The sequence below is a fragment of the Alicyclobacillus sp. SP_1 genome, from assembly GCF_024706985.1.
GTDB lineage: Bacteria > Bacillota > Bacilli > Alicyclobacillales > Alicyclobacillaceae > Alicyclobacillus_I.
Window position 1 is genome coordinate 1 of sequence record NZ_JAMCCX010000083.1, and the last position, 57671, is coordinate 57671.

Annotated in this window: 57 protein-coding genes; 11 read left to right on the forward strand and 46 right to left on the reverse strand. The window is 53.1% G+C overall.

Going from position 1 to position 57671, the window contains the following annotated elements:
* The 18 genes from M4I36_RS14845 to M4I36_RS14930 all read right to left on the reverse strand — a co-directional run.
* The coding region (locus M4I36_RS14845) for a glycosyltransferase (RefSeq protein WP_258112539.1) at positions 1-1135 on the reverse strand (1135 nt) is incomplete at its 3' end.
* A gap of 147 nt (positions 1136-1282) precedes the next feature.
* The gene (locus M4I36_RS14850) at positions 1283-3553 is read right to left on the reverse strand and encodes a tetratricopeptide repeat-containing glycosyltransferase family 2 protein (protein ID WP_258112540.1); all 2271 of its coding nucleotides are present in this window, start codon (positions 3551-3553) and stop codon (positions 1283-1285) included.
* A gap of 71 nt (positions 3554-3624) precedes the next feature.
* Positions 3625-3936 carry a hypothetical protein gene (locus M4I36_RS14855; protein ID WP_258112541.1) on the reverse strand — a complete coding sequence of 104 codons (312 nt, stop codon included), beginning with the start codon at positions 3934-3936 and terminating at the stop codon, positions 3625-3627.
* 14 nt (positions 3937-3950) lie between these two features.
* Entirely contained in the window at positions 3951-5492 is a 1542-nt protein-coding gene (gene fliD / locus M4I36_RS14860) for a flagellar filament capping protein FliD (RefSeq protein WP_258112542.1), read from the reverse strand.
* Between the two features lie 83 nt (positions 5493-5575).
* On the reverse strand, positions 5576-6412 hold the full coding sequence (locus M4I36_RS14865; RefSeq protein WP_258112543.1) for a flagellin N-terminal helical domain-containing protein: 837 nt from the start codon (positions 6410-6412) through the stop codon (positions 5576-5578).
* Positions 6413-6471: 59 nt separating this feature from the next.
* A complete protein-coding gene (locus tag M4I36_RS14870) occupies positions 6472-7398 on the reverse strand; it encodes a flagellin N-terminal helical domain-containing protein (RefSeq protein WP_258112544.1) in 927 nt (308 codons plus the stop codon).
* Between the two features lie 44 nt (positions 7399-7442).
* Positions 7443-9017: a flagellar hook-associated protein FlgK gene (gene flgK, locus M4I36_RS14875; RefSeq protein WP_258112545.1), complete on the reverse strand. Its 1575-nt coding sequence runs from the start codon at positions 9015-9017 to the stop codon at positions 7443-7445.
* A gap of 60 nt (positions 9018-9077) precedes the next feature.
* Positions 9078-9392 (reverse strand): hypothetical protein, encoded by a 315-nt coding sequence (locus M4I36_RS14880; RefSeq protein ID WP_258112546.1) that lies wholly within the window; start codon positions 9390-9392, stop codon positions 9078-9080.
* Complete coding sequence (locus M4I36_RS14885; RefSeq protein WP_258112649.1) at positions 9389-9607, reverse strand: flagellar biosynthesis anti-sigma factor FlgM; 219 nt, start codon at positions 9605-9607, stop codon at positions 9389-9391. The genes M4I36_RS14880 and M4I36_RS14885 overlap by 4 nt, the downstream gene beginning before the upstream one ends.
* A gap of 55 nt (positions 9608-9662) precedes the next feature.
* The gene (locus tag M4I36_RS14890; protein WP_258112547.1) at positions 9663-10202 is read right to left on the reverse strand and encodes a sigma-70 family RNA polymerase sigma factor; all 540 of its coding nucleotides are present in this window, start codon (positions 10200-10202) and stop codon (positions 9663-9665) included.
* A 351-nt stretch (positions 10203-10553) separates the two neighbouring features.
* On the reverse strand, positions 10554-11459 hold the full coding sequence (locus M4I36_RS14895; RefSeq protein ID WP_258112548.1) for a class I SAM-dependent methyltransferase: 906 nt from the start codon (positions 11457-11459) through the stop codon (positions 10554-10556).
* 223 nt (positions 11460-11682) lie between these two features.
* Positions 11683-11937: a hypothetical protein gene (locus M4I36_RS14900; protein WP_258112549.1), complete on the reverse strand. Its 255-nt coding sequence runs from the start codon at positions 11935-11937 to the stop codon at positions 11683-11685.
* A gap of 174 nt (positions 11938-12111) precedes the next feature.
* Positions 12112-12657 carry a ribosome hibernation-promoting factor, HPF/YfiA family gene (hpf, locus tag M4I36_RS14905; RefSeq protein ID WP_258112550.1) on the reverse strand — a complete coding sequence of 182 codons (546 nt, stop codon included), beginning with the start codon at positions 12655-12657 and terminating at the stop codon, positions 12112-12114.
* 157 nt (positions 12658-12814) lie between these two features.
* Positions 12815-13300 (reverse strand): TIGR03826 family flagellar region protein, encoded by a 486-nt coding sequence (locus tag M4I36_RS14910; RefSeq protein WP_258112551.1) that lies wholly within the window; start codon positions 13298-13300, stop codon positions 12815-12817.
* 43 nt (positions 13301-13343) lie between these two features.
* Positions 13344-14156, reverse strand: a complete 813-nt coding sequence (locus M4I36_RS14915) for a ComF family protein (RefSeq protein ID WP_258112552.1) — start codon at positions 14154-14156, stop codon at positions 13344-13346.
* Positions 14147-15016 carry a DegV family protein gene (locus tag M4I36_RS14920; protein ID WP_258112553.1) on the reverse strand — a complete coding sequence of 290 codons (870 nt, stop codon included), beginning with the start codon at positions 15014-15016 and terminating at the stop codon, positions 14147-14149. Before M4I36_RS14920 ends, M4I36_RS14915 begins: the two co-directional genes overlap by 10 nt.
* 106 nt (positions 15017-15122) lie before the next feature.
* Positions 15123-16442 carry a sensor histidine kinase gene (locus M4I36_RS14925; RefSeq protein ID WP_258112554.1) on the reverse strand — a complete coding sequence of 440 codons (1320 nt, stop codon included), beginning with the start codon at positions 16440-16442 and terminating at the stop codon, positions 15123-15125.
* Entirely contained in the window at positions 16439-17161 is a 723-nt protein-coding gene (locus M4I36_RS14930; RefSeq protein ID WP_258112555.1) for a response regulator transcription factor, read from the reverse strand. The genes M4I36_RS14925 and M4I36_RS14930 overlap by 4 nt, the downstream gene beginning before the upstream one ends.
* Positions 17162-17313: 152 nt before the next feature.
* Here M4I36_RS14930 and M4I36_RS14935 point away from each other — a divergent pair, with 152 nt between their 5' ends.
* Positions 17314-18645, forward strand: a complete 1332-nt coding sequence (locus M4I36_RS14935; RefSeq protein ID WP_258112556.1) for a helix-turn-helix domain-containing protein — start codon at positions 17314-17316, stop codon at positions 18643-18645.
* A gap of 64 nt (positions 18646-18709) precedes the next feature.
* Here M4I36_RS14935 and M4I36_RS14940 read toward each other — a convergent pair whose 3' ends face one another.
* The 4 genes from M4I36_RS14940 to metK form a co-directional block, all read right to left on the reverse strand.
* Positions 18710-20446 (reverse strand): diguanylate cyclase, encoded by a 1737-nt coding sequence (locus tag M4I36_RS14940; protein WP_258112557.1) that lies wholly within the window; start codon positions 20444-20446, stop codon positions 18710-18712.
* Between the two features lie 91 nt (positions 20447-20537).
* Positions 20538-21083 carry a DUF5317 domain-containing protein gene (locus tag M4I36_RS14945; RefSeq protein WP_258112558.1) on the reverse strand — a complete coding sequence of 182 codons (546 nt, stop codon included), beginning with the start codon at positions 21081-21083 and terminating at the stop codon, positions 20538-20540.
* A 751-nt stretch (positions 21084-21834) separates the two neighbouring features.
* Positions 21835-22284: a hypothetical protein gene (locus tag M4I36_RS14950; protein WP_258112559.1), complete on the reverse strand. Its 450-nt coding sequence runs from the start codon at positions 22282-22284 to the stop codon at positions 21835-21837.
* Between the two features lie 184 nt (positions 22285-22468).
* The gene (gene metK / locus M4I36_RS14955; protein ID WP_258112650.1) at positions 22469-23671 is read right to left on the reverse strand and encodes a methionine adenosyltransferase; all 1203 of its coding nucleotides are present in this window, start codon (positions 23669-23671) and stop codon (positions 22469-22471) included.
* A gap of 198 nt (positions 23672-23869) precedes the next feature.
* On the opposite strand from metK, the gene M4I36_RS14960 reads away from it, so the two are divergent.
* On the forward strand, positions 23870-24658 hold the full coding sequence (locus M4I36_RS14960) for a hypothetical protein (RefSeq protein ID WP_258112560.1): 789 nt from the start codon (positions 23870-23872) through the stop codon (positions 24656-24658).
* 18 nt (positions 24659-24676) lie between these two features.
* Here M4I36_RS14960 and M4I36_RS14965 read toward each other — a convergent pair whose 3' ends face one another.
* On the reverse strand, positions 24677-25636 hold the full coding sequence (locus tag M4I36_RS14965) for a WecB/TagA/CpsF family glycosyltransferase (RefSeq protein ID WP_258112561.1): 960 nt from the start codon (positions 25634-25636) through the stop codon (positions 24677-24679).
* 333 nt (positions 25637-25969) lie between these two features.
* On the opposite strand from M4I36_RS14965, the gene M4I36_RS14970 reads away from it, so the two are divergent.
* Complete coding sequence (locus M4I36_RS14970; protein WP_258112562.1) at positions 25970-26170, forward strand: cold-shock protein; 201 nt, start codon at positions 25970-25972, stop codon at positions 26168-26170.
* A gap of 60 nt (positions 26171-26230) precedes the next feature.
* Here M4I36_RS14970 and M4I36_RS14975 read toward each other — a convergent pair whose 3' ends face one another.
* The 4 genes from M4I36_RS14975 to M4I36_RS14990 form a co-directional block, all read right to left on the reverse strand.
* On the reverse strand, positions 26231-27469 hold the full coding sequence (locus tag M4I36_RS14975; protein ID WP_258112563.1) for an MFS transporter: 1239 nt from the start codon (positions 27467-27469) through the stop codon (positions 26231-26233).
* Positions 27466-29190 carry a phospho-sugar mutase gene (locus M4I36_RS14980; RefSeq protein WP_258112564.1) on the reverse strand — a complete coding sequence of 575 codons (1725 nt, stop codon included), beginning with the start codon at positions 29188-29190 and terminating at the stop codon, positions 27466-27468. Before M4I36_RS14980 ends, M4I36_RS14975 begins: the two co-directional genes overlap by 4 nt.
* A gap of 118 nt (positions 29191-29308) precedes the next feature.
* Complete coding sequence (locus tag M4I36_RS14985) at positions 29309-30124, reverse strand: dienelactone hydrolase family protein (protein ID WP_258112565.1); 816 nt, start codon at positions 30122-30124, stop codon at positions 29309-29311.
* Positions 30125-30404: 280 nt separating this feature from the next.
* Positions 30405-31766 carry a cytochrome P450 gene (locus tag M4I36_RS14990; RefSeq protein ID WP_258112651.1) on the reverse strand — a complete coding sequence of 454 codons (1362 nt, stop codon included), beginning with the start codon at positions 31764-31766 and terminating at the stop codon, positions 30405-30407.
* Positions 31767-31812: 46 nt separating this feature from the next.
* Here M4I36_RS14990 and M4I36_RS14995 point away from each other — a divergent pair, with 46 nt between their 5' ends.
* Positions 31813-32307 (forward strand): MogA/MoaB family molybdenum cofactor biosynthesis protein, encoded by a 495-nt coding sequence (locus tag M4I36_RS14995; protein ID WP_258112566.1) that lies wholly within the window; start codon positions 31813-31815, stop codon positions 32305-32307.
* Between the two features lie 74 nt (positions 32308-32381).
* Here M4I36_RS14995 and proC read toward each other — a convergent pair whose 3' ends face one another.
* Both proC and M4I36_RS15005 read right to left on the reverse strand, forming a co-directional pair.
* Positions 32382-33260, reverse strand: coding sequence for a pyrroline-5-carboxylate reductase (gene proC, locus M4I36_RS15000; RefSeq protein ID WP_258112567.1), 879 nt, complete (start codon positions 33258-33260; stop codon positions 32382-32384).
* Positions 33261-33294: 34 nt separating this feature from the next.
* Positions 33295-34056 (reverse strand): alpha/beta hydrolase family protein, encoded by a 762-nt coding sequence (locus M4I36_RS15005; RefSeq protein ID WP_258112568.1) that lies wholly within the window; start codon positions 34054-34056, stop codon positions 33295-33297.
* Positions 34057-34334: 278 nt separating this feature from the next.
* Here M4I36_RS15005 and glnA point away from each other — a divergent pair, with 278 nt between their 5' ends.
* Positions 34335-35759 carry a type I glutamate--ammonia ligase gene (glnA, locus tag M4I36_RS15010; RefSeq protein ID WP_258112569.1) on the forward strand — a complete coding sequence of 475 codons (1425 nt, stop codon included), beginning with the start codon at positions 34335-34337 and terminating at the stop codon, positions 35757-35759.
* 66 nt (positions 35760-35825) lie between these two features.
* On the opposite strand, the gene M4I36_RS15015 is transcribed toward glnA, so the two are convergent.
* Complete coding sequence (locus M4I36_RS15015; RefSeq protein ID WP_258112570.1) at positions 35826-36461, reverse strand: hypothetical protein; 636 nt, start codon at positions 36459-36461, stop codon at positions 35826-35828.
* A 105-nt stretch (positions 36462-36566) separates the two neighbouring features.
* Here M4I36_RS15015 and M4I36_RS15020 point away from each other — a divergent pair, with 105 nt between their 5' ends.
* A complete protein-coding gene (locus M4I36_RS15020; RefSeq protein ID WP_258112571.1) occupies positions 36567-37103 on the forward strand; it encodes a mismatch-specific DNA-glycosylase in 537 nt (178 codons plus the stop codon).
* Here M4I36_RS15020 and M4I36_RS15025 read toward each other — a convergent pair.
* Positions 37100-37711 carry a biotin transporter BioY gene (locus tag M4I36_RS15025; protein ID WP_258112572.1) on the reverse strand — a complete coding sequence of 204 codons (612 nt, stop codon included), beginning with the start codon at positions 37709-37711 and terminating at the stop codon, positions 37100-37102. The two genes, M4I36_RS15020 and M4I36_RS15025, sit on opposite strands and share 4 nt — an antisense overlap.
* Positions 37712-37885: 174 nt before the next feature.
* Here M4I36_RS15025 and M4I36_RS15030 point away from each other — a divergent pair, with 174 nt between their 5' ends.
* Together M4I36_RS15030 and M4I36_RS15035 are read left to right on the forward strand one after the other, a co-directional pair.
* Entirely contained in the window at positions 37886-38767 is an 882-nt protein-coding gene (locus M4I36_RS15030; RefSeq protein WP_258112573.1) for an energy-coupling factor ABC transporter ATP-binding protein, read from the forward strand.
* Positions 38752-40470: an ATP-binding cassette domain-containing protein gene (locus M4I36_RS15035; RefSeq protein ID WP_258112574.1), complete on the forward strand. Its 1719-nt coding sequence runs from the start codon at positions 38752-38754 to the stop codon at positions 40468-40470. Before M4I36_RS15030 ends, M4I36_RS15035 begins: the two co-directional genes overlap by 16 nt.
* A gap of 115 nt (positions 40471-40585) precedes the next feature.
* On the opposite strand, the gene M4I36_RS15040 is transcribed toward M4I36_RS15035, so the two are convergent.
* The 8 genes from M4I36_RS15040 to purN form a co-directional block, all read right to left on the reverse strand.
* Positions 40586-41116, reverse strand: a complete 531-nt coding sequence (locus M4I36_RS15040; RefSeq protein WP_258112575.1) for a CcdC protein domain-containing protein — start codon at positions 41114-41116, stop codon at positions 40586-40588.
* A gap of 161 nt (positions 41117-41277) precedes the next feature.
* Positions 41278-41562, reverse strand: coding sequence for a 4a-hydroxytetrahydrobiopterin dehydratase (locus M4I36_RS15045; protein WP_258112576.1), 285 nt, complete (start codon positions 41560-41562; stop codon positions 41278-41280).
* Positions 41563-41590: 28 nt separating this feature from the next.
* On the reverse strand, positions 41591-42577 hold the full coding sequence (locus tag M4I36_RS15050) for an NAD(P)H-quinone oxidoreductase (protein WP_258112577.1): 987 nt from the start codon (positions 42575-42577) through the stop codon (positions 41591-41593).
* 82 nt (positions 42578-42659) lie between these two features.
* On the reverse strand, positions 42660-42845 hold the full coding sequence (locus M4I36_RS15055; protein ID WP_258112578.1) for a hypothetical protein: 186 nt from the start codon (positions 42843-42845) through the stop codon (positions 42660-42662).
* A gap of 147 nt (positions 42846-42992) precedes the next feature.
* Entirely contained in the window at positions 42993-44315 is a 1323-nt protein-coding gene (locus tag M4I36_RS15060; RefSeq protein WP_258112579.1) for a WD40/YVTN/BNR-like repeat-containing protein, read from the reverse strand.
* A gap of 346 nt (positions 44316-44661) precedes the next feature.
* Complete coding sequence (gene trxA, locus M4I36_RS15065; RefSeq protein WP_258112580.1) at positions 44662-44979, reverse strand: thioredoxin; 318 nt, start codon at positions 44977-44979, stop codon at positions 44662-44664.
* A gap of 228 nt (positions 44980-45207) precedes the next feature.
* Positions 45208-45726 carry a thiol peroxidase gene (gene tpx, locus M4I36_RS15070; RefSeq protein ID WP_258112581.1) on the reverse strand — a complete coding sequence of 173 codons (519 nt, stop codon included), beginning with the start codon at positions 45724-45726 and terminating at the stop codon, positions 45208-45210.
* A gap of 87 nt (positions 45727-45813) precedes the next feature.
* Positions 45814-46455 carry a phosphoribosylglycinamide formyltransferase gene (gene purN / locus M4I36_RS15075; protein ID WP_258112582.1) on the reverse strand — a complete coding sequence of 214 codons (642 nt, stop codon included), beginning with the start codon at positions 46453-46455 and terminating at the stop codon, positions 45814-45816.
* A gap of 194 nt (positions 46456-46649) precedes the next feature.
* On the opposite strand from purN, the gene M4I36_RS15080 reads away from it, so the two are divergent.
* The gene (locus tag M4I36_RS15080; protein ID WP_258112583.1) at positions 46650-48608 is read left to right on the forward strand and encodes a glucosaminidase domain-containing protein; all 1959 of its coding nucleotides are present in this window, start codon (positions 46650-46652) and stop codon (positions 48606-48608) included.
* A gap of 37 nt (positions 48609-48645) precedes the next feature.
* Positions 48646-49848 carry an aminotransferase class I/II-fold pyridoxal phosphate-dependent enzyme gene (locus tag M4I36_RS15085; RefSeq protein WP_258112584.1) on the forward strand — a complete coding sequence of 401 codons (1203 nt, stop codon included), beginning with the start codon at positions 48646-48648 and terminating at the stop codon, positions 49846-49848.
* Here the strand turns inward: M4I36_RS15085 and M4I36_RS15090 are convergent.
* Positions 49792-50211, reverse strand: a complete 420-nt coding sequence (locus M4I36_RS15090) for a hypothetical protein (protein WP_258112585.1) — start codon at positions 50209-50211, stop codon at positions 49792-49794. The two genes, M4I36_RS15085 and M4I36_RS15090, sit on opposite strands and share 57 nt — an antisense overlap.
* A gap of 259 nt (positions 50212-50470) precedes the next feature.
* Here M4I36_RS15090 and M4I36_RS15095 point away from each other — a divergent pair, with 259 nt between their 5' ends.
* Positions 50471-51187: a cytochrome c biogenesis CcdA family protein gene (locus M4I36_RS15095; protein WP_258112586.1), complete on the forward strand. Its 717-nt coding sequence runs from the start codon at positions 50471-50473 to the stop codon at positions 51185-51187.
* A 96-nt stretch (positions 51188-51283) separates the two neighbouring features.
* On the opposite strand, the gene M4I36_RS15100 is transcribed toward M4I36_RS15095, so the two are convergent.
* From M4I36_RS15100 to M4I36_RS15125, 6 genes are all read right to left on the reverse strand, one after another.
* Entirely contained in the window at positions 51284-52303 is a 1020-nt protein-coding gene (locus M4I36_RS15100; protein ID WP_258112587.1) for a ThiF family adenylyltransferase, read from the reverse strand.
* A 193-nt stretch (positions 52304-52496) separates the two neighbouring features.
* Positions 52497-53174 carry a hypothetical protein gene (locus M4I36_RS15105; protein ID WP_258112588.1) on the reverse strand — a complete coding sequence of 226 codons (678 nt, stop codon included), beginning with the start codon at positions 53172-53174 and terminating at the stop codon, positions 52497-52499.
* A 149-nt stretch (positions 53175-53323) separates the two neighbouring features.
* The gene (locus M4I36_RS15110) at positions 53324-54775 is read right to left on the reverse strand and encodes a sensor histidine kinase (protein WP_258112589.1); all 1452 of its coding nucleotides are present in this window, start codon (positions 54773-54775) and stop codon (positions 53324-53326) included.
* Positions 54776-54801: 26 nt separating this feature from the next.
* Positions 54802-55518, reverse strand: a complete 717-nt coding sequence (locus tag M4I36_RS15115; protein ID WP_258112590.1) for a response regulator transcription factor — start codon at positions 55516-55518, stop codon at positions 54802-54804.
* 38 nt (positions 55519-55556) lie between these two features.
* Positions 55557-56594: a hypothetical protein gene (locus M4I36_RS15120; RefSeq protein ID WP_258112591.1), complete on the reverse strand. Its 1038-nt coding sequence runs from the start codon at positions 56592-56594 to the stop codon at positions 55557-55559.
* Between the two features lie 13 nt (positions 56595-56607).
* Positions 56608-57585, reverse strand: a complete 978-nt coding sequence (locus M4I36_RS15125) for a phosphodiester glycosidase family protein (RefSeq protein ID WP_258112592.1) — start codon at positions 57583-57585, stop codon at positions 56608-56610.
* Positions 57586-57671: the final 86 nt, after the last annotated feature.

Here is a 57671-nt window from a genome sequence, read left to right on the forward strand (position 1 = left end):
GCCAAGGCTTTTCGCTCTCACCAGAAACGGCGTCTTCAAGGTTCTGCTTGATGCGATTACCTAACTGCGTTGTAGTGCTAAGGTTTTTTGATACATCCCATGGATTCTTCAGGTGTTCTAAAACATCTGCCGCAATAATGTAATCAAAGTACTCCAAAGGATACGCAAGCGGTTCCTCAGCGTCCATAGCACTGACAGTGCAAAATGTCGATGCAACGTCAGCACTATTATGATTCAATTCAATGCCATGCAGTTCAGAATTTGGATAGTAATTTTTAATTTGCAGCAAGGTCGCACCACATGCACAGCCGACCTCTAAGATTTTAAGTTCATCTGTCTTCTCGTGTCTATCCATAAGTTGGATAATTTCATGGCGTATCAGCATTGAATAGGATGGATTAAATCCCCATTTAGCAATAAATTTTCGACTATTTGATGTCATTAATTCGTTATACAAAACAGGATCTTCTCGAAAAGTCGCGGAGCCAAAGTGATGAACAAACACATCCTTACATACCACCAGGTCGTACCCCGCTTTTATTATCCGGATCGAAAGGTCATCATCTTCGAAGTTCCCGGGCGAAAACCTTTCGTCTAGTCCACCCACATGATCAATTACGCTCCGCTTGATTAATATACAAAACCCTACAAGTTTCAATCTCCTCTCCCATACCTTATAATTTTCCACACGTATCTTTGCTGCGTAAAGCTGCATTTCGTTTATATCGTCACCGTAGTTCGTTTCTATAGCCTGATAATTCGAAGCGTTATTTGTGACCGGCCCAACTGCGCCAATCGTGTTTGAGCTATATAGACAGGAGATCAGTGAGTCCAACCAATGCTCAGTCACTACGACATCGTTATTGAGCAACAGGATATTCTGCCCCTGCGATTGGGCAATTCCTTGATTACATCCCGCAGGAAAACCTACGTTACTCGCGTTAAAAATAGGCGAGATATCCGTCTGGCGTAGCAACCACTCCTTGGTACCATCTGTAGAACAATTGTCAACAACAATGATCTCATACGTATTCGGGGTCGTCCATCGACGAATGCTCTCAATGCATAGTCGTGTGAAGGCCAATTTATTATGTGTTAGGATGACAATGCTTGTTATACACGCATGTTCCGACATTCTTCAGATCTCCTTATTTTAAACTAATCAAGGGCATGTAGCCATCCATATCACAAATCCGCGAAACTCGGTACAGCTTGGCTCAAATATAGTATATATTACGAATTACTAGCGGCCGTGGACGACGTCCACAGTCTCGCACAAACGCTAGCTCCCCACGCGCCTCCATGTCTCCGACCAAGTCTTCCAGAAATCTAACATCGATGAATGGTCGTCCGCTATAGAGTCCGGCTTAAGAAACCATCGAACAGCCACCTTGTAATAGTAGGCGTAAGATAGGTCGGCTTCTCGGGAACCATCGACGTTTGGATTTAGCGACGACCTAATAAAGGTTATCAAATTCTCCAAATCTTCAATAGATTTTCTCATGTTTTCGTATTTGCATTGCTCATAATATGACAATATTTGAGTAGTGAGTGTCACTCCTCGGTCATGAAGGGATGCCAATTGCAAGTGAAAAGGCATACTTCTAACCGAAGTTTGAAGATAAATGTCACTCGCTCGCATAGTAACACCTCCAATTTCCGCACTTTTGAGCGCAATTGAAGCAAATTCCTGGTTTTGATCAACCTTCCAAAGCTCTAAAATATTCCTCAGTGTTATCGAGTCTGGATATTCCTCTAAACCGAGTAGCAACAACTGCACCGCTTTCATTCTATCGTTGCAGCGCAGTGCCATATCACACTCTAGAAGTATTCGTCTTACTGTGACTGAGCCTGCCATAGCCCTACTCAACTGCCTGTTAGCATCCTCATAGCACTTCTTTGTGAATGCATCTAAAGCCAGAAACTCGTTTTCCCAAGGAATCTCACCTTGCCACGAGACACCCTTAAGTTGAATAAGAGTGTCTTTGTACTGGAGATACTCAAAGACCTCTTCACGATCCGGGGCATTCGGGAGCCAACTCGACAAGATCTGTGTCGCATTCATGCAAACGAGATCTCTCACAAACGAACAAATAGGAGCTCCCTTCCAGCCAGCTTCAAAATAATCTTTGAGCTCTTGTTCCCTTGGACTACGCGGTTCTATGTTACCAATATCAAGGCTGTTCTCTATTGCGACAATGCGCCGCCACAACCTATACTCCACTTCGTCGTCAACTTGAAGTTCTTCGTAACACGATTTGGGATTTTCGCGACATTTGACCGCAATTTTGGCCCTCTTCGTAACCCAATTGGCGCCGATTCTTGCTTCGACTCGCGTAACGACTTCCATAGCATCCGGCAAATCACTTACACAATAAGCCTCCGCATAGTTGCAAAGTGTCTGGAAGTCAGTGATTCTACTTTCTATTTCACTTCGAAGAAAATCCGTATCCCGCGGTAACAAGTCAAACAAATGTAATATGAGCAAATCTTGGTTTGGGTTTTCTAAGAATGATTTAAAATAAGAGTCTCGCGCACTTTCTTTGTCTCCTACCAACGACCAAGCTCGGCCGAGAAACAGAGACGGTAAATATGTCCCCATCCCCTTCACTAAATCAAAAAGCGCTTCGGGAGGGTCACCCAAGGAGTGGGCTCGTGTAAGCGGGGCGATGGCGGAACCGGGTGACTTCGTCTGAACGAGCAGCATGCCCAACCTAGAATGAAACTCGGCCAATTCAGGATATATATTACAATATCGTTTCGCTACCAGAATGGCCTCGTCTTTTCTCCCCAGTCCATCTAAGCACGACACATGAAATACAAAAATTCTAGCAACAATGTGGTCCCATTTTGACGAGTGCATCTCGGCTATTATCTTTATACTTTCCTCAATAAGGTCCAACGATTGTTTATATTCACCTAGACGGACATATTCCGCAATGAGGTTGGAACGCTGATATAAATCCTGCGGATTTCTCTGCAATTCAGTCCTTATCAATCGCACATTACGTGCTGACTTGTCCTTAGCATGTACTACCTTATTGATATATCCGAGATGGTGAATGTCTAGATCCAATTTCTCAATCGATTTCTGAGCATTTAAAATGGCACCCGCCACTTGTTCATGAACAGAACCCGTGTACATATAACCGCGGCGAAAGATGCGAACCACCATTACAGGACGCGTTCCTACTAATTTGTTCCCGTTATCAACATAGTTTTGTATGTTTACCATAAAACCATCTGCAGCAGAATCTTCTAGGGAAGTCCTTAGTTTCTGTTTTTTAGAGGAATCCAGCCACTCGTCCGCGTCGATAACCAGGACGAAATCCCCACTTGCATACCTCAAAGATTCATTTCTTGCGGCAGAAAAATCATGACTCCATTCGTAATCAAAGACTTTGTCTGTGTAGGCTTTAGCGATTTCCCTTGTAGAATCCTTCGAACCAGTATCCACTACTATAATTTCATCCGCTATCCCCACAAGAGATTCTAGGCAGCGGGCCAAGGTCAACTCCTCATCCCGAACGATAAGACATGCTGAGAGTAGCACGCACAAAGCACCTTCTTCTTAATTGATTTTCGAGAAATTGGATGAAAGCCCGCAATTTCAAGACAAAGTGCTCATTTCCCATTTACTAATTGCGAAAAACGATACGCTCGGTGGGCATGAAGTTGGGAAACGTATGCGGTGAACTCCGACTGCATGTCCTCTACCATATGTTGGATTCGAGTGATAATCAATTGCGTACATTCAGAGGCTGTCTCTATATCGAGCAGTGACAAAGTGACGCCGCCCTGGACGCAACGCTCAATCAAGTCCATACGATGCTGAAGCAAGACAAACACATCGACAAATCGTCTATTATCTAAGGCCTCGAGTATCATTGAGCCGAGAAGATGAACTCGCTCAAAATGTTCGTCCGCTGTTTCCATCTTTTCACCCCCACTCAAAGGGTCGTACTTGTCGAAGATGAAGTACTGGAGGACGAACTGCCGCCCATCAACGCAGCCAACTGTTGCATTTGCGATTGCGATTGTTGCATCGCGAGATTCAACTGATTCAATTGCTTCGTAAAGTCATCGACCTGCTGCTGTATCTGTGAGTTAACCTGAGTCAAGTAACTTTGAATATTTTGTTGCTGTGCTTGCAAAGAATTAATGTCACTCTGCAAAGGACTAACTTGATTATCGCTACCCACTAGATACGTGTTCAGTGTAGCATTCATATTTCCCAAAATACTACCTGTCTGGGGTATGGCTGTGCTTGCGTTCATCTGAACAACGCCAAACAATTGTTCCACAGCTTGAGGGTTACTAGTCATTGCATTCTCAAACATCGTTTGCCCACTCTGGAGGGTGCCCGTAAACGTTGAACCAGCAAAGCTGTAGCCAGAGGAAGACTGAAATTGCAAATTTCCATTGGTCGGATTTACTACGATGCCTATCGATGAAAGGGAGTTAACGGCAGCAGAGCTGGTACTTATGACATCATTCAGGGTCGATGGCAACTGAGATAGCAAATTATTCGCATTGACGTCCGTAAATAAAGGACCGGTCGTCGGAGCACTGGATGAACCAGAACCCGCCTGGTAAGATGTGTCTTTATGGAGCAAATTAATAAGTGTGTTGTAAGCATCCATCCACGTCTTAACCGCCGTAACACTTGACGATGGGTTTGAGGCGATAGTCAGGGTCGCTGACTGGGAGGACGACACCAGCTGCGAAACGTTAATCACAACATTCGGGATGGCATTCGAGAAGCTATCTGTGCTCGATGTGAAAGACTGTCCGTCAATCGTCATGTCGGCGTTGGTCGCGGTACTTTCGTTGGCGAATCCAAATTGACCGGATGACGAGCCTGAGACAGTGTCCGAAATTGTAAACCCATTGGCAGTTCCAGTCTGAGAAGAAGAGAGGGACAACGCATATCCGTTCGACGTGTCAAGCACTTGGGCTTGCACACCTGTAGAACTCGTATCAGCGTTAATCGCTTGGCTGATGCTCTCCAGACTCTCCCCAGAGGTCACACTAATAGAAGCGCTCGAGTTACTGGAACCTGAAACTGGCGTTAACGTCAATGTTCCCGCTGACAGGGTCGATGTTCCAGACGCCGATGTCTGTAAATTCGCAGTTTGAATGGATGTCTGGTAGCCAGCCAAGCTAGTCACCGAAATGCTGTAAGACCCAACCTGAGCTCCTGCACTGGTCGTTGCGGTAAAGGCGGTGGTATCGCTCGATGTTGCGGTTACAGAGTTCCAGTTTTGAGAGCTAGCAAGAGTTTGAGTTGCAGTTTGAAATGTTTGAAGAGCCGTCTGCAAATCAGAGAGGGCACTTTCCGAGGTTTGCAAGCTATCAATCTGTTGCTGCGGCTGTACCGTCAGTTCTTGCTCCAAGGCTTGCTGCATGGCCTGCGTATACTGCGTCACAGGGAGTCCAACGCCGCCAGGATTGGAAATCGTATTAATGGCCTGTAATGGATTAAAGGACACGTGATACCTCCCCTTTCCAAGCAAGATAGGCTAGTGGCCCACAACGTATGTGGGCCACCAACTGAACAACACAGCAACACGAACTAGCTCAAGAGCTTCAAAATAGCATCCGGTTGTTGCTGTGCCTGTGACAACATGGCGATGCCTACTTGATTCAGGACTTGCTGCTGACTGAAATTGGTGTATGTCTGCGCCATATTGGTATTTGTGATGGTCGAATCTGCATTTTGCAGATTTTCAGAAGAATTTTGAAGATTAGATATCGTGTAATTCAGTTGATCTTCGACCGCACCAACGTTCGCTTGATACGCTGAGAGACTCGTAATGGCGGCTTGAACTGCGGAAATTGCCGCTTGAGCCGATGCCTGTGTGCTAATCGACACCCCAGACATACCCAAGGCAGATGAAGTGATAGTTGCCAAAGTAACCGTCAACTGCTGATCCGTTGTATCTTGTGCTCCTACCTGGAACGTTAGTCCCGTCGTTGCATAGTTGCCGTTTAACAGCGTCATGGTGTTGAACTGAGTATTTGACGCAATATCATTAATTTGGGTTGTCAAGGCAGTAAATTCTTGCTGCAAATTGTTCAAATCAGTCGACGTCTGCGTACCGTTGGCCGCTTCGACGCTCAGCGTGTTCATCGTCTGGAGAATGCTCATCACTTGGTTCATTGCGCCACTGGCGGTCTGCAGCAAGCTAGTCGCATTCTGTGCATTTTGCGTAGCTTGATTGAGACCATCCACCTGCGAAGTCATCTGCTGAGAGATAGCATATCCCGCCGGATCGTCCGCTGCACTGTTAATACGATTACCACTCGAAAGTTGCTGGTACGAGGTTTGCAACTGATTCTGAACGTAATTCAAATTGGACAGAATGTCAGATGCGGAGGAGTTGTTGTTAACGCTGAATGAGATCCCCATTTTTGTAATCTCCCTTCGAAATATGATTCAAAATATATAACAAGGAGTAACCTCCTGTGTTATCCATTCGGTAAAAAGCTCACTAGCGACGGAAGAAGAACCTCTGAACCCATCTTTAAAGCAGCGGTAAAGACACTTTGATCCGTGTTGAATTGTGTAATGACTTGCGCCATGTTCGCGTCTTCCAAGTCCCCTTTATAGTTCGTGAGGACTGTTGAGTACTGCGACATCTGGCTTTGAAGTGATGTCAACCGCTTGATTCTGGCACCCACATCCGCGTTTGCATTCACAACATTGCTCAGGTTCTCTTGGAGCGACGACAACAAGGAAGACATTGTGGATTGATTCGCATTCCCGGAGGAGAGCTGCGTAACCAAGCCGTCCAACGTACTTTGAAGAGTGTCTGAAGTACCGTTGGGGGCCGTATTCATAATTTGATCCGCAGTTACATTAATGGTGACATTTATAGATGACGAAACCTCAAGTTGAAGGTTCCCAGTAGCACTGGAGCTAACGGAAAAGCCGGTGGAATCTGCGGCACTGGATGACACCGGCGCACTAAGTGGTAGCGTCCCCCCAAACAGGTATCGGGAGCCTTGAGTTGTATTGAGACTTTGATATATACCTCCAGCCAATTGCTTAATGGTTTCCCCGAGTGCTTCTTCGGAGGAAGACGTTTGATTGGTGGAGTTCATCGCCTCTACGACATAGGACTGAATGGACTGCAGGGACGATATCACTTGGTTTAAAGCCGAACTCGTAGAATTCATCCAAGTTAGGCCAGCGCTGATAGTATTCTCGTAGCCACTCGTCTGCGAAAGGGTTGCTCGCACGGACATATCTTGTGATACGGCCAATGGATTATCTTCCGGCATGTTCAAAACTTTCCCTGTAGAGAGCTCATTTTCGAGCGACTGCATCCGTTGATTGTCATTTGTAATATTGTATAGAAACGATTGAGTCATCATCTGCTGAGTGATTTGCATCGAACGCTACCCCCTTCCCCAAAAGAAAGATTGATATAACGACTTCAAACGCTTTGTATCAACGTTTGCAGCATACTATTGAACACGCTAATAAATTTAGCTGCAGCATTATAGGAGTTTTGAAACTGAACCATAAGCGCCGCCTGCTGATTCATGTCCACACCAGAGACGGACTGTCGCAAGGTGGAACTTTGCTGAGCTAGCGCACTAGCTGTCGACTCGCTATTATTGACGCTCTGTGCCTCCACGCCAATTTGAGAGACTATTGAGGCCAGGGACTCATCGAATGTTCCACTACTGGAATACGGAGCAGTAACTGCGTTATCTCCGGCGACACGAACATACTGCCAAGTGCCACTACCCGATTGACCAGCACTTTGCAGTTGGAACATAGCAGTAGCGTTGGAGTTCCCTTCCGGACCATCTGCCGCACCCCCCGCAGCGATGTCCGCCGTGGTAAAAGGCGTATTCGTGCTCGGGTCTGGCGCGGCTTGCAAAACAACATTCCCGGCACTGTCGTTAGTCACCTCAAACAGGGGCGGCCCAGCTGTCCCTCCGAGTGTCAGCCCTTCCGCCTGTTGACTATTCACTTCCGAAGAAAAATTATTTAGGAAATCGTTTACGCTCGCCAACGTGCGACTCGCGTCATCAAGCCCTTGAACATTTCCTGCAATGGCACCTGAGTTAATAGCGGATAACAACGAATTGGAGGGTGAAGTAACCGAACCCTGTCCCGTATACCCGGACGAGGAAGGTAGATAATCCGACGTTTCTGACGGCGAGCTGGGCGGCTCGTTATATGCGGTCCAAACAACGTTGGTCCCGGTAATTGATGGATTCAAATCTTGATTGTATTCACTGGCAGTCCCGTTACCGCCAACCAGAGGGATGGCGTTAGCGCCATTTCCCAAAAAGACGTTCACCGCACCGTTTGATTGAGTGGAATAAGTGATATTCGCGAGCTTCGCCATTTTATTCAGGAATTCTGCCCGCTGATCTAAGAGAGGATTCGGACTTTGACCAATTTGCGTCTGCATCGCAATCTGTTGATTGAGAGTCGCAACTTGCGCCGAGTACCCTACCAGTTCATTGACTTGACCTTCGATAGTTTGTGCCAATCCCTGCTGCTGCTGTTCCAACTGGCTGGTCACGGTTTCGAAGGTTTGGGCGACAGACTGCGCTTGTGAAATGACGGATTGTCGCGCAGCTGTATTGGTAGGATCCGTAGAGAGTGTCTGCCAAGACTGAAAGAACTGGTCGACTGCATTCTGCAGTCCACTGGACGACGGCTCGTTAATAATGCCCTGCAACTGGGTGAGGGTGGTCTGGTGCGCTTGATACATCGCCAAATAACCTTGATTGCTACGGTCTTGTGCATCCAGATATGCATTGGTCTGGCGTTGAATTTGGACAACCTGAGAGCCTTGTCCCATCTGCCCCACGGGAAGCGACTCGTTGTTCGCGGGAAAAGCTTGACTCTCGTCAATCACCGCATTCTCCACTGCATATCCCGATGTACTGGCGTTGGCTATATTGTTGGATATGACATTTTCCGTCTGCTGTGCGGTCTCTAGCGCACTGACTCCAATGTTGAGAGCAAGAAATGTCGACGTCGGCATCTGCGTTCCTCCTTTCCGTCTACGCCACTGCAAAGGCTCGAAGATACAAATCAACCTGACTCAGGCCTTCTGCGCATAAGCCCGATGTGGCGCGAGCACTCTGTTGAACTCATCAGAAACCGCCAAAGCTTGTTCCACCAGCTGTTGCTGAACCCCAACAGACTTGAGCAATTGAGTCATTCGAGCTCGGACTGAATCGTCCACAAGAGATTCCGGGATTGCTTGAAGGTACTGGCACTGCTTTACCACCAAGTCTACCAATCCATTACTTTCCATGCGGGTTAGCCTGTCCTGAATCTCTTGTGTAATACTTTCAATGCGTTCGAGAATCTCAAAAACTTCTGTTCGGCTCATTTCTGCATGCGTCTCGCTCAATGTTCAAGCTCTCCACTTCTCAATACTGCGGCAGCTAGTTTCTCGAAATTCACTTGATATGACCCCGACTTTACCTGAGCGCGAATCGTTTCCATCTTCTTCGACTTGCTCGACGATATGGCGCCGTCCCTCTCGATGGAATTCAGGCGCGTAGTCTCTACCTTATTGGAATTTCCATCGTTTTGAATCCCGTCCATGGGAGGTATCATAGTCATCAATCCCCCTTACACTCCTATACACGGTCGTTTCTCGTCGAATTTTGCGTGCATCTCAGGAGATTTGTAGATTTTTTTTGAGGAAGACAAGCGTTTTTTGATAGGAGCGAGTCACCGTCGATACGGCAACGTCGAGGATATCTGCGATTTCGGAGAAAGTAAGATCTTGCTCAAAATAGAGCGAAAGGATAAGTGCATCCCTCTCTGGCAACCGCTTCAGTTGCTGCACTAGGTCCATCCACAACTCGGTATCGTACGTCGGTTCTCCAGCGTGAATGTCAATGGCGTGTTCAATGTCCACTGTTGTCAATTGTTGATAGGCGTCCAACTTGGAGCGCATGGAGCGGGTTACTTTGACAGGAGACGAATCTCGAACCGCATCGCGCATAGCCCCTTTAACATGCACGAAAAAATGACGACGAATCGCCTCCTCATCGATTTCATCGTCTACTCGACTGGCATACTGCCACCAGCGCAAACGCGCAGCAGACACTAAGTCCTCGACATCGATGGCTGCACTCTGCCGCAAACGAACATACCGGCGCGCAAGCCTCAGTACATAATTTTCTTGTTCTTGAGTCCAACCCGATTCCAAAGGGCCTCTCGTTCCTTTCTGAAAATAAGGGCAAAATAGATATTGTGTTCCTGATTGTTGGTACTTTCCCGAGCGACTAAAGAAGCCCCATGATGAGCGAATATCGTCAATACGAAGCTCTGGAGATCCCGCTCTGCGAACCAAGAAAGTGCAGTAGCTAATACACCTTAAAGTTCGACAGAGGTCGACAGAGGAAAGCGAACCTCATCGCTTCGTCCCCTCCGCGACATCAATTTTGGAACCATTCCTCTGTTTTGGTCACTTTCTACCATCCAGTTTCGCCATACAAAAACCGACTCACACAACCAATCCATCGTCACAGGCGAGACAAACTGCGGTACGAGCCCACTTTTAGACTTCCTCAAGTGGCTTCGTGGCCAAAATGACGACCTGACTCGTGATGTGAAACTGTGGCTGCAAAACTTCTTGGCGGTAGGCTGCCAAACAGTCGTCAAACTGGCTGGCCCCTAAGATGCCGTGGGCTACCATATCGTCCTTTGCAGCCTCAAAGCGGCGAATGGTGAGTTGCACGCCAGGGTCTTCCACGGTTGTTTGAATGAATTGGGTCTGTGGCAGGAGCGCGGTGGCCGTGATGTCGAAACCGGCATGTTTCAGGAGATGAGGCATCTTTCGGCCGATGTTGCGGTCCCTACCCTCCGCCGACTGCAACTCTGCGAACGCGCGCTGCAAGGCCGCAAAGCCCGTGTTCGTATTTTCTGGGTAGGTGATGGTAAGACCATCGTCCACGTCAATGACGCAGAGGACGCCACCTGGTTTAAGGCGACTTCGAAGCGCCATGACTGCTTCGTAAGGATTGCTAAGGTGCTGAAACAGGAACCGGGCCGTGGCAAAGTCAAACACGCCCAATTCTTCCTTCGACCGCAGTTCGTAAACATCAGCACTGACGAAATCAACGCGCGAACCAAGCTCAAAGACAATCTCGAGTCGGTCATCCAAAGCACGGGCAATGCGCTCTGCGACGCCAGTCAGCGCGTCATCCGAATCCAGAGCTGTGATGTCGAGGCGTTTGGTTGCAGCGAGATCGAACGCCAAAGCTCCAAAGCCAGAACCAACATCTAACACCCGCATGCCATCTTTGAGTGGCAAATGGGGTAACAGCGAACGCCGCGACGGTCCCGTGTAAATCGTTTGTTCCAAGAGCCAACGCTGGGGTAAATCCGGCTGGTTTAAGAAGTCACGGTACACTTCATCGTGCACGTGAAGTCGAGATGTCCATGCGGAAGTGGATTCTGCCAAACAGGTCGTTCCTCCCTAGGCGAACAGTGCGCCAAGATTCCGATACTGGCGAAGCAAGTCGGGGATACGCGCACCAAGCGGAGCGCCAACACCAAGGCGGGCGTCACGAGTACGGTATTGGTCAGGCGCAACGCTTTGCTCGCTCTGACCGTCACCCGACCGCTTCTCAAAGCACCGTGATAGCCATGTTCGACTAGAGCAGGGCCGTTTCCTGCTCGGACGCTCAACGAGACTTTTTGGGGGGAAGCATCGTGGCCGATAGAATCGCCACTAAAATGGCAGACAGTCCAATGACCCAACTGTGGGACGGCACAACATCAATGACGGCAATAAACAACAGGATGGCGATGACGTTGACGACGAGCCTCGTCCACATAGATAGTTTCAGTGCGGGCAAAACCAGTTGCAGCACGAACAGAGAGGCGCGCCACACAATGACAAATCCGATTAATTGTGCGATATAAACGAGAATACCCATAGTGTTCCCTCCCATGTCAAAATTCCGCCACCCTTCTGCTCACCGCATTGCCTGAGTTCAGCATTCAGCAGCGGAGAAGTGCCTACGCTTGTTACAGAAGAGGTATGCGGGGTGGACAGTCAACGTGCCAAAAATCAGGGCGCCCCACCAACTGGGACGCCCTTGTCAATACCGTCAATACTGAGGCTCAATCAACCCGTAATCGCCACCTTTGCGGCGATAGATGACATTGACTTCCTCTGACTCCGCATTGCGAAAGACGTAAAAATCGTGGCCGAGCAAATCCATTTGCATCATAGCTTCTTCGATATCCATCGGCTTTATAGGAAAGCGCTTCGTGCGAACGACGCGCGGTTCACTCTCATCCGGACTTCGACTGCCGCCGATAAAATCCTCACGCACCCGCGTTCGCAACCCCTGATTGCGGAAACGCTGGTTTAATTTTGTCTTATGGCGATGAATTTGCTGTTCCAGTTTGTCCACCACGAGATCGATCGACGTGTACATGTCTTCGGACGATTCTTCTGCCCGAAACAAAACGCCATGCAGTTGCAACATCACTTCTACTTTGTGCATACCGCGCTCGACCGACATGGTCACCGAAATTTCGCGTTCTGGCGGAGCATCGAAGTACTTTTCCAAGCGACCCAACTTCTTGTCCACAAAGTCGTGCAGCGCTGGCGTAACTCCAAGGTGATCACCATGTACCTGAATGTTCATGGACATCACTCCTCCTTCGTACGCATAGTATACCGCTGCCAGCCCGGAAAGTCATCGCAAATTGTCTGAAATTATCACAACTCGACCCACCGACCCCTGCGGACCTGTGAACAACACCTCATCAGCGCCCAGATGAGTGACCCCAAGCGGGCTCACGTCAGCGCGAGTAGAAACCTTTCTTCTCTGCGTCCTTTTTCTCCTCCGCGTGACGGCGCATGTTCTTTGTAGACTCTCCGAGTTCTTTCGCCATCTCCTGTGTACACTTGGCACACAGTCGACCCGTTTGCGTCATCTGTCCACAGCGCTCGCACGGATAGACGAGATTTGGATTGTCACGCAGGAGTAAGCGACCATCCTGAATCATCTGGACGATTTTCTCCGACGGAACGCCCGTGTTCTCGACCACATCGCCGATGGTGGCATTCTTGTTTTGGCGCAAGTAGTCGCGCACACGCAAAAAAGCCGCTTCTTCTTCCTCCACACAGGCCGGGCAGAGGTCTCGGCGAACTTTGTTAAAAATGCGCCCACAACGCTTGCAATTCGCTATCGGCACGTCCATCCCACCCCCATAGCTAGTATACTCGCGACCAATTCTCGCCACTAGAGGAAAGACTGCCGAATCGACAAATTTCTTACCAGCCACCCATAGACACATCGTTCCGAAATCAGCTTATCAGGCGAGCGACTTACGGCACGTAGGCGACGGCCGCGCCCATCACATCGGCTGCCCCCGCCTGGTAGAGTGCACTGGCACATGCTGCCATGGTCGATCCGGTCGTGACCACGTCATCCACCAACAACACGCGCTTACCCGCAACCTCCGCTCCCGCTCGCGCCAGCTCAATCTGGCCTTCGAGGGCCTGCATTCGCTCACTCTGCGACTTGCTCGTCTGAGATTCGGTAAATCCCCCATGCCGATTCTCTTTGATGAGCGCCGGCAGAACCGGAGCGGAAATTTCTCGCGCGAGCACTGCAGCTAAAAGGTACGCCTGGTCATAGCCGCGCTTCGAAAGACGGTCTGGAGACGTAGGTACTGGCACAATCCAATCCGGCGCCAGGGCCCCACCTGAAGCTCCGAGCGCCACCGTGACAAGCGCCATGCCAAACCAATCCGTCAACTCGATGGCGCCGTCATACTTCCATGCCCGAATCATCGCAACGAGCGGCCCCTGGTAGGGCATGGCGCCGAGCACGCCTAACGGCTTGACGTGAAAGCCCCTCCTGGACCCTCTTCCAGCGGCAACCAGCGGAGGCAGAGGTAGGTGGCGAAGAGCGGGATCGAGCGAAATTTTTGTTATGTCCTGTAAACAAAAGGGACACACCCGCAGAAGCAGGTGCATCCCAAAGCGATGAGGGCTACCAACGGCCGACCGCCGTGGTGCGCTCCGCCCGCACAAGCGACAATGGTCCGTTTCGAGAAAGAAGAGGTGGTCGAGAAAACGCTCTTTGCAATGTTTCCGCGCAAACGCCGGGTGCCAGCCAGGCGGAGTCATTCGCATGGCCGATTCACCGTCCTCTCGTAGTAGACCAAAGCGAGCAACCCTTCTCCCACATGCGCCCCAATGACCGGCCCCAACTCTGCCACTTCGATACTCGCGTTTTCCACCTCCGAGCGGAGTTGTTCGGCCATCGAGAGCGCATCTTCTGGGCGATTCGCGTGCACGACCCCTAGTTGAAGGGGCGCGCCCTGCGCTGCATCCGCTTTGAATTCCTCGAGAATCCGCTCCAGTCCCTTACGGTGGGTGCGGACTTTTTCGTAGAGATCGATTTTTCCATCGCGCACAGTCAAAATGGGCTTAATTTGGAGAAGCGCCCCAAACACCGCTGAGGCTCCGCCAATTCTCCCACCCCGATGCAGTGCTTCCAGTGAACTGAGCAAGAATCGCGACTTCATGGTGGCCAACGCGGTGCCCCAGTGCGCGAGAATCTGCTCTCGCGTGGCCCCCTGTTCGCGATGCAACCACGCCGCATCTAACAGTGGCCCGGCGATACCGTAGCTGGCAATCCTCGAATCGACCACACACACCCGCTCCGTAGCCACCATCTGCGCCCCTTGATTGGCAGAGGCAAACGTACCGCTGAGGCCATCCGACAGCGTGAGGCAAAGAACCTCGTCGTGCGTCTGCAACAGCCTCTCAAAGACCTCCGCAAACGCACCTGGAGACGGCTGAGAAGTGGTGGGCAGGGTCTTCTCATTGCGCATCCGCTCATAAAACTCGCGGTGCGTCAAATCCACGCCTTCCCGAAACGACTCCCCGTTCATCAACACTTGAAGTGGAACCACCGTAATCTCATAGCGGTCCCGGTCCTCATCTCGCAAATAAGCCGTACTGTCCGTGACCAGCGCGATTGTTCGCATCGACGTCCCTCAACTTTCGCTAAGCTTGCGGCACCAGAGGATGGCCGCCCTTGCCTTTGCTCGACCCGCCACCCGCCGCGCCACTCTTCACGCACCCGGGGCTCCTTTACACGATGGAGAATTCCGACTCATCCGGCAGTTGGCTGTCCAGCCGGGAAAGTGTAAACCAAAAGTCGCTGCCTTTCCCTATTTCGCTCTTCACCCCGACTTCGCCTCCTAGCGCCGTCACGATGTGCTTGACAATCGACAACCCCAGACCCGTGCCGCCCGATGCCCGACTGCGGTCCCGATTGACGCGATAAAACCGCTCAAACACCCGCCCCAAATGCTCTTCGCCAATGCCAATACCCGTGTCGACAACGTGGACCTTAACGCGATCGACCAATATTTCACAGCGAACACTCACCACTCCGCCCTGCTGGGAATAGTGAATGGCGTTGCTCATCAAATTCAAAAACACCTGCAACAACATGTCGTCATCCGCCCACACCGCGACATCTGGTAAACTCTCAACGCGCATGACAATCTGCCGCTCCTCGGCGACGGACTGGAGCCTATCCAAGGCTCGATGGACGATACCAGGCAAGTCCACCGCCACGAGTTGAACGCGGTGCTCCTCTGCTTCGAGCCGCGACAATTCCAACAGGTCGGAGACGAGCGCACTCATTCGGTTCGACTCGTCATAGATGGTCCGGAGGAATTTCTGCCGCGTCTGGCGCGGGATGTCGTCATCCAAGAGCGTCTCCGCAAAGCCGCGAATCGCGGCAATCGGCGTTTTCAATTCGTGCGACACATTCGCAACAAACTCACTGCGCATGCGCTCCAAGCGGCGGAATTCGGAGACATCATTACAGAGCATCAGCACATCATACGCTGTCTCAGCGGCGCCGCTCGACTTCGTCTTCGACAAAATCGGCACCAATCGCACCATAGCCGTCTGATTTTCGCGAATGTGCAGTTCACTTTGCCACGGCGCGCCAAACAGCAGCGCATTGTCGATGGCTGCACCGAGATTGTAATTCCGAAACAGCGTCCAGTGCTGGCGATGGGTCCATTGTTCCAACGGTTTGCGAAACATCAGTTGCGCAGACTCGTTCACCATCTCCACGTGCCCGCTGCGATTAATGTAGATGATGCCCGTATTCATATTATGCAAAATATGCTGCAGGACATCTCGCTCACCAGACAAGATGTCGATCTCGCCATCCACATGGTCGGCCATTCGATTAAAGCTGTCTGCAATGGGCTGCAGGAACCCTTTTCCTTCGTGCTCGTACATGCGCATCCGGTAAGTCCCAGACGCCAGAGCATCCAGCGAGTCGCGCAGGTAGGCGAGGAACTGCCGCATCCGGTATGCGCGTACCCACAGCCAAACACCCATCCCAACTACGCCGACAGCCAAACCAATCCCAAAGGCGACAATCATGCGTTGCGCCCGGACGGATCTGTAAATTTGTATCCGATGCCGCGCACGGTTCGAATATACACTGGATTTTTCGGGTCATCTTCGATTTTGTCTCGCAAATGGGAGACGTGCACATCGACAATCCGCGTATCGGTGGCGGAACTGTAGCCCCACACGCGGTCCAGCAGTTGGTCTCGAGACAAGACGTGTTCCTTGTTTTCCATGAAGTATTGGAGAAGTTCAAACTCTTTCGGGGTGATGTCAATCAACTCGCCATCAAACAAAAGTTCATGCTTCGACAGGTCCAAAGTGACAAATCCTGCTTTCAGGACTTTCGGCGACTCCTCGTCTTCCTCATCCTCGCCATCGGCGTCAAAACGCCGTAAGACAGCCCGTGCGCGTGCTACCAATTCGCGCGGAGAAAACGGCTTTTTGACGTAATCGTCGGCCCCCATCTCCAAGCCGAGAACGAGGTCCACTTCTTCATCGCGGGCGGTCAAGAGAATGATAGGTACATCAATTTTATCTTGGCGCAACCGCCGACATATTTCCATGCCATCCATTCCTGGCAGCATCAAATCGAGAACAATCAGGGCCATGCGTGCATGATGCTGTTTGATGACTTCGTAGGCTTGCCGTCCATCCTCCACAGTTTCCACGTCATACCCGGCGCGTTCAAAATTGTACGCGACTAGGGTGCGAATAGACTCTTCATCGTCTACCACCAAAACGGTTGGCACCAAATCGCCCCTCTAAAATTTTTACTTAAGTCTATTGTAACTGGTCACGCAAGGGCCTGCCAATATGGTATAGTTTCGAAGAAAAGACGAACTTATGAAAGCTGTTCCATGACCATGCTTTGAACCCCACATTTTGTGAAGTTGGTGAATAAATGGCCACTATAGGAGAAAAAATTCGCGAAATTCGGCAACAGCGCGGCTTGACGCAAAGCGAGTTAGCTGGCGGAGTCGTAACTCCCAGCATGATTAGTCAAATCGAGGCGGACCGCGCTCGACCTTCCTACAACTTACTTACCAGCATTGCAAACCGTCTGGGCATGCCGATAGATTACTTTATGGATGAAGTGGACGGACAGCACGTCATGGCTGCCTCCATCACCATCGCGGCTTACCACCTCATCAGTGGACGACCACAACAAGCATTGAACGAATTAGACAAAATGGACATCCCCGATGTCTACGGGCCGAGTTACAAATCGTATTTGCTGACGGGCGCGCGGGCCAGGAGAGCACTTGGTGAAGTATGGAGCAGCTTGGAGACGTTCGAAAAACTGCGCGAAGAAGCGTTCCGAACACAAGACCGGCAACTGCTGTACGAGGTTTGCAAAGAATGTGGCACGACCGAATTCGCCTTAGGCAACATCGACGGCGCTATTCACGAATGGAAGAAAGCGCTCAAGTACGGCACACAACTGGTGGAAGACAAAGTGATGTCTCCACTCGATTTTGACCGAGAGTCGCTCAGTATCTACTTGCAACTTCACGAAGCCGCCAAGGTAAGCCGCTTCCAGACGGAAGACGCAGCCCACTACCTTGAGTCTGCAGTGGCACTCGCGGGTGGAGTTCAGACATATCAGAACTTGGCGGATGCCCTCATCGCGTCAGCCATCTCTTTTCTCGATTATGACTCTGGAAAAGCGCGGTCGTTTGCAGACCGTGGACTGTCCTTGATTGAATGCATCAGCCACATGGAACAGGCACTCGTAGCACGTGCCACTGCCAATGAAACGCTGCCGCAAACAGCGAGTGACCCGTGGGTCGAGATTGCTGCCGCATCGACTACCGTCAGCAGCCTGGTCTTCCTCGAAGCAGAGTATCGGCGCGCAGAGAAAGAGATGGACGCACAAGACTACAATGCCGCTCGTAACCGCCTGAGTCGGGCGCGAGACATCCTGCACGAATACGAGCTGGAAGTGCCCGACCTGAAGGCCGACTGTTTTGAGTCCTACTGCACACTTCGCGAGCTGGAAGCCGACTTGTGCCGAGTCACTGGACAACTACAACAGTCTGCCGATATTTTGACAGAACTTCTTCAGATGTCGGAGAGTACCGAGGAAAACAAGCGCACCTCGAAGTGGCTGGCGAACATTGTGCTCCTCTATCGCGACCTTGGAGACACCGCAAAGGTGCAAGAATACGGGGAAAAACTGGCACAGAGGTACGCGCAGGACTTGCCCATTCGGTGGGTTGATACACGAGGGTAACTCCAGAGGGATAGCAGAGTTGCATAAGAGTTGTGGTGTGGGGAATCAAAGACATGGCCGTTTGTTAAAAAATGGCCGTGTCTTCTTCGAATTCAGAGGGAAGAATGCCCACCTCACGAACGACCTCTTTGAATGGCTCAATCAAGGCCGGATCGAACTGAGTTCCAGCACAAGCATCGAACTCATCAAAGGCTTCGAGCATGGTGCGGCGGCGTTGATACGGACGACTCGTGGTCATGGCATCGAACGAGTCGACAATCGTCATAATGCGCGCTTCGAACGGTATCTTCTCCCCTTTTAACCCATGTGGGTAGCCAAATCCGTCAAAGCGTTCGTGGTGATGGCGAATGAGGTCAAGGCACGGGCGCAGAGACTTAATCTCGTGAACCATGTAGTACCCTTGCTCCACGTGGTTGCGCATGATGTCCCACTCTTCTTTCGACAGTGGATCCCGCTTGACCAACACATCAATGGGTGTCTGCAATTTACCGACATCATGGAGGAATGCTCCGATACGAATGTGGCGTTGTACATCCAGACTGAGACCAAGACGCTCCGCCAGCTTACCAGCATAACGCACGTTTCGCTCGGTATGCCGGTACGTATACCTGTCCCTCGTATTCATCATCTGCATATACAATTCGAGAGTGTTGATAATGTCTTCCGACACGTCCAATCCGTCCAGTTCGCGTCGGATATCTTCCACCACCGTGCTGTACACCGCCACGCGGTTGCGCGCGGCAACCTTGATACGATAAAGTGCGTCGTCTGCGGCGACCATCAAGTTCTGCTTTTTATCTGCCATTTCCGGATACCGGGCAACTCCGATAGAGGCTGTGATGTGCGTCTTTTTGGACTGGTCCGGGCCCGGAAACTCGGCTTCTTCGATGGCTTTGCGAAACGCATTGGCCCGCTCTTCGGCAACCTCTACACTCACATCGGGAATGGTAATAACAAATTCTTCACCACTATACCTCGATACCTGTTCCCCTTCGCGCGCGGTGCTCCGCATCAACTTGCCAAGGAACGTCAACGCTTTGTCTCCATGAAGATGTCCGAAAAGCTCGTTGTATCGCTTAAAATTGTCAATGTCCATAAGGAGCACACTGAACGGCTCCTCAGCCGCAATGCGGTCATCCATCCATGTGTGGATGTAGCGATGGTTGTGAAGCCGCGTCAACTCATCGGTAATCGCCAAATCCTTGAAGTGCTGTGCCATTTTGAAGTACTCGCGATAGACTCGCGATACGATGAGTATGAGTGCGGTGAAGAGGATGGTACCGCGAAGGCCGGAACTGTGAATGACAAGCGCGAGCAGATACCCGGTCAGAATGCCTACGCCGTAGACACCGAGCAACGCACCAGTGAAGATCGATTTTGCTCCGTCGACCAGACCGTCTACACCAAACCTTACATAATAGCTGAGAAATACAAAGAACATATTCGCCGTGAAATAGACGACGGCGAAAAAAACAAGAGAAAGTAGGCTTATATGAAAGATTTGGCCGCTACGGTTGAACGTCAGTAGGGACAACTCGTAGGCAATAATGCTCGAGAGGCAGATTATAGTGTAGCTGTATAAAAAAGACAACCATCTTTTCCCTTTTCGGAAGGACAATATAAATCCTGCAACTATACCCCCAAGCGCAACCGTTACCGTAGGATAGCTCAGAATGAAACCAATATAAAACGCTGTTTCCCAAGAAAAGTAGGCTTTTTGACTTATGTCTATCTCGAATGCGGAGGTCAAAGCCAATAAGCCTATCAAGGCGTACGTGACCACGTAGCTGTCCATGTCCATCCTAGCAAACCTTACAGTAATGAACGCTATAAGCGTGATTACGCTAGCAACCTTGAGTGCCGAATAACAATATACTCTCAAGTTTTGAGTCTTAGTCATTGTCTGCCACACCAACCATCCCAGTCATCGAATATACGATAAACACAATGATTCCGATGCTAAAAAGACAGTCCCCAATACTCACAACACTCTGAGGATAAATGTGAATGGGTATAATGTCGCCAAGGAACGGAAGGAATGTGGACTTCGTCATGACAACGCTTTTTCCGTAATTTCCTCTGAGAAGCTCCGCGGCAAGAGTTCTATTGACACTGCGCACTGCAGGAAGATACGCTGGCATCCTTAATCCATTCGCGGACATCTCCAAAAAATTCAGAGCTGTCCCAACGCACGCCATCCATACCCCCGGTTGCTTGATGTTCAGGACACAAAAGAGGATCAGTGTGGTATAGCTCAAAATCATTAGCACTCCATAAAATGCGTGATTTCCAACGTGAATGGATACAAACTGAAGAACATACGACAGGATAACCATCCAAAGCATTCTTAAGCGGATAGTAGAAAGAGAGGCAAATGAACCTCTCCTAAAGAACCCTATGACGAGCCCGCAAATGACGGATAGCCCTTCGAATGCCACCAAAGCACTCTCCTAGCCTGTTTAGTGTATGACACAATCTTAAATACGAAAAGATTGGACCGGCAGCACCGGTCCGGGTACATAGATTAAAACTTAACTCCGACACCAGCCTGTGCTGCAATCGTGAAAAGAACAAGTGCGCCTAAAACTGCTACTGCTTTAACGCGTGGTGACATCGTGGGTTCCTCCTCAGATAGGTCCAAAATCAGGACCAATCTGAAGTGCTTGAGCTACTGGTGCGACAGAAGAGTTGCCCGACTTTTGCTAGCCTCGCAAAATGCCGAGTGCCGTAAATGCGATGGTTACTATAGGAGTTACACCCCGATGAGAGCATTATATAGTGAAAACGACAAGATTTTCTACTATGCGGACGAAAAAAAGGACAAAATTTCTCGAAATTTGATAGATTTCTCGCTGAGGCGACATGCTCAGGGCATGAAATATGAGATCTCCGTCCGTTCGTGCGTCACGTGCCGCAACAAAAAAAGACGCTCTTCACGGCGCCCCTGTGCGAATCGAATGATTCTGTTGTGCATCGATGATCGCTACGTCTTGGTCGGAGATTGGGGATAGTCGCGCGGAAAAGCGGCCCCACATCTTCCATCGGGTCGGGTTCCTGCTGCACCAGCGGGTCGGATCAAGGGAAGCGCGCTCCCGATTGCCTCAGCGAGAGCCGCGCCAATCGGTGGCCCGTGTGGCGACTTCACCGCTTCCGCATCCGCGAGCGCGTGGATTCTGGTCCGTCATACTATCATCTCGATGGAGAGTCCAAAAATGCCGAGGTGATGGCTTGAGGAGTACCGGGCAATCGCAAGTCGTAGATGCATCCGATGGCGGGCTCCGCGAAGCAGACGTTGCGGATGACTTCGAGTACTTCGTCTTCACTCGGCACGCGGCAATAGTCGAGGCCCTCGTTCTTGACTTGAAGGAGACGTACAATGTCTTCCGTTCCGTCGGTCGATCCGGTATCGACGACGACAATCCGACACTCTCTCCGATGCAAGAGGTTGCTGCCGAGTATCCAGCGAATAGACCCTTCAATCGTCTCACAGGCATTCTCCACCAACAAAAGGTAGACGACTGGTTCTGGATTGCCGTAAGCCGCCACATGTCGACGTCTCTGATAAGCGCGCACAGATTGCACAACGAGTGTACCAGCACCGTACATCGCGAGTATCCAATAGAGGAGAATCCACCACATCCCCCTCACCCCCTTACTTCCAACATATGCGAGGGCAAAAAAAAGCGGCACCGATGGTGAAGCAATCGGTGCCAAGAGTATGGGGTAAGGGTAATGCTATATCATACGTAGCGCGGTCGCTGGTTCTGTCCGTCGAGCGACGATTTTTCTCTTTCGACCGTCAGACAAGTCGCCGAGCCTAACTTCACACGGTCGGCGCCGACAAACCCGCGTCTTCCAGAAGAGCAGCCGCTTTGTCGGTACGTTCCCAGGGAAGATCGAGATCGACCCGACCAAAGTGCCCATAAGCCGCAGTCTGGCGGTAAATCGGCCGACGCAAATCGAGGTCTCGAATAATAGCTGCTGGCCGCAAGTCAAAATGGCGACGCACCAGTTCGACCAATTTGTCTTCACTGATTTTTCCGGTACCGAAGGTATCGACCGAAATGGATACTGGCTTTGCTACGCCAATGGCGTAGGCCACCTGAACTTCGCACTTTCGCGCTAATCCGGAGGCAACGAGATTTTTGGCCACATACCGTGCGGCATAAGCAGCGCTGCGGTCCACTTTGGTGGGGTCTTTGCCGCTGAAAGCTCCACCGCCGTGTCGTGCGTAGCCGCCGTACGTGTCTACAATAATTTTGCGACCCGTCAGCCCCGCGTCGCCTTGCGGCCCGCCGATGACAAAGCGCCCAGTCGGATTGATAAAGTACTTCGTGTCTGCGTCAAGATATTCCGAAGGCACGACTTTTTGAATGACGTGTTCGCGCATGTCGCGGTCGATGGTCTCCAGAGACGTGTTTTCGTCGTGCTGGGTGGAGATGACAATGGTGTCCACGCGCACTGGCTTGTCACCGTCATACTCAACCGTCACCTGCGTCTTTCCATCGGGGCGCAAATACGGCAAGGTACCCTCTTTGCGAACTTCGCTAAGGCGTCTCGACAGCTTGTGGGCCAGCGAGATGGGCAGAGGCATCAGTTCTTCCGTCTCATCACAGGCAAAACCGAACATCAAGCCTTGATCTCCGGCGCCAATTTCCTCCACCTGCTCATCGGTCAGATGGCGTGACTCCAGTGCGACGTTGACGCCTTGAGCGATATCCGGGGACTGTTCGTCAATGGATGTGATGACCGCACAAGTTTCCGCATCAAAACCAAATTTCGCCCGCGTATAGCCAATCTCCGCCAATGTCCGGCGGACCGTCTTAGGAATGTCCACGTAGCAGGAGGTGGTAATTTCTCCGGCGACCAAGACAAGCCCAGTCGTAACGGAAGTTTCACAGGCAACTCGAGCAAACTTGTCATGCGCCAATATCTCATCCAATACGGAATCTGAAATTTGGTCGCAAATTTTATCTGGATGTCCCTCTGTGACCGATTCAGAGGTAAATAGCCGACGATTGGTCATGGCCATGGTCTATCGCCCTCCCTTATAAAGACCGTTGCAAAACAGAGTAATCGTAGTCTATTTCGGCGAAAGCGTCAAACCGTAAAGAGGTGTTCGAGATTGGGTCGGCTCGATGCGCTGACCAAGATGCTGCCTAAAAATCATGATTGTACATACCATAAAATGTTGCTATCGTTGCCGTATGAGGAGGCTTTTACGATGCATACGACAGCAATACTCGGCACTTCTGACTTTAGTTATCGGAAGAATGGGAAAACAGCGACATTCGATGAGCTATTCCCGGAATTTAACGAGCGCGACCGAATTGGGATAGTCACTCGCAGCCCTGGCGGAAGTGTGGGGGCCAGCGCGCTGCTGTTGGCGGCCATCACGCGGTTCTATGACTTTTATCGCCCGCTGCTCGGCAACGAACCAGGCAAGCTACGTATCTATCCGGACTACTTTATTTTTCATGTCGGACAGAAACAGATGGACCATTATTGGATGGACATATGGCCGCCGAACAAGGAGGTCGTGGTCGAAGATGACCCGGAAGAGATTTTGGAGTCCATCAACGACCGCGGGATTACGCGGTTGCTGGTCGAGGATATCACACCCTCACAACCCACATTGCTCAGGGGGCCAAAAGACAAACACCGATGGCAGAGCGACACCTCGTCCCCCATCTTGCTGGCGGAAACCGTGGCTAGTGCTGAACAGCGGATGGTCACTGCGTTGGCCTACCATCCGACCGGGCAGACAGCTCATCCAGATGTGTGCGTGACGAGTTGCCAAGAAGCTGAACGGTACATTCGGATGTCCATAGAGGAATCTGAAAACTTGCGACCCGAGGAGCGCGAAGCACTGCATACCACCCGAGATGCGCTCTACTCGAACGGTCAAGTCTCCGAGTCCTATCGCAGTATTGCTGTGGCCCAGGCCATCTGTATGCTCACCCAGTCAACGACGAGCGGTCCTGCCACTCGTCGGCACATGGCCAAGTGGTAGACAACGGGAGAACTCGAATCAGCGTTTATGCGGAGCATAGGATTGATTTTGACGCACCACGCGCCATGCGAAACGAGGCAGCGCAGTCTGGCGGCGAATGCGACTCGGTTCACGAAGCAAGCGATACAGCCATTCCACATTGAGCTTGCGGAAGATTTGTGGCGCCCGGGGCACCGTACCTCCCCAGACGTCGAAACTCCCGCCAACGCCAAGCGCGACGCAGGGTGGAAGTTGCGATAGCCACTGATAAATCACCTGCTCTTGGCGCGGTTGTCCCATGCCTACCAACCAAACATCCGGCGCAAAATCCGCAATGGCTTCCATGACGTGCGGCATCTCAGTGGTTGGGAAATAACCATCCCGGCCCGCGAACTGATGCATGGGGAAATCTCGCCGCAGCACCGCTAAACAAGCTTCCAGCGACGGCAGTGAGGAGCCTAGCAAATACACGCGCAACGTTTGATTGCGGCGAATTGCTTCCTTTAATAACTCGAGAACCAATTCTACGCCCGTCACCCGTTCCGGAACGGGACGACCCATGCGCGCCGCCGCCCACACGACGCCAATTCCGTCTGCAGTAACGAGGTCTGCCGCACGGCTGATTTTGAGCACTTCAGGAACCTCTTGACTCTTCATGACAAATTCCGGACCGGCCGTGATGACCATGCGGCGGCTTTTTTCTGCAATCCAGTGCAACATCAACTCAATCGCTTCAGCCGATGTTGTCCGGTGGAAGCGTACTCCGAGTACTTCCACCACATGCTCGGCCAGTGATTCCGTCGACAAAACGAATTCCCCTTCCCAACGCTTTCCTTGGAGATTACATTCGCCGCGAACGCGAAGAAACCCTCCATCCGCCATCGGTGCAAAACGGGTGGAACACGCCCTCTCCATACCGTCGGTTGGGTGTCCATCTGCGAAACACTCTCCGAACAAGGTTACAACCATCGAACCAGACGGACCAGATGATCTCGCCAAACGGAGAAGTCGCTCGAGGATACAAGATGCGGATGAAGCTGTACCAGAATGCTGACCAGCGAGACCGCGGTCATGGCGAGACACAGCAGAGCAACGCCAAGATAAAATACCTGCTGGAGACGGTGTAACACGCCTGCTCTTCCTTTCCCTGACGAAAAATCTCTCTTTTCACAGTGTCTCCCTCGATGCTTTGAATTGAAACGTGCGGGATGCAGAAATCAGCGAGACATTCCCTGTATTGTCAGTCCATTGACTCCCAGTCCATAACATGATACTGTAGACTTGTCAGCAAAATATGTTCGAGTACGTGCGTACTTGGTAGGAGGCAACAAGGTGCAACAAGGGACGGTCAAGTGGTTCAACTCAGAAAAAGGATATGGCTTCATCCAAGTTGAAGGCGGAAATGATGTTTTTGTACATTACACCGCGATTCTCGGAGACGGCTTCCGCACTTTGGAAGAAGGCCAGAGTGTCGAGTTTGAAATCGTCGAAGGACAGCGCGGTCCTCAGGCCGCCAACGTCACCAAGCTGTAAGCTGTAGAAAATTCCAGGTGAGTTGAATCGAAGACGCTCCGCATGCGGGGCGTCTTTATTCTATTCCGCTGAAACTGTAGACACACGGATGGGCTCGGGATGGTTCATCGTGCGGTTAAAAACTAGCACGATGGCATTCAAGACCAAGACCGACATGGTGACATAAAAAACGGATCGAATCCCATAAGACGCCGCCACCATGCCACCCAGTAGCGGACCGACGAGATTGCCCAAAAATGTGGCGCTCGAATTGAGTCCGAAGGCCATGGCCTGCATTTCTTGAGGAGCCATCTTGCGCACGAGGACGTTCAGGCTCGGCAACATGCCGCCAATAAAGAGCCCGAGCAGAAAACGGCCAATAAGCAGGAGCCCGATGGTATGTGCAAGCGCTTGTGGGACATACATCAAGGCTGCACCGCAGAGCGCCACAATGAGAATACGCTTTTGGCCCACTTTGTCACTGTAACGCCCAAGCAGGGGCGAACCAATTAAGTTTGCGAAACCTGACAGCGCCACCACGAGACCCGCCACGACCTGCAGATGGCCGCCGTGGTAGATGGTCTTTGTGAACACGGTGACAATCGGCTCGATGCTCATCACGCCCAATTGTGTCACAAACGAAGCCAGGAACACGGGCAGCAATGGCCGGAGCGTCCAGACGCTCAATTTGGGCCGCTGAATCAAGACTTTCGGGTGCTTGGGCTCCTTGACGAAGAAGAGAACTACAATACTCGTTACAAAGAGCATGCCACCCGTGAACAAAAAGACCAGGCGAATGCCGAATGCTTCTGACAAGACCCCACCCAGTAGAGGCCCGATGAGCCCCCCTGCAATGCCCCCCGTTTGAAGAATGCCGAGAGCTCGTCCAGCTTGGTCTTCCGGTGTGACCGAGGCTTGCAGAGAAATAGCCATCGAGATAAAACCTGAAAAAATCCCGTTGACAAATCGCAAAATCAGCAATTCCCACGGTGCTCCCACGAGTCCCATCAAGGCGGTCATCGCACCCATCCCAAAACCAGCACGCAACAGCATGATTTTGCGGCCCCGCCGATCCGCAACGGCACCCCAAATTGGCTGAAACGCAAACGAGGTCAGAAACTGAGCAGCAAAAATCCAACTGGACCACCGTTCCAGTTGGGCTAGGTTGTGAATGCCTAAATCTCCTATATATATCGGCAAAAACGGGATGACAAGATTCATCCCGGCCATGACTCCAAAATTCGCAATCCAAAGAATGATGAGTGTTCGCTGCCAACTTAGCCCTTCCCCGGCAGCGGGCGAAGAAGACCGACGGTTCATTGAATTCGCGTCTCAATAGCTCGACGCATCCGCTCCGCTTTCGAATCTGCCTGCGGCTCGCTGGTCGCGCGCGCACTCACATACACTTTCAATTTTGGTTCCGTTCCCGACGGGCGAATCGCTATCCACGACTCATCCTCGTAAATCCACTTCAAAACATCCGCTTTAGGCAAGGTCAATGGCTCGCTGCCCACTTCCGAGCCACCATCGCCATAGTTCTTGGCTTCCTGAGACAGGTAGTCTTCGAACCGCGCCAAAGAGATGCCCGGCACCTCGACCGCTTCCGTGCGGAGCGATGCCATGCAACGCTGCATCCGGCGGATGCCGTCTTCTCCTGGCAACGTGACATTGAGCATACGTTCCACAGAGTAGCCATACTCTCTCTGCAGCGCATCGAGCGCTGTCAACAAGGATTTACCTTCTGCTTTGTAACAGGCAGCCATTTCACAGATGGCCAGCACGGACTGAACTGCATCCTTGTCACGAACGATGTCTGACAGGAGATACCCATAGCTCTCTTCGTAACCAAAGAGAAACGTACCCGTTCCAGACTCCTCACATTCCCGGATGCGCGCACCAATATATTTAAAGCCAGTCAGCGTGTCTTCCACGCGTACACCATGCCGCTTGGCAATGCGAGCGCCCAAATCGGATGTGACGATGGTTTTAAAAACCACCCCATCGTTCGGAAGTGTGCCAGCCGACTGGCGCGCCCGGAGCACAAAGTCGACCAAAAGTGCCCCTACTTGATTGCCACTGAGCAGGCGATACTGCATCGGTGCCTCCAGCACGGCAATGCCAACGCGATCAGCGTCCGGGTCTGTGCCAAGTACCACGTCCACCCCCGCCGTCGCTGCCGCTTCCATCGCCATCGACAACGCTTCTGCTTCCTCTGGATTAGGGCTTTCTACCGTTGAAAAGTCCGCATCCGCCTCGGCTTGCGGCCCGAACAGAGACGCCCTCGTGTATCCAGCCAGTTGCAGGACCTCGCGGACAGGCACTGCACCAGTCCCATGGAGCGGCGTGTAAAGGACTTCCAACTGCTGCCGATCCGCTGGTTGAACGAGTTCCACTTGCACTTCTCGTAACACCGCCTCGAGGTAGGCGGTTCGCACCTCGTGAGCCGTCGCGACGACCATGTTGGAATCTTCCGCGTCTTTTGCACCGAGCGTCGGTATGGAGAAGATATCTTCGAGTGCAGGCAAGTAGCGCGATACTGCTCGAACGGCCTCCGGCAACATTTGCCCGCCATCCGCGCCGTATACTTTGTAACCATTGTATTCGGGCGGATTGTGACTGGCCGTAATCATCACACCAGCCCCCGCTTTCAAGTAGCGCACGGCAAACGACAATTCCGGCGTGGGGCAGAGCACTGGCGAGACGCTCGCACGAATACCGACTGCAGCCATCGCGAGCGCTGCTTCCTCAGCGAAGCGACGCGACATCCGTCGGCAATCGTACCCGATGACAATCAAATGGCCGCCGTTCTCCTGCACGTACTTGGCTAGCGCATGAGACACCCGCCGCACCATGGGGACATTCATCCGGTTGAGTCCGGCACCGAGAATTCCGCGCATACCCCCGGTTCCAAACTCTAATTCGCGGCCAAACCGCTCCTCAATTTCCTCTGGTCTGGATGCAAGCATCTGCAACTCACGAGCATCTTGTTCTGAATGGCCCGGGTGTTCGAGCCAGCGCCGGTACTCCTTCGCCGCGTCCATGGTCAGCCTCCACATTCTTTCGAAAATATTGATGCGTCTTCGCCAGCCTCAGTAAAACAGGAGCCGAAGCGAGACACGGCGTCTCGCTTCCAGCATCCTCCTCCATCCGCTTCACCTGCTATTGCAGATGCTGTTGGTAAAAGCCGAGCACTGTCGCAAATGCGTCCCGGGCAGCCGAAACGTTATAAGATGCGCGGTCGTCATTGAAGAAAGCGTGGTGCGCACCCTCATAGATTTTGTATTGAAACGACTTCCCAAGAGACTTCATGTCGTCCGCAAACTGCGGAACCGTATCGGAAATGCGCGGGTCGAGAGAGCCGTAAAAGCCATAGACAGGGCATGCAATTTTCGCCATCGCCTCTTTACTCGGCGAATTGCCGTAGAAGATGACTGCTGCAGACAGATGCGCGTCTTCCGTTGCCAGCAGTGCGGAGAGAGCGCCACCCATGCAAAAACCGACGGAACCAATTTTGCCACCACGCGACAGTTCCTGTTCTTCCCGCAAATATTTTGTGGAAGCGAGCATCTGCGGTACGTACTTGGGCAGATTCATGCCTCCAAAGAGAGTGCCGAACGTGCTGCGGACCTGGGTTCCTTGAGGCTCAGGCAAACGATTCATGGCCTCCTCGCGCTCGGCTGGATTATTCCACGCGCTCGGCGGAACCGTCTCCAAAAACTTTTTCACAGCTGCCACGCGGTCCGCAGCGAGTGCTTCCGGACGTTGGCCGTTCTCCGCGTACAGGTCTGGAGCCAAAGCTATGTACCCGGCTTCGGCAAAGCGCCTTGTCACATGTTGAATGTGGTCGTCCACACCCCAAATTTCTTGAAACACAACCACTGCTGGCTGCGGTCCGGTGACGCGCTCCGGCGCTGCGAGATATCCTAAGTACGCATGGTTATCCCCGTATCGAACCCACTCTGTTTTGACGGTCATTCTCCAATTCGCTCCTCTTATTGACTGTGTTTACCGCACTAGGCGTGCACCTACAACAACGTTCCATCGATTCAACTACAGCTTCTATGATACCGAAAGAAAGCCCCGGAAACAAATTCCGGGATTCGAAATATCGTGAAGCATTCAGTGCTCTGGAACAGTCTATTCCGCGCCCTATCCGCTTCATGCACGGCGGCATTTCACTCGATGTAAGGGTAGATTGACTTCATGCGACGCGGTCTTTCGAGCTCAGCGCCGCTCTCATCACTTATCTCATCACTTAGACGCGTTCCTCTCGCGAACGTGGATAGAGAACTGCATGGAGACCCCTTCGGACCCGCAGAGACACGGACGGATCGGCCACCACATCCTCAGGCCTCTGCACCGCCCATTCTGCTTTTTGCAAGAGGACGCCAAGCACGATACTGGCCTCGAGTTGTGCGTACGTGTTGCCGATGCACGTGCGTCCACCAGCGCCAAACGGAATGTATGCAAATTTCGGCCAAGGTGGGTCTTCTGTGCCCGCGAAGCGCTCTGGCAAAAATGCTTCCGGATGGTCGAAGTACTTCGGATTGCGATGTAAGCAGTAGGGACTGAGAATCAAGCTAGCCTTGGCTGGCAGGAGGATACCCTCGACTTCGAGAGGTTCCGTGGTCTCGCGCAAAATGGTCCAAGCTGGAGGGTAGAGCCGCAATGTCTCGCGCAGCACTTGGCGCAAGAAAGGCGTCTGCCGCCCATCGGCAGTCCAAGTGGCAACATCTGCGGCGGCCCCCAGTGCATCGACCTCTGCTCGCGCCACTCGCTGCACGGCGGGATGCTGGTCGAGCAGATAGACCACCCAAGACAGCAGATTCGCAGTCGTTTCATGCCCGCCAATGATAAAAGTCGAAATGTGGTCGATAAGCTCTGAATCCGACAGCGGTTGCCCGTCTTCGTCGCGTGCGCACACCATAAATTGCAGAGCATTCTCTGGCACCCCACCCGCTTTCTCCAATTTTCGCTTGGCTTCAACGAGAACCGTGGCTGCTATGCTGCGAAGACGGTGCACAGCCCGCACGTGACGGCGAACGGAAGGCGTTGGGACAAATCTGGGTAGAGTAATGGCTGAGAGCAGTTGCTTTGTACTGTAGACAATGGTTTCTTCAATGAGTTCATGCAGCGACTGTCGATGCTCGCCCACAGACACGCCGAAAAGGGTCTCGAAAACGATGTCGAGCGTGAGGTCGAGCAGCGCTTCCGAGAGATTGCGAGGCTGCCCATCGAGCCACGACTCGACGTGACGCACTGCGAGGTGCGCCATCTTCTCCGTACCATCGGCGATGACTTTCGCGTGAAAGGCGGGCTGCAGATATCTGCGCTGTGCCAGATGCAGCGGTCCTTCGCTGGTGAGCAGGCCGGAGCCGAGCGTGTAACCGAGAATTCTCCCCGATTTGCCCTTGACAACAGACGATTCGTGCGTCGCCAAAGCGGCCCGGACAACCTCGGGATGATGGACAATAAAAGTCGGGACTCCAGTGACTGAGGGCAGTTGAATCAAGTCTCCGGAAGCAGCCGAAGAGAGCAGGAAGTCCAGCGGATCGCGCCGAAATTTCAGGTAGAGCGACCAACTGGCTCCGGAAATCCGCGCCCGTTGTATGGGCATACCCACCACAAGCTCCTCCTTCAGAAAGGGTGACATCTCGATGGAAGTGACGGAAAGTCGACCACAATGCGGCGTGCTCACCATCAGTGACGGCTGTTACCATGGCACGCGTGAAGACACGGGCGGACCGCTGCTCATCCGCCTGGCCGCAGACATCGGCCTCGCCCTGCATCGGCACAGCGTAGTCCCCGACGAACAACGCATCATCTCGGCGGCACTCGAAGAACTGGCGAGCGCGCCAGCCGTGCGCGTCATTCTGACCACGGGTGGAACTGGTCTCGCCGCCCGCGACGTCACGCCAGAGGCAACTCTCGCGGTGGTCGACCGAACCGTGCCGGGCATGGCCGAAGCCATGCGCAGCGCCAGTCTTGCCAAGACCCCGTTTGCCATGCTGTCCCGGCAAGTCGTCGGCGTCCGTGGCCACACGCTTATCATCAACTTCCCCGGCAGTCCGCGCGCCGTAGAAGAGTGCTTTGCGGTGGTGGCTCCCGTTCTCCCGCACGCTATCCAGTTGCTCTCCGGGCACACCGCACACAGCTAATGTAAGGGCCCGGCACCGCCATGTTTGGCTCGTGCATTAGGCCGATCCGCCACCGCGAACTGTAAGCCCGTGCATTAGGCCGATCCGCCACCGCGATAGATTCTTCCCATCTCGGCAGACCGACTGGCCGCAGCGGACAGGGCTTCGGCGACCGCCTGCTTCAAACCGGACTGCTCAAACACCTGAACACCGGCGTGCGTCGTCCCGCCCACGGAGGTCACGCGCCGCCTCAACACTTCCGGAGACAGCTTCCAGTCGAGCAGGACTCTGGCCGTTCCCGCGACTGTGTGCAGAAGTAAGGCGCGCGCGGTAGCTTCATCGAATCCGAGCTGTTCTGCGGCTTCTTCCATGGCTTCGAGGAAGTAGCAGACAAACCCCGGTCCACTTCCAGAAAAAGCCGTTGTGGCGTCCATCATGGCTTCGTCCATCTCCACCACAGCCCCAACCTGCTCCAGTAAAAAGCGGGCGAGCAACCGCTGATGGCTAGAGACCTTGGCATGAAACGCGACCGCCGTCACGCCCGATTCGACAGCAACTGGGAGATTCGGCATGGTGCGGACGACTGCCGCTTTCCCGCCACTCGCCTGGTCCAGCAAAGCGATAGGGATACCCGCAGCAAACGAGAGAAGCAATTGCCCATTGAGGTAGGGACGCAATTGTTCCAATGCCAATACGGTATCCGCAGGTTTTACTGCGAGCACGACCACAGCCGCGTCGGCCACTTCCGCGAGCGACTCCGCAGGAGTGATGCCGTATTCACTTTGCAGTTGGTCTAACACATCGCGTCGGCTGCGGTTTTTGACGCGAATTTGACTCGATTCGATGGCTTGGCGCCGAACCAAGCCGCGAATGAACGCCTCCGCCATGGCTCCCGCCCCAAGAACGAACAGACTCGGCTGCCGTCCCTGCGCCGCTCCTTCGCCAAGGGTACTGCCGTCGACTCCTTCTACCACCCTGCACTCACCACCCTTTCGTGCTCAGCGAAACTCATGCCCTAGTCACAAAATCCGTGACAGCCGCCAAAACCTGAAGCTCCCAATCATGCCGATTGAAGGTATGATCCGCTTCTTCCACCAGCATCACTTCTGCTTTTCCACGATACGCTTCATCTCGATATCGATACGCAACCTCATACGAGACCGATTCATCGTGAGTGCCATGGACGAGTAGCACAGGGCCACTGTACGGTGCTGCCCGCGAAAATCCGTCAATTGTCATTAAATCGTCATAAAAACGCCATCCGACCAAATCTCCACCCGCATCATAGAGAATGTCGCCACGGCGCTCAGGCGCTTCTCCAACGCCGCGAGCGATCAATTCACGCATGTTCCCGGCAGCCGCTAAGAGAACCAAGCGATGGACATCCGCTGGTCGCTCCCCCGCCAAAATACCCCCGACCAAGCCGCCCATGCTGAGACCCAAGACGGACACCCGGGTCGCATCCACGCGACGGTCCGCCAAGACCATGTCGAGCAAGGCATGCGCCTCACAAAGCTCACCGGAAACCGTCATCTCTTCAAAGTCACCGTCACTCTCTCCGCTCCCTGAGAAGTCAAAACGAATCGCCGCTACGCCGCGTTCACACAAGGCTCTGCAGATTTTCAAAAAAAGCCGATGTTCCTGCAACTTGTTGGCGGTAAACCCGTGAAATAAGAGCACCGCTGGCACCGGCAGACGGTCTCCATCCGGGAAATGTTCCATCCCTCTCAGCACTTTTCCATCGACCGTACATGTGATGGCTTGCTGCATGTCACGTCACCCTCTCTGCCCCGTCATTCCAGGCAATTCTGACTTTGCGGAACGGGCTTCGCAACACTCGTCCCAAGACTTTCGCGTAAGCCCATTATACCGTCTCCACCAAGGCTTGCGCCCATCCACCGCATACCTGTTGCAGACATCGGTGTCACGCCTTTTTTAGCACCGTAATTGTGAGATAATCTTACAAGCAAACTTGACATCTCGAGTTTAGGACTTCTATCATTAAAAGAGAACTTTTTTTCGACACAACACGTGAGGAGTTGGAGAGTTTGACCGCACGCGAAGTTTTGGATTTGATGCAAAAGCATCATATCGAAATGGTGGATTTCCGTATCGTCGACGTGCCTGGTAGGCAACATCATGTCACTGTGCCCGCCGTGGAAGTGGATGAAGGGATGTTGCAGAGTGGGATTGCCTTCGACGGGTCGAGTATCCAAGGCTTTCGCGGCATCGAACAGAGTGACATGGTGATGAAGCCAGTCCTCGAGACAGTTTATGTCGATCCGTTTTACACCACGCCCACCTTGGGTCTGACCTGTACCATTTATGAGCCAGAGGGAGCAAGGTACGAGCGAGATCCCCGGTATATTGCAGAGAAAGCCGAGAAATTCTTGAAAGACTCCGGTGTGGCAACCGATGCGTTCTTCGGCCCAGAACTGGAGTTTTTTCTATTAGACGATGTTCGCTTTGCATCCTCGTCAGAAGGCGCGTTCTACTCGGTCAACTCGGAGGAGGCCATGTGGAACACGGGACGCGGAGATGAGCCGAACTTGGGTTACAAGGTGAAGAACAAGAGCGGCTACTTTCCGCTCCCCCCGACCGACACTCAGCAAGACATCCGCACCGACATTGTCAAAGAGTTGATGGCGGCAGGCATTCGCGTCGAGCGACACCATCACGAGGTGGCAACAGCCGGTCAAGCAGAGATTAACTTTCGCTTCAACACCTTGACCAAAACAGCCGACACGCTACTGCTTTACAAGTACATCGTCCGGCAAGTGGCTCGCCGCCACGGCAAGGTTGCCACGTTCATGCCAAAGCCGATTTTTGGAGATAACGGAAGCGGTATGCACGTCCATCAAAGCTTGTTTGCGGGCGATACGCCGCTCTTTTACGAAGAGGGAGCATACGGCCACATTAGCGAATTGGCGCGTCACTACATCGCTGGTATATTGATTCACGCACCAGCACTTCTTGCTTTCTCCAATGCGAGCACGAATTCCTACAAGCGGCTGGTGCCAGGTTTTGAAGCACCAGTCAACCTGGTCTATTCAAAAGGCAACCGCAGCGCGGCAATCCGCGTGCCAGTAGCCGCCGTCACCCCGAAATCGGCGCGGATTGAATTTCGGACACCCGATGGCACTGCCAATCCATACTTAGCTTTTGCCGCCATGTTGATGGCAGGCTTAGATGGCATTCGCCGGCGCCTCGACCCGACCGCCGAAGGGTTTGGTCCGATTGACAAGAATATTTACGATCTCGATGCCGCCACCAAAGCTCAGATTCAAAGTGTGCCGAAGTCGTTTGAAGAGTCGTTGCGCGCCCTCGAAGCGGACCATGAGTTCCTGCTCGAAGGCGGCGTTTTCTCAAAGGACTTCATCCAAAACTGGATACAGCTGAAGCACTCGACGGAATTGCAACCGCTCAGTCAACGGCCGCATCCGTATGAATTTCACCTGTACTTAGACCTGTAACGGTCACCCCATGGATTGAGGGGAGGAGGCGTTTGTAGCCGCCTCTTTCCCTCAATCTTTTCTTCTCTACACTCCGTTCTTCACGCGCGTTGCCTGTCGAGTATCCGATGGTCCATCACGCACCACTTGCCCTTTGTTCAGCCAACCCGACCAACCTGCAGACTGCAGCCAGCCGTACAGGCTCGGCGAACGAAGGTACGCAGGTGAATTCGAGTTGACTTGACAACAGACCACATTTTGTAAATACTCAACTCGGTACTCTCCGGTATCGAGGCTCTTCACCAATCGATAGGCTGGGTAGACCGTAATGGCTTCGTGCCTCGCCTGCAAATGCAAACGCGGCGGTCCGAGATACTCATGCAACTGGCGCAATGAGTTCGGGTCTGCTACTGGGCTCACAGGCGCAGAATAAGGCGTGGCAGCGAGCATCCACTGAAACACCATCGCCCCCAGCTCTGCTGGGTGCCTTAACCGTTCCATGGCCTCGTCCGGATGGCCGTCCGTGACTGTGGCCGACCGCAGAGACGTCGACGGCGGCAGCACCACGGTCAGCGCGTCCTGCTCCTTTGAAACATCGGCCGCTCGCGCTGGTTGGTAAACACCTGCGAGATACCAACCGATGGTCACGAACAGGAGCGCCGAGACCAGAATGCGCCACACTTTTGAAGCGGACATGTGAGTATTCCATTGTCCTTCCTTCAAACACATCACCTCCGACGTCTGCACCCATCCACCGATGGCACAGACGTGTGTTCTAAAACGACCCAATGTAAGGTAGAACGTTTCCAACGAAATCAGGTGCGCTTGATGATACATGACAGTTTAACCAAAAATATGACGCTTGCTTTCATCGGCTTCAATCCGTCACTAACATCGTTTTCGACGGGATTTCACTACGCGCATCGCAGCAATCGCTTCTATCGCATTCTCCACGCGAGTGGACTGACTCCCGTTCTCCACAGCCCAGCCGAAAGTGTTCACTTCCCAGAATGGTATGATTATGGATTCACCAACATCGTCTCTCGCCCAACCCGCAGGGCCGACGAATTGACCCGGGAAGACTATGCTTCCGGGCGGTTGCGATTGCGAGAGAAACTCGAGTATTTCAAACCACACTTTGCTTGTTTTGTTGGGAAAGGGGTATATCAGCAATACGCTCAGACAACCCGAGTGGCATTCGGATTTTGCGTACTACCGAAAGTAGAGGGAGTGCGGGAATTTGTCGCGCCGGGAACGAGTGGGTTGGTTCGCATGGCGCTGGCTGAACAGGTAGCCATCTACGCGGAACTGGCACGGGCTATCGCCGAATATCGGGCGACAGCCCGTGCCAGTGAAGGCGACTAGGCGGAAGGATATTCGGGCTGTCCTTCCGTGGACACACCACTTCTTCCCGGCATACCGACGATGCGCGAGACTGTGAAAACACGCCGGACAGGTACCACGATGAGTGCAGTCACAATAGCTTTTGCTGCATCGCCAGGAAGATACGGATATGCGCCGAGGACGAGCGCTTTCTGTAACGATAAATGATAGACGTGAGCGAGCCAGCCCACGCCAGTCACATAACAGAGCAAATCCCCGAAAACATAGGCGATGACAGCAATGAGAAAAATAGATTTTAGTCCACTTCCGCGCACCCTTCGGACCAAAAGTCCCGTGAGCAGGGCACAAATCGGGTACATCCAAACATACCCTCCGGAAGCACCGAGCAGAACTCCCATGCCACCAGCGCCATCGAGCATGGGCAAACCGACCGCCGTCAGGACTACGACCAGAAGCATGCTGAAAAATCCATAACCGCCGCCTAGTAGCGCGCCTGCCAGCATGACGACGATGTTTTCCAGCGTGATGGGCACTGGGGTGAATGGGAGATGCAACGAAACGAAACTAAGCCCAGCCAGTAGAGCGGCAAACAAAGCACTGAAAATAACTCCGCGAACCGTTAGTCGCACTGTACAACCCTCCGACAACACATAGAATGAAGTTCTCTTCCAAGCAGACTACTCTCAAACCATTGAACCTCACCAATTGTTAATGTAAGATAAATCTATGGTTAACAATTGATTTTGAGCACATTCTAGCACAGTCTTTCGAATTGACAAGAGGCATGACAGGAGTAGAGGTCGATGCAAAGAGTCAACCCACTATTGACAGCCGTTCACGCACAATTTGGCTACGCTTCTGAAGACGGATTCGTCGCCAAAGTCGTCGATGCGTCGTTCACAGTTTGGCCCGGACAAATAATGGTCTTGGTCGGTCCGAACGGCGGCGGCAAAACCACGCTGGTCCGGGGCATTTTAGGCCAATCGGCCATCTTGGGAGGGTCCCTCAAACGCATCTCACCCGATGCTGTCCATCCTCTTTGTATTCGCTATGTCTCCCAACGCTCTCAAGCAGGATTTCTGGGAGACACGGTTGGAGATGAACTATGGATGGCCATGCCGTCAGAGCAAGACTGGCAGCGCGTCCGAGACATTCTCGCAGAGGTCGGGCTGACGGTATCTCTTGAGACCCGAGTCACGCGCCTGTCTGGCGGACAAATGCAGTTACTCGCGCTGGCTGTGGCCCTACTTCACAACCCCCATGTCCTGGTCGTGGACGAGGGAACCTCTATGCTGGCCTCGGAAAGCCGCCAACGCGTGGTGGACTGTATTCTTCAACGCGTGCAGGAACGGTCGATGGCGCTCGTTTGGGTCACACAACAACTGGAAGATATAGCGTTTGCTCATGAAGTGGTCGTCATGGATGCTGGCCGCCTGATTTGGCAGGGAACACCGCACGCATTTTTCTACGGCGACTGTCCTTCAGACTGGAAGGTCGAGGGCACTTTGCTCGCTGCCGACTGCCGAGAAGCAGAAACGCCATGCCGAAGGCTCGGTTTCACCCCACCGACCGTCATCCAGATTGGAGAACAGCTCGCGGCGCGAGGCTTCTCACCGTCAGAGCTACCCTTACACTACGAAGATATTTTGCGAGGATGGGAATCCCACACATGGCAATCCAACTAAACGACATCACTCTGCATCACGAAGGACAGCCATCGCCCACTTTGAAAGCGGTGCGTGCAGAGTTTGCGGTCGGTCAAATCCACTTGCTCGTGGGCGCGATAGGCAGCGGTAAATCGTCTCTGCTCAACGCCATCGGCGGTCTCTTGCCTCTGTCCGAAGGGCGAATGAGCCAGAACAGCGGCTCGGACCACACGCTCGAACTCACACCCACTTCCGACGCAAAGTCCCTCCAACCGTGGTTGTTGCAGATGGCCCACTTGTTTCAATTTCCCGAAGCGGCATTCTGCACTTCCAGCGTGGCCCGCGAGTTCCGACTGACCCTCGCCCCGTATGCCAAAGCGAATCCCTTGGCGGCTGGCGAGCTGCCGACCTTGGCATTGGCCGAGGTGGGTCTGCCCGCCAGCCTGCTGGAACAGCCCCCCCTGCTTCTCAGTGGTGGCCAAAAACGTCGGCTCGCCTTGGCCCTGGAAAGCAGTACAGGCGCAAACTGGCTCCTCTGCGACGAACCGACCGTCGGCATGGACCCATCGGCACTCCCATACCTCACCCGCCTGCTCTGCCGTTGGCGCGACGAACATCCTGACGGAGGAGTGATTGTCGCCACACACGATTTGGAAGCCATGTTCCCAATTTGCGATAGAGTGTTCTTTCTTGGTCAGAAAACCATGGTCCGATCCACCACTCAGACGGAAGTCATTGCCCATCCGGAATGGTTGTCGGAAGCGGGAATACAAGTGCCGACGCAGCTCTGCATCCAGCATCTGTTTGCCGCCGACGGTATTCCAGAAGCTACCGCCCGGTGGTGGAGCCTCACTGAACTAACCGACACGCTCGTCGCACGACGTCCGCGGCAATCCGGCGAGATGGAGGAACCCCTACCTACATCGGACACGTTTTCCCGGACGGCGCTCGCCAGCACACAGGACCAACCGGAACCGCAGCCCGAAAAAGCACCCTACCCCACCTTCATGCCCGGTGAAGTTAGGGCAGTGAAAGATGTCCGATCCGCTTGGCTATCCACATGGATGCTCACAATCGCGTGTTTTGCGACACACGGTCCGCTCGGTAGCTTGGCTGCTGCCATCCTCGCTGGAGTATACGCGGCAGCCTACCATGTTCCGTGGCGGCGCCTGTTCCGAACGGTGCGACCTTTAATCTACTTGACGGTAGCATCGGTCGCCCTCGCTGGAGTGGTCTGGCAGCCTCACGGGAGCCCGTTCCCGCTCACTTTTAATGCGGTTCACGCGACCACCACACTTTTGACCAGCATCCGGCTATTTGCCGCCATGACGATTGGGCTGTTGGTGCCTTTGACCGCCTCAGAGAGATCCTTGCAGACGGCTTTACAGCGGCTTTTACGTCCTCTCGAACGCCTCCGAGTACCGACGGCTGCTATCGCGTTCGGAGCCACCTTGACGCTCCAGTTTCTCCCGCAAATCCGGCGCGAGTGGCAACACTTTGCACAAATCTCGCTGGCGCGCCGGAAGCGAAAAATCACGTTGTGGGCCTTGCCGACAGCCGTGCTTCCGATGACCTTGTCCTTGCTCCAGTCGGCAGAAGACGTAGCAGACACCCTGGCAGCGCGAGGAATCCATCACTTTCACGACATCAAACAGCCCGTCGACAAAAGTCGCTGGCAAAGACACGACTGGTGGCACTTAGCCACGGCAGCACTGTTGTTTGGCATTTTAATCGCCGTTTAATGCTGTTGCTTGCCTCGCCGGCGACCGCGAAGCAATCCGCTCCCACGGGGCATTGCAGAGAACGGAAGTCACAAGCTCGACCTGCCCTCGACCTTGCGAGTCCGGTCTTCGTGCCTCAATGCGTGGCGCCTTGGCGCTCCAAACGGCGTTCGTGAAGCAGCACCATGACGTAATAGACGAGATAATAGGCCACCACCACATAGAGCAAGATGAACGTAAGCGGGCTATTGCTGTACGTCGCCTGCAAATGACTGACAGCAGCGTTCCTGCCCGCTGCAGCATCCGCCGCCGCCATTTGCTGATAAATGGTGTAGTAGTCGTATGCGAAGCGGAGCAAGAAGACGGTCACGACCACCAAACCGACCCACGGATTGGCTCGGTAATACCATCCCGATTCGCGCTTTTCAAAGCGGCTGGTACGCATCGCCAGATACGCCAAGGCGCCGCCCACCACAAGGCCAATCAGAACGTACAAGATGTACATCGGACTGGCAGCGATGCCCGTCAGCAGAAACACGCCGATGACTCCAAACAAGACAATGCGCGTTATCATCTGGGTCCTTCGGACGGGTTGATATGTCAGTGTTCGGCGCGCACGCCGATACATGACAAAGACGAATAAAGCGATGAGAATAAAAATGGGCAACGCGGCTCCCAGGGTGAGTCCTCCTCCATCGGTTGATCTCGTTCACCACTTGCAGGCCAGGGACGCTTCGAAATTCAGACGGCCTGTTTGCTCTTGTCCTCTTGTGCAGCCCTTATCTAGGCGCTTTGTGAGTCGCCTGAGACCGCAACGGACGCACGTCTCTATGCGTAAATCTCATCAAACAGTCTCGCCAGTCGGAAGTCTAACTCCGTCAGCCCGCCAGCATGCCACGACACCAACTCCAACGTCACCGATTTGTAGTCAATTGAAATAAACGGATGATGTTGATTGGCCTCTGCCACCTCAGCCACTCGGTTGACAAACTCGATGGCCTTCGGGAACGTCGAGAATTTGTATCGACGGCGAATCAACTTTCCTTCGCGCGACCAAGCTGGCCGTTCTGCCAGAGCTGAAATGATGCTGGCTTCATCCAATACGTCGGCCACTGCGTCCACCCCCCAGTTTCGACTCCGCTCAATTTTCGACCAGGAGGACTATCTTTCCGGTATTGCGATTCTCCTCCATATATCGATGGGCAGCAGCTGCCTCCGACCACGGAAACGTGCTATCAATGATGGGAGCAATGCGCCCCGCCTCCAGCCCATCGCGAGCAAACGACATAAACTCCCGCGTCAGACGAATTTTTTGAGCCACCGATCGCGAGCGCAAGGCTGTCCCAATAATTTGCAGTCGCCTGCGCAAAATCGTCCCTAAGTTCAGTCCTTGCACTTCCACGCCGCCCATCGTTCCGATGATGATGAGCCTACCGTCCATCGCCAGCGACTTCAAATTCTGTTCAAAGTAACTCGCACCAATAAAATCCAGAATGATGTCCGCGCCGTTTCCATCCGTTTCCCGCTCCACAAATGCATCAAAGGGACCGTCGTGATAGTTCCATCCTGCGACGGCTCCAAGACTCTTGGCCACTGCTAATTTTTCGGCCGATCCCGCTGTCACAATGGCGGTCGCCCCTGCTTCTCGAATCAACTGCAGCGCGGATGTCCCTACCCCACTGCCGGCGGCATGCACCAGTACGGTCGACTCCCGCATCAATCGGCCGAGCCAAAACAGATTGAGGTAGGCGGTCAAAAAAGCCTCCGGAATGGCAGCACCCTGCGCATAGGAAATATTATCAGGCAATGGCATAGCCATCCCCACCGGAATCTTGACGTACTCGGCATAGCCGCCTCCGGGCAACAAGGCACAGACGCGATCTCCCAACGCGACGTCCGCCACACCTGGAGATACTTCAACAACTTCTCCAGCCATCTCCAGTCCTAGAATATCGGATTCTCCCGGCGGAGGCGGATAAAATCCTCGCCGCTGGAGCAGGTCGGCGCGATTCAGGGCAGTGGCTCGCACACGCACCAACACTTCTCCTTGACCCAACTTCGGCGTCTGCGCATCTCCCAGTTGCAATACTTCTGGGTCTCCAAACTCTTTCTGGCGAACAGCTCGCACGAGCAGGCACCTCACTCAAAGTGGAATAGTACCATCATACCACTTGGCGTGACAATGTCATGGTCTGTTCGGACCACATCCGTCAGATCTCTCGAGGAGGGAGTTCTTTTAGTTTCTCGTGCGTAATCTCCTGAACCACAGAAATTCGCCCGTTGATAATCAAGCCGATGGCGACCATGACTGCCCCGACGGCAATCAGGGACTGACCTACCGGGAGCAGAAATTGAACGCTGTACTGACCCAGCTTTTTCAGTTGCTGTGATTCCACCGCTCCACACCCCCAACATCCCTGCGGTCTCTCCACAGTTCATGCACCCGAAATCGAGATGGCAACGGCAGTGTACACGAGTTGGCAAAATGCCCGTCAAACTGTCTCCACAAACACGGACCGTTGGATAATCCCCATGCTCTCTATCTACCCAAAGGTGTGAACAGTGGTCCAGTGCAGTCCTCCATCAGTCGTTTGATAAAGCGTCGACGGCGCATGTTGAAAAGCCGTGCTGACCGCTATAAATCCAACGGTCGGAGACAAAAATGAAGGGACGACCTCTTGTCCTGGAAGTTTCAGAGATAGAACCGTCCATTTGACTCCCCCGTCCAGCGTCTTCGCCAGCGTGATCCGACCTCGAACTCCACAGGCGGAGCATTCTCCAAACTGATAGGCAATGCCATGCGGCAGCGCCACCAGTGGCCCCGGCTCGACACCAGTACCATGGAATCCACCCGGATGCTGACCAGCATAGCCGGGCGCTGGTCCTGCCCCCGCCGTCGCACTGCGGATGACAGCCTGCCACGTCTGTCCGCCGTTATCGGTATGAAAGACGGTGTAGGACTGCTGATTCATGCCAGCTCCACCAAGCACCGTTCCCCAGATGTCCCGTGCACTGACCACTGTAGACAAGCCGGGACGAAACGCCTCAGAGACGGCTAGCGCCGTCTTCAGAGAAACGGTATTGGACGAAGGACGGTCCAAGTAGACGGCTTGCACTTCTGACGCAGACGCAGGACTGCTCGTCTCGCCGTTGTTCCAACGGAAGCGAACAACGGTCGGCAGCTTCTCCATTCGCCAATGCGCTCCTCCATCGGTAGTGACCCACTCGACCTCCGCCGTGGAGTCCTGACGCCCACTGCGCGAGGAACCGGAGCCACTATGCCCCACACGCTCCAACACATATCCGTCGTTGACCGAAGTAAAGTGCACATTTCTGTTTCTATAGGAGCGTGACCAGAAGTCGGGCAGCACGTTCACCTTCGTCCAACTCAGACCGCCATTCCGCGTGGCAAGCAAAACCCCCGGTTGATTCTGAGTCTGTCCGACCGCCAGCGCGTAACCGTCCAGCGAGTTGACCATATCAAAATGTTCCACGCGGTAGGGTCCTTGATAAGACGTGTCCCACGTATGCCCCCCGTTGTCCGTTCGCAGAATGTAACCACTCGCCCCAGCCAGACCAACCTTGCGGGACACAAAATCCAACGCGTCGAGCGTCATGGTCTTTGTGTTGACCGACAACTGTGGAGGCGTTGCGTTATGCTGAGGTACCGTTGTGTTCGACGAGTTGGGCGAATTGGATTCCTTCGGCGCAGTCGGCACTTTAGCCTGTGTGCTTGTCTGCGTCTTGTTCCCCTTGTCTTGTGCAGTCCTGTGCACTAGAGTTGCAGAAGACACCCCGCAGCCCGTCAAACCAGCCACAGCGAGTACCGACAACACCATATAAAAGAAAGGTTTTTGAGACTTCATCGATTCCACTCCTCACATTGCTCTCGGTGCTCCAGTGGAAACTGAGAGTTTGTCGACCATCCATCCGGACATCCACCATTAGACGATGAGAAGTACAACAATGTGACATGCTTCTTCTCGATTCAGACAAAATCTTCGGCCCAAAGGGTACTGGGTTCCGAACGAAAAGGCCCACGCGATTTGACAGTGCCAAGCATCCGTCGGTGACGCTGAATGGACTCCCGCCACACGGAGTGAGTCGGCATAGCTAGCGTGAGTCTGGTTCTTCTCTACAAGGACGCAAAAAAACCGCTTGCCGACTGGGTCAGCAAGCGGTTGTCATGCAACGACAGCTCTGATATTCGACTTATAGATGTTCAGCCAAGCGGGAAGCCAATTCCGCTTTGGGCATATAGCCCACCAACTGCTGGGCAACCTTTCCGTCCTTGAACAGAATCATTGTCGGGATGCTCATGATATTGTATTTGCCAGGCGTCTGAGGATTTGCATCCACATCCATCTTCGCGACTGTAACCTTATCCGCATGCTCTGCCGAAAATTCCTCCAAGACTGGAGCCATCATGCGACAAGGTCCGCACCAAGTAGCCCAAAAATCCACCAAAACCGGTTTATCGGATTTAAGCAACTCGGGAAATTTATCGTCCGTTACTGGAACTGTAGCCATTGTACCTTACCTCCTCAAAATAGATGGGACAACCGTCGAAAGACGGCAGTGCCCATGGGGACACTCGTTCGATGCGCCCTAGCATCATTATACCCCAACGGGGCATCGTATTGCACGTGATTCTTTTAAAATCATCGCATCAACAAGTTTCTGGGTGTACCCAATGACACCCTCACAAACGATGTTCATCTCTTCGGCCAGACTCGCTCTGACTCGCCTCTGTTTGAATTACACGTGAGCCTTCGCTGCTGCAAGCGCTGCTTCATAGTTCGGGTGCTGTGTGATATCCGGCACATACTCTGCGTGGACGACCACATCGTCTTTGTCCACCACAAACACCGCGCGGCATTCAATGCGGCGCTCTTTCAAATATGTACCGTAGCTGGTTCCAAAATTCATATCCATGTGGTCAGAAAGAGTGACAACTTGTTCCAGACCGGAAGCGCCGCACCACCGTTTTTGAGCAAACGGAAGGTCTGCACTGATGGTCAGCACCACCACTTCACTCCCGAGCTTCTGCGACTCTTCGTTAAATCGACGAGTCTGCGCATCACACACACCCGTGTCTAGAGAAGGTACTACACTCAAGATACGCACCTTGTTCGCATAATTATGAAGGGACACTTTCGACCAATCGTTCGCCGTCAATTGAAAATCAGGCGCGGTCTCACCCACTTGAATCTCCGAACCAACCAACGTGACCGGGTTTCCCCCCATGGCCACCACACCTTGCCGCTCCTCAGCCATCCGTTCACCCCTCCATGACCATCCAAACATCCCAACAGAGATATCGTACGCCATCTCTTTGGAAGATGCCAGCAAACATTGCAACGTTTATTGCAAACGAGGAGTATTGCCATTCGAGCTTCCATTCGAGCTCCCGTTCGCGCCTCCATCCGTGGCTCGCGACCAGGCTTGGAGCACTTCGACAAACAGCGTTGCTTCGAGCGCCTTGACCCGTTCAGCCAAAGTCTCTGGTGTGTCGCCAGGCTGCACCGAGAGGGCTCTTTGCGCCAAAATCCGACCGTGATCGTACTCTTCATCGACAAGATGAATGGTGGCTCCCGTTTCCGTTTCTCCTGCCGCAATCACCGCTTCGTGCACATGCAGGCCGTACATCCCCTTCCCGCCGTATTTCGGAAGCAACGCGGGATGCACATTGAGGATACAATCTCGATACGCGAGCAGCGTATGCTGGCCAAGTTTTCGCATGTAGCCGCTGAGGACGACCACATCCACCTCTGCCTCCTTCAGTGTTGCACAAATCGCCTCGTCTTCGGAGGCATACGGAGCGTACCGCGTCTGATGGATAATTTCAGTTCGCAGTCCGCAACTTTCGGCGAATGACAAAGCGGAACTGCCACTGCGATTCGAAATGACGACCATCGGTACTGCATCAAGCATTCCTTGGTTACAGGCGTGGACAATTGCGCGCATGCTACTGCCATTATACGATGCCAAAAACCCTAGTCTCACGGTGCGAATCGTCTCCTTTCGATAGTGTGGAAATTGCGAGAAATGTTGGAATACCTCAATAACGGCAGGATTTTATGGGGAAACACGTCGAATACGTGCAATCACAGCCAAATGACCGCACGGGCGGGAACCCAGCGACTCTTTTCATCCCTGCATTCACCCACCTAGATTGGCACACAGGAGGTTCCACGCTCATGAAATCTCGCTCGTTTCTTCAATGGTTCGCAGCAGGTGCTCTCGCCAGCTTGGCACTCTCTGCATTCGCACCACAGACGGCGTACGCAGCCACCAACCCATCTCCTATGACCAAACGTTGGATTGACGTCAATGGTCAAGCGTACGAGCATCCTTACGCTTTTGTCGCCAACGGTACTACTTACATGCCACTTTACTACGTCATGCAGGCTCTCAACCACATGGGGCTGACAGACAAATGGAACGGTCAGACCTGGACCATGAGCGGTCCGTCCAGTTTGCCCGCCAATTTCGCGGACATCACACTGAACCAGTCCACGTCGAACATTGTACTTGATGGCACAACCATTGAACACTTTCCACGCATGGTCGCGGTCGATCCATTCTCAGGCAAACAAACGACCTACATTCCCATCTGGTACCTGCAACAAGCGCTTAATCGACTGCAAATTTTCAATCCGTGGGACGGTCAAAAGTGGAGTTTGTACAGCCCCAGTCCACTGTTGGCCTTAGCCGCCCAGCCGGCTGGGCAAGCCTCAAGTGCCCAAGGAGGCGCCGACTCGACGGGCGACCTCTTCGCCGCTTACGCGTCACCTACCGCCACGCCGCAGCAGTTCGGAAGCGAGGCGGCGGCTGCAAACGCCATTTCCGGCAACGCGGAAGGCTACATCGTCAACCTCAGCACCCATCAAGTCGTTCAACTGCCCGAAGACGCCTGGTCTTTGAATGCGAATGGACAGTTTACTTCTACGGAACTTCCCGGATACCCCTTTTCCACACCGACGTTTGCACAGGCGGGAGACGTCTATGAGGCAGTCAATGCGGTTGCCGGAAGTACCCCAAATGACACGCAATTCTATCTCATCTCCCAAGATGGAACCTACTCAGGAGCGTTCGCCGGCGTCTACGAAGACCCTTTCCGCACCGTCGACCTGCGGTTCCCTGCCCCCGCCGCCATCCAGGCTTCGACCTTGAACGCTTTCGTTCAAACGATGAAGCCGAATGCCGGTCTATCGGGGCTTGGTGACGTCATCATGACGTCTGCCAAGGAGTATGGCGTGAGCGCCAGCTATCTGCTCTCTCACGCTATTTTAGAGAGCGGATACGGCAACAATCCGATTGCCAGCATCAAAAACAATCTCTATGGTTTTGGTGCGTATGATGCCAACCCGCAGAATGATGCTGGTGTGTTTCCCAGCAAAGCTTATGCCATTCGTTTTCAGGCTTGGTTCGTTCGGAACACTTATCTCGACCCCAGTGGCAGCGAATACTACGAATCGCCCACGCTGGACGGGATGAATCAAAACTATGCGACCGATCCGCTCTGGGCCATCCAAATCGCCGGTATCATGCGGGAGCTATCCGACTTTGCTGGCACGCATGCAGACCAGTACACACAGTACGAAGACACGAACGTCCCACCGACACCTGTCACTACCGCAGAACCCGTCTTCCTGATGACGGGTGCCGTCGGCGCCATCGAGAGCGATGCGCCAAGCGGCGGACTTCCCATCTACCCGTCCGTAGCAGACGGAGAGTCGGTCAATGGTACGGGGATCATGGACAGCACGGCCCTGTTGAGTCCGGGAACGAGCGTCCAAGTCAACGAAATGATGCAGGGATTTGCCAATGGCTTTGTTGTCGAATGGTATCACGTTTCCACCGACACGGTTTCCGGTTGGGTCGATTCACAGTACGTGGCGCTCAGCAATGTGTATCGCGCGGTCGCCGACGGATCGCCCATTCTACCTGTCTACGGCAGCGCTAGCCTGACCAGCCCGACCATCTACACCATTCACACCGGAAACTACGTCGTGTCTGCCGCGCCAACCAATATCGTGAATGGGATGGTAAGCGTGCAATTGGTCAACCAAGAAAACGGGGCGCCACTGACTGGATATCTTCCAATCAGCGAGGTTTCGTTGGTACCAGTGGCACCGCAGGGCGGAAACTCGTAAACTGTTCAACAACATGACGACAAAGGCAGGGATGAGAATGAAGATCCCCATGGCGAATCGACTCGCGCCACTGTCCACAGGGATTTTTGCAGAACTGGCTGCGGAGAAGCGGAGACTGTTGAAAGCAGGACGCGATGTGATTGACCTGAGCGTAGGTAGCCCGGATTTACCACCACCCCCGCTGATACTGGACAAGATGGCGACGTATGTCGCCAATCCGGACCTTTACTCGTACAGCATTTCAGGCATTGAGGCCTTTCAACACGCTGCCGCCTCGTTCTACCAGGCGCGCTACGGTGTATCGCTGGACCCACAGTCTGAAGTTCTGCAACTCGCGGGTACACAGGAGGGACTTTCACACCTGCCGCTGGCGATGCTCAACGAGGGAGATGTCGCCCTCGTTCCCAATCCAGGATATCCTATTTATGAAACAAGCGTTCGCCTCGCAGGTGCTACGCCATATTCTTTGCCTCTTCGTGAAGAGCGAAACTTCCTCCCGGATTTTGACGCCATTCCCGGCGATATTTTGGAGCGCACAAAACTCATGATTTTGAACTATCCGGGCAATCCAGTGACAGCACTTGCTGACCGCTCTTTCTTCGAAGAAGTCGTCACGTTCGCGAGGCGCCACCACATTTTCGTTGTCCATGACTTCGCGTATTCAGAACTCGTTTTTGATGGGATACGCCCCATATCGTTTCTCGCCGTCCCAGGCGCCAAGGAAGTCGGTGTCGAGTTCAACTCGCTCTCAAAGACGTTCAACATGGCAGGTTGCCGTGTTGGTTACATCTGTGGCAACGCAGAAGGCATTGCCCGCCTCTCGATGCTCAAGTCGCATATGGATTTTGGAAACTTCTTGCCCATTCAATGGGCAGCAGTCGACGCATTGACAGCACCATCCGAGGTTTTCGAGGCGCAGCTGAGTGAGTACGTCAAACGCCGCGATGCCCTGCGAGATGGCTTGGCGGAAGCTGGCTGGACCATTCCGACCACGCGCGCCACGATGTTTGTCTGGGCCCGCATACCCGCCGCGGTGTCATCGCGCGAGTTTGCTTTCTCACTCCTTCGAGAGGCTGGCGTTGCCTGTACGCCCGGAGATGCTTTCGGATCCGAAGGGGAAGGCTACGTCCGAATGGCGCTCGTTCATCCGGTGGAAAAGCTGCAGGAGGCGGCGCACCGAGTGTCAAGATTTCTTGAATCGACCGTCGAGCGCACCACGAGCTACAGCGAACCACGCTAGCCGCACGAGTAAGACCACAGTGAAAGCCCCCACCTCGAGAGCGAGATTTTGCTCATCGGCAGACAGCAAAATTTTTCGCGCCAAGACGGTGAGTAGCACGTCCATGAGACGGTCGGGGGAGAGGGTACGAACGAGATCGACAATTTCATAAACCAAAAGCAACCAAAAAATGTCCTCAGCCACAGATGGGAAATGCCCCAAAAACGCCTGTGGCTTGAGTACGTAAACGGCCCATTTGGCGAGAAAACCGGCGATGCCAAGGACAAGTGAACAAAGAATGATGAAAACAATCACCCAGCGAATATACAGAAAAACTTTGTGGCCACTGTGCTCCAACCAATTTTCGGGCCCTTGTTCCGCCATCCGAATGCCTCCTCTCTCACCCGCTATACAGGCGCGAGTACCGGGTCTCGTCCACTCGGCGAACGACGCTGGTCAGAATCTGCTCGACCATTCTGCCCGCAATGGCCTTACTGCATACCCATTTTGCAGAGGGCGGGCCATTTCCGCTAGACTGTAGGCAGTGAGCCTTCGGCGCTCGCCTCCAGTTCGCTGTGAATGTGCCCGCCGATGCCTCGAATCCATCCAGCGAGAACGGCTCTCTGGAATCCCTTGTCAGGAGGTGGCTTATCTGAGTAGCCATCCCACGCTTGTACTGGCCTTCGTAGCTGGCCTTTTATCTTTTCTATCTCCCTGTTGTCTGCCTCTGTATCCGTCTTACATTTCCTACATTTCCGGAGTCACCTACAGCCCATCCGGATACAGTCTCGGCAACCGCATGCGTGCCCTTCGTCACACGCTCTTTTTCATTGTTGGGTTTTCAATTATTTTTTTCGCTCTCGGGCTCTCTGCGACTCTGCTCGGTCGGCTTTTTATCGACTATCGCGAAGCCATTCGCATCGGTGGCGGCATCATCATTTTCGTGATGGGCCTGATGCTTTCCGGACTGATTGCGCCGAACTGGATGTTGCGTGAGCGAAAGTGGGAGTACCGGAGTAGCAAGACGAGCTATTTCGCCTCGGTTCTGGTCGGTATCAGCTTCGCAGCCGGTTGGACCCCTTGCATCGGTCCCATCTTGGCAGGCGTTCTCGTCTTGGCAGCCAATGAAAGTGCCTCCGGCATAGCCCTCATTCTGATGTACATTCTCGGTTTTGCCGTGCCTTTTCTCCTCTTTGGGTTCACTCTCGGGTCTGTCCGCAAACTTGCCAAATACGGAGCTTGGCTGTCTCGCATTGGCGGATATGTGATGATGGTGATGGGTATTTTGCTCGTCACGAATGAACTGTCCCGGATTACCATCTGGCTCATTCAACTGTACGGAGGTTTTACGGGATTTTAGCAAGACCACGAGGTGACCGATCACGCTGCCATGCGCGACTTCCATACCACGCTTCCATGGCACTTCCAACGTCCCCTATAAGCGCTTCGCTTATCCTCACATGCCGACATACCGTGCATACAAACTGCGAGCCTTGGCACTGTCGTCGACGCCATGAATCAGCGCTCGTCCGTCCGCAAACAAGGTCAATTGCACGTCTCCGAAGTCGCAGCGGAGCAAATGGGCATTGTGACGCACTTGCCCAAGCCTTGACAACCGTTCTGCCATCGCTTCCAAAGAAACTTGCAAACTACTCTCTGGTCGTACCTGAATCGTCCGGCGGCCACAAAGAGACACCGTCAGCCCGTCGGTTCGTGCCTCCAGTGACTGAAACTGCCGGAGCTGACAACACGGGCAATCCGTCTTTGGCGGGGACAGTTGCACAGACCGAAATTCGTTGTCCCACACGTTGACATGCATCAGAGCATTGCTGAGGGCAGCCAAGTTCCCCGTGAGATACTTCAAAATCTCTGCCACTTGCAAGGATGCGATGATGGCTACGACCGGTGCAATGACGCCGACCGTGTCACAAGTGTCGTGCCCTCCAACATCTCCATCGCTGCCAAACAAGCACGTCAGGCAAGCGGTTTGTAAAGGGCGAAAAAACGCGGTGGTCCCATAAGAACTGACGGCTCCGCCGTACGACCAAGGAATACCGTATTGAACTGCAACGTCATTCATCAGATAACGCACTTGGAAGTTATCCGTTCCATCGACAATCACGTCGACATCCGCCAACCACTTCTTTGCATTGCGCCATGTCAAATCTTCGATGACAGCTTCAATCTGCACGTCGCGATTCGCAGCTTGTAGCTTTTGGGCAGCGGCTTCCGCCTTCGCTCGACCCAGCTCGGCATCTTCTTCATCGTAGAGCGTTTGCCGCTGCAAGTTAGACGGCTCGATAATATCGCGATCGACCAGGCGCAAAAACCCAACTCCCGCCCGCACCAATTGCGTTGCCAGCACCGTTCCCAACGCACCCATCCCAACGATGACAACCCGTGCTGCCGCTAATCGCTGCTGGCCTTCACGGCCAATCGGCCGAAACAACACTTGCCGGGAATATCTATCGTCCATCCATAGTCCCCCACAATCCATCATCGATAAAGAACTCTACTACTGATACCACGCCCACGGAGGGCTATGCAACAGCGAGTCTATGGGTGTGCACGAGTTGACCGAATAACCAGCCATCCGCAGAGCACAAAAAACGCCTCTTCGAGCGCACTTACCGCTTGAAGAGGCAGTCTGAACGAGCAACTTGGTCGTGTTAGTTTCCGTAGGTAGATCCGGTTGTCGTGACGGTCGTACCCGACTGAGACGTCTTCTCCATCGAGAGAAGGACGCGAGTATAGTGGATTTCAGCGTTCTGCAAGCGAAGAATCGTGTTGTACAAGGAAGCCATACTGTCGTGATAAGGATATTTGTGCCAGTTGCTTAATTGGCCATTATCTTGCACTCTGGCAATCCGTTTATCGACCTTCAGCAATTCCTTGGAGTCCATATTGTGCTCACGAATCGCAGCCGCCAGTTCGCCTTTCTTCCGTGGGTGGTGCGAATAATCGATGACTAACTGCCAAGCGTGCTCATTGTTCCGCAAAATGGCCTGCCGATGTTTTTCCAGTTTATTGAGTAACTTGTGATTGATGACGGGCCTTTCATTCAACACCGGAATGGAACTGCGTTCTTGAATCAAGTTCTGTTCTACGTTGTACAAGTTCCCCACTTGTTGTCCGATGTCTTGCACGACAGACAGTAGGTCTGTCTCCGAAGTCGTCAGATTCGTGGTTTGGACCTCATTCATCAACTGTGCTTCTGTGGCCACATGCGCTTGATAGCTCTGTGCAAACGATTCTTTGTGCCCGGCAGCAAAAGCAACCGTACCGCTCATGGCCAGAGTCACCACCAGAGCACTTCCACCAAACAACCATTTTTTCGACGTGAACATTGATCATCGTCCTCCTCGTAGCAAGGAATTTGAGTTCCTCATCCTGGACCATGCGGACACTGTGCCGCTTCGATGGTTCGATGAGACGAACCCCTCTTCCAAAAGATACGAGGGATTTGTGTCAAGAGCATGTCAATGTCAAGAGCCTATCAAATAGAATCTAACCGAAGTGACGAGCCATCGTCTATGTCTGCTTCGGCCGTGCTGAAAATCGGAAAGATGAGCGTGAATACCGTTCCCTCTCCTTCTTTCGACGCCACCTGAATGCTCCCATGAAGTCTCTCGACCAGATGCTTCGTGATGGTCAATCCCAAACCAGTTCGAGACTGCTCTGCTTCTCGACGATTGCTCGTGGTAAAGAACCTCTCCCAGATATGCGGCAAAACCGATTCGGAAATGCCTTCGCCCGTATCGTACACACGGACCACTAAACGGTATTCAGACACTTCACTCGAGAGCCCCACCTGCCCCGTGGAAGTATGCCGGATGGCATTGTCCAACAAGTTAAAAACGATTTGTGTCAGTCGAGAAAAATCTCCGAGTAACCACACCGATACAGCAGGTACGTCGATGATGAATTGAAGGCCTTTTTCCTCTGCCCGCACGCGCACAGAATTGGCCGCCTGGGAAACAACCTGTGACCAAAGAACTGGACGGGCATCCACCGAGATTTTGCCCGTTTCCAATGCAGCGAGATCGAGCATACTGGACAAAATATGTCCGAGGCGGGCCAATTCACGATTCGCTGCCTCCAGATATTGGCGTTCTTTGGAAGGCGGAATGACCCCGTCGAGAATTCCTTGAACAAACCCGCGAACGGAGGTCAGTGGATTGCGAATTTCATGAGACACGTTGGCAATCAGGTCCTTGCGCATATCCTCCAACGCCCGCAGTTGAACGACCATTTGGTTGAAGGTCTCGGCTAAATAAGCCACTTCATCTTGACCACGCACGACAATTTTCTGATTAAAATCGCCTCGACCAATGGCCCGAACAGCTTTGCTCATCTCCATCAACGGATTGGAAAAGCGACGAGTAAAGACATACAAAACGGCGATGGACAACACTAACACCGGAATGGCAATCAACAGAAGAATCTGTGTGACCTGCCCACTCTCCAAATTTTGCACGGGCGTATGAAGAAACAGAGCACCTGTTATCAAGCCGTCCGTGCGAATGGGTACTCCCACAGTCAACATGGACTCTCGATTGAACTGAATGAAAGGCCCAATCAGTTCCACCCGCTGTCCATTCAGCACGCGATTGACCGCTTGTCCATTGACCAAATCTTGCTGATGCGTCAATTCTTGAGCTAATTTGTGGACTTTGCGGAGCTCGTTGCCCTTGCCGAGCAACAGCAAGTTGATACTCGCATCATCTTGCTGCTTAAACCGGGTAAGCAGCCGCGTGAAGTGTCCGTTGTGGTACGGGCTGCTCCCGTAGTGGTCGAGGTACGGCAAGAGAGCATTCGCTTCATGCTGTAGGACGGCCAGCCTCTGTTCTGCAAGAAAGTGTCGAACTTCGATGTGCACAACGACCGACAGGATGGCAAAAGCCCCAACCATGACGGCGATGTAGACGACGAGAATGCGCTGGAACATCGACGTGAGCTTTCTCGAGGAAGTTTTCATCCGTTACGATAGACGCGAAATTTGTAGCCAATACCGCGTACGGAACAAACTTCGTAATCTTCTGACTTAGAAATCTTGCTACGCAGTCGTTTCACGAGCACGTCCACCACCCGGTCCTCTCCTACAAAGTCGACTCCCCAGACAAGGTCGAGCAACTGCTGCCGGTCCAACACTTGATTGGGATGCTGCGCTAGGATATAGAGCAATTGAAACTCCCGCGGGGACAAGTCCATTCGCTCTCCTCGCAAGAACACCTCATGCGCTACCTTGTCTATGACGAGCGCTCCGAAACGCAGCGTGGTGACGCGCGTACGCGGTCGCTCCCATCCGTATGTTCGGCGCAAGAGAGCGACCATGCGCGCCACCAATTCCTTCGGGTTGAACGGTTTCACCAAATAATCGTCGGCTCCCAGTTCCAGGCCTTTTAATTTGTCGGACATTTCGCCGCGCGCTGTGACCATCAGAACTGGCAGGTGGTGGTCACGGCGGATAGCCTGACACATTTCCCAGCCATCCATGCCGGGCATCATGACGTCCAGAACCACGCCGTGAACTTCTTCCTGTTCCAGCGCTTTCATCCCATCTGCCCCATCTGCCGCAGAGAGAACATGAAAGCCTTCGCTTTTTAAATAGAGACCGATGACTTCACAGATGTTTGGGTCGTCATCGACCACCAGAATACGAAAGTCTTTCGGAGAAAATTCCGGCGCCACAGGATACAACCTCTTTCATGTCCGAAGACTGACTGACATCAAGCATTGGTATTATTATTCAAAATGGCATAGTGCGCAGGGCCCTTCAAGGCACGGATGGACCCATTCGCTGAAACGTCAATATCCCGCGCCACAACAGGATTTTTCAGATTGGCCACAAAAGTCGATTGAGCCGTCGCCAAATTGTATTTGAACACGCTGGTCGCCAGTCCCTGACTGTTAACGTCCGCATAGTAGAATGTATTGCCAACGCATCCAATCAATCCAGCATTCGTCTGAATCAGATGGACCGACCAATGGTTCAAATGGGGACTTTGCGTGAGGTACCCAACATTGAACGTACCCCCTGCGTAATCTTCAAAATAGAGAATGTCTCCCGTCTGTGACACGGAGATGTTGCGGATGTCCAGGCCACCAAAGTGCGTCTGAAACAAATTGCCATCGGTGTCATAGTGATAGACCACACTGCTGCTGGAGTCTGCAATGAGGACATAGGTATCGTTCGTGTACGGACTGTCGGTGATTTTGACAAAATTCGCCGTTGGCGAAAGTCCGGCGAACGTCTGAATCAGACGCGTACCACCACTCAACAGATTGGCAGTTTCGAGAACCAACTGGCCGTTACCCGCATTTTCGCCAACAAAGACCTCGTCATTGCGAAGCCAGCGCAAATATGTGACCGTATTCGGGAAAGCGCTCGAAAATACCGACTTGTTGGTTTTGAGATTGACCATGTGAAGCACATTGTCGCTTCCCGCGTAGGCTGCATATTGATGGTTTGGAGACTCTACAACGAGAGGATATGACTTTCGCAAAGCAGCCACGCGGAGTGCTGCCAGCTGTGCCTCGGTTTGCTCTTGATGGATGATTTTCTCACTGACTTTGTGAGAGTGATGTCCCGCTCCGGTCAAGAGCGAATTATAGTGTTGAAAAAACAAAAACTCCAGCAGCGCGATGAGCGCTGCCACCATCAGCAGTCGACGTCCAATATGCCGACTCGGACGAACATTTGTTGGCGTTCCTCGACGGCCCCGGGTCTGTGCAGCCGAGCGAGATTGCACGCGATTCGTTTCCAAAAGGTCCATCCTTTCACTTTCCGGCAGGAAAAATTAAGAATGCCGTGGCGACTTCCCGCTCACCAAGTACATCCGAGGGCTGATTGACTAGCTTGCCCTGATACATCATGGTGGTGGACGACCCTCCATCGAGATTGGCAGCCGTCACCGCCCCCAGGCGCAGCATCAGATTTTGCAATTGAAGCAGAGACGCCCCAACGTCATTTGGCCCGTGGATGCCCCGTCCGTCGGTGACGACAAACAGCAAGGTTCCATCCGCCTTTTGTCCGATAGCCGTGCGAGGCGCATAGCCCCAACCACCGTTACCACTGACAATCATGCCGTGCCCATTTTGGACCAAAGTTGGCCCGAAGGTGATGGCCTGCGTGACGTGAAGTTGCTTGAGTTGCTGGAGCGTATAGGGTCCACTCAGCAGTTGCCCCTCGTTCGTCAGTGCGATCACCGTCTGGTTACTCGATTGCTGGTCGGTGATGACTTTCCCATTCATGATGGTGATACCCTGAGGAGAACCACCCGTACCCCGCCAATGTTCCACATCTTTGAAAGCGCCGCCGTTGATACCACCGATGGCGTGATAGTGCTGCAACATCTCGCTGAGCGTCATGCCAAACTTACCGATATAAGCGGTCACACCCACGCGGACACGAGTGGGATCAGGAACAATCATAATGTTGGCGGTATACGTACTGCCGTGGTAGGTCTGAAAACGGATGGCAGACGCTTTGTCATTGGAGAAATTCTGCTGTGCCACCTTGGTCGTAGCCGACTGAATGTCGCGCAAGCGGGGCTTCGCTTCCTCTACCACTTTTTTCGACAGCGTATCGAGAGCCAGCGGCTCGAGCAAATAGCCATGCATCGTCGTTCCCAACGAGTCAATGACGTAGGAGCGCACTGCCGGGAACGGGCCATGAAACAACAACACGGAGCCGAGCACAAATGCATAGACCAACGTGCCGACCGCATATAATCCGTAGCGGATGATGCGTCTCAAAAAAATCCTCCTATTCGTTTCCGAGCATCGTACCACTCCGATTCTATCGCTTCTCGCGCCGGACGTAAACACCGGGAGTCCGCCAC

Coding starts and splice junctions, on each gene's coding strand:
- M4I36_RS14950 (WP_258112559.1), bottom strand. CDS start 22,284: ATGTGGTGGATTCTCCTCTATTGGATACTCGCGATGTACGGTGCTGGT.
- M4I36_RS15080 (WP_258112583.1), top strand. CDS start 46,650: ATGAAATCTCGCTCGTTTCTTCAATGGTTCGCAGCAGGTGCTCTCGCC.
- tpx (WP_258112581.1), bottom strand. CDS start 45,726: ATGGCTGAGGAGCGGCAAGGTGTGGTGGCCATGGGGGGAAACCCGGTC.
- M4I36_RS15020 (WP_258112571.1), top strand. CDS start 36,567: ATGATACATGACAGTTTAACCAAAAATATGACGCTTGCTTTCATCGGC.
- M4I36_RS14925 (WP_258112554.1), bottom strand. CDS start 16,442: ATGATTGTCGCCTTTGGGATTGGTTTGGCTGTCGGCGTAGTTGGGATG.
- M4I36_RS14915 (WP_258112552.1), bottom strand. CDS start 14,156: ATGCGAATGACTCCGCCTGGCTGGCACCCGGCGTTTGCGCGGAAACAT.
- M4I36_RS15060 (WP_258112579.1), bottom strand. CDS start 44,315: ATGAAGTCTCAAAAACCTTTCTTTTATATGGTGTTGTCGGTACTCGCT.
- M4I36_RS14920 (WP_258112553.1), bottom strand. CDS start 15,016: ATGCGAACAATCGCGCTGGTCACGGACAGTACGGCTTATTTGCGAGAT.
- M4I36_RS14855 (WP_258112541.1), bottom strand. CDS start 3,936: ATGGAAACAGCGGACGAACATTTTGAGCGAGTTCATCTTCTCGGCTCA.
- M4I36_RS14900 (WP_258112549.1), bottom strand. CDS start 11,937: ATGGGTATTCTCGTTTATATCGCACAATTAATCGGATTTGTCATTGTG.
- M4I36_RS14865 (WP_258112543.1), bottom strand. CDS start 6,412: ATGGGGATCTCATTCAGCGTTAACAACAACTCCTCCGCATCTGACATT.
- M4I36_RS15110 (WP_258112589.1), bottom strand. CDS start 54,775: ATGTTCCAGCGCATTCTCGTCGTCTACATCGCCGTCATGGTTGGGGCT.
- M4I36_RS15030 (WP_258112573.1), top strand. CDS start 37,886: ATGCAAAGAGTCAACCCACTATTGACAGCCGTTCACGCACAATTTGGC.
- M4I36_RS14990 (WP_258112651.1), bottom strand. CDS start 31,766: ATGCCCATACAACGGGCGCGGATTTCCGGAGCCAGTTGGTCGCTCTAC.
- M4I36_RS14940 (WP_258112557.1), bottom strand. CDS start 20,446: ATGGACATGGACAGCTACGTGGTCACGTACGCCTTGATAGGCTTATTG.
- M4I36_RS14935 (WP_258112556.1), top strand. CDS start 17,314: ATGGCCACTATAGGAGAAAAAATTCGCGAAATTCGGCAACAGCGCGGC.
- metK (WP_258112650.1), bottom strand. CDS start 23,671: ATGACCAATCGTCGGCTATTTACCTCTGAATCGGTCACAGAGGGACAT.
- M4I36_RS14985 (WP_258112565.1), bottom strand. CDS start 30,124: ATGACCGTCAAAACAGAGTGGGTTCGATACGGGGATAACCATGCGTAC.
- M4I36_RS15090 (WP_258112585.1), bottom strand. CDS start 50,211: ATGGCGGAACAAGGGCCCGAAAATTGGTTGGAGCACAGTGGCCACAAA.
- M4I36_RS14960 (WP_258112560.1), top strand. CDS start 23,870: ATGCATACGACAGCAATACTCGGCACTTCTGACTTTAGTTATCGGAAG.
- M4I36_RS14885 (WP_258112649.1), bottom strand. CDS start 9,607: ATGACTATGATACCTCCCATGGACGGGATTCAAAACGATGGAAATTCC.
- M4I36_RS14975 (WP_258112563.1), bottom strand. CDS start 27,469: ATGAACCGTCGGTCTTCTTCGCCCGCTGCCGGGGAAGGGCTAAGTTGG.
- M4I36_RS14870 (WP_258112544.1), bottom strand. CDS start 7,398: ATGCAAATCACTCAGCAGATGATGACTCAATCGTTTCTATACAATATT.
- M4I36_RS15085 (WP_258112584.1), top strand. CDS start 48,646: ATGAAGATCCCCATGGCGAATCGACTCGCGCCACTGTCCACAGGGATT.
- M4I36_RS15105 (WP_258112588.1), bottom strand. CDS start 53,174: ATGTTCACGTCGAAAAAATGGTTGTTTGGTGGAAGTGCTCTGGTGGTG.
- trxA (WP_258112580.1), bottom strand. CDS start 44,979: ATGGCTACAGTTCCAGTAACGGACGATAAATTTCCCGAGTTGCTTAAA.
- M4I36_RS15035 (WP_258112574.1), top strand. CDS start 38,752: ATGGCAATCCAACTAAACGACATCACTCTGCATCACGAAGGACAGCCA.
- M4I36_RS14980 (WP_258112564.1), bottom strand. CDS start 29,190: ATGGACGCGGCGAAGGAGTACCGGCGCTGGCTCGAACACCCGGGCCAT.
- M4I36_RS15005 (WP_258112568.1), bottom strand. CDS start 34,056: ATGCAGCAAGCCATCACATGTACGGTCGATGGAAAAGTGCTGAGAGGG.
- hpf (WP_258112550.1), bottom strand. CDS start 12,657: ATGAACATTCAGGTACATGGTGATCACCTTGGAGTTACGCCAGCGCTG.
- M4I36_RS15100 (WP_258112587.1), bottom strand. CDS start 52,303: ATGGACGATAGATATTCCCGGCAAGTGTTGTTTCGGCCGATTGGCCGT.
- flgK (WP_258112545.1), bottom strand. CDS start 9,017: ATGCCGACGTCGACATTTCTTGCTCTCAACATTGGAGTCAGTGCGCTA.